Raw genomic sequence first — 55,115 nt, forward strand, 5'->3', positions numbered from 1 at the left:
ACGAGGACTAGAGCTAGTACTTCATTCCCCACTCATTAGCACCTAAAACATCCCCCTTTTGACCCATAAAATGTCGATAAAACAAATCATAAGAAAGGACATTTTTTACATAGCCACGTGTTTCAGAAAAAGGAATACTTTCAACAAAAGCAACAGCATCAATACGGCCTGCGCTGTTACCTAACCAACGCGTTACCCTTGATGGACCTGCATTATAGGCCGCACTGGCTAAAATTCGATTATTACCAAACTGTTGATACACATCATCAAGATATGCTGTACCTAACTCAATATTTTTAGTCGGATTGGTTAATTGGCTGACATTAACATAATCACTAATACCTTGCTTTTGCGCTGTATGCTTAGCGGTTGCAGGCATCAATTGCATTAAACCTGTCGCGCCTACTGGTGAGCGAGCTTGTGGATTCCATGCACTTTCTTGACGAGCAATCGCCATTGCATAACTTTTCTGAATACTTTTATCTTTTGTATACAGATTAAATTCTTTTTCCCACGCTAATGGAAAACGCTCTTCAAGATGATCCCATAATTTTGCCGTGATCGTCGCTTGAACGCTGAGATCTGCCCATTTGTTATTGAAAGCATAACGGGCTAATTGTTCTTGCTGATTTGCAGGTAATGAAGATACTAAGCTCACCCATTCAGAACGTGCAAGATTGTCCATTTCCCAATACATCAGCTCGCGTACACGCTGCACTTGTGCCAGCTTACCAACGCTTTCATCAGGCTTTACCGCACCTTTAACATATATCGGGTATTCGATATTCAATTTTTGAGCGGCAACCATGGGGTAAAAACCCCGGTTCGTTGTTAATTGACGTAAAATCGTTTCGCCTTCCGCTTTCTTACCTTCATCTATTAATGTAATTGCCTGCCAATACTGCCACTCTTCTTTATTTTTAACTTCCGCCGGTAGTTGTTTAAGCCATGTAGCTACACCCGCTTTATCGCCCTGACCTAACGCCAAGCGGACTCGACGTTCTTTAAGTGCGGCTGAATTGGTTTCACGGATAGTTTCATCGCGCCATGTGGCTTGCTCAGGAGTGACATCACCCATGTATTGCCACGCAATGCTGTCTTTCATCTGTTGGCTTTCTGCCATATTCATTTTTTGTGCTGAACTAATACCTCGTAACGCAGTACGAGCTGCATCAGGCGATTGGCGCGCATAACGGCTAAAACCGGCAAGCGTTGCTTGTCGAGTAAAGTCTGTCGGCGTGATTGTATTGGCAAAAGTGACAACTGAAGATGGGTCATTTTGTAATTTGACTAACGCGTCACCAATACTTTTATAGCTTGCAGGTAAACGTTTAGCCAAATAAGTTGCTATCGAAGTATTTCCTTCTTTAATAGCAAGATGAATGCGCTCTAAGATCATTTCTGATGTGAGATAACCCGCCTTTTCCCATTCATTAAACAGTTTGTCACATGCCGTTGGCATTGAGTTTCCATTTAACCAAGCTTTTTCTGCACCCTGCCATGCGACTTGTTTATTGCCTTCAGCCCAATTGGCAAAATAAAAATTACACTGTGCTTCGATAGGTTTTGGTGCTTCAGGACTAAACGCAAGTAATGACTTCCACTCTTGACGACGAGCAAGCTCATTCACAAAACGAGTCTTTAAATTTTTTGCGACTGGTAACGTTGGATAAGTATCAATAAACTCCTGCACTTGGCGAGGAGAGACAATATCAAGGTCTTCAGTAAGTTCACGGTAAGCCAAATAAGGATATAGTGGATATTCCTGTAATGTGGGCAGTAAACGCTCCACCTCATCCATTTTATTGGCATCCCAAGCTAATTTAATGGCTTGATAGCGCTCACGTTGCGCTTGTAAAGAATCGGCCCATACCGTAGTAGATACTAACATCATAGTAACTGGGACTGCCGCCAACCAACGTTTCATATCGACTCGCTCCATCGTATAATGGTTGCTCAAGGCAATACCTCAAACAAAACCAATATTTATATTAAATAAATTGCATAATAGGATCATGCTACCGAAAGTTTTTATGTAGCAACAGCGGAGATTTCTTGAATTTATCGATTTTACAGTCCTTTACTTAGTATCAATGATTTTCTCAGCACTTTTATTAAAAACCCCGCATTTCACCATAATTTTTGGTCATTTATTACCTAAATGCATTCCAAAGTTGTTTCTATCCACGCTAAAAGCCGAATCTCTATTTTTAATCCCTACCCGATCAGGTATAGTTCATAACAAACTATTTATTGCTATTTATCGAAGCCTTTTTGAAATTTTAAGGTTTAGACATAATAAGCAGATAAAAATTTAAAATTCCCTTTATAAAACAAAAGGTAAAATACATTGGCTCAATACGTCTACTCTATGTATCGGGTTGGAAAAATTGTTCCACCGAAACGTCATATATTAAAAAATATCTCTCTTAGCTTCTTTCCGGGTGCAAAGATTGGTGTTTTAGGTCTCAACGGCGCGGGTAAATCAACATTACTACGCATCATGGCTGGTATTGATACCGATATTGAGGGGGAAGCACGTCCTCAGCCGGGTATTAAAATTGGTTATTTGCCACAAGAGCCTAAACTGAATCTTGAACATACTGTGCGTGAAGCAGTAGAAGAAGCCGTTAGTGAAGTCAAAAATGCACTAACACGCTTGGATGAAGTGTATGCAGCTTATGCAGAGCCAGATGCTGATTTTGATAAATTAGCTAAAGAACAAGGTATCCTTGAAGCGATCATTTCAGCTCAAGATGGCCATAACCTTGATAATCAATTAGAGCGTGCAGCTGATGCACTGCGCCTGCCAGCTTGGGATGCAAAAATTGAGAACCTATCTGGTGGTGAGCGCCGTCGTGTAGCTATTTGCCGCCTACTGCTCGAAAAACCAGATATGTTACTTCTTGATGAACCAACCAACCACTTGGATGCGGAATCCGTTGCTTGGTTAGAGCGTTTCTTACACGACTATGAAGGCACTGTCGTAGCGATCACCCATGACCGTTACTTCCTTGATAACGTTGCAGGTTGGATCCTTGAGCTTGACCGTGGTGAAGGTATTCCTTGGGAAGGTAACTACTCTTCTTGGCTAGAACAAAAAGATGAACGTCTGGCTCAAGAAGCGTCAAGTGAAGCTGCCCGCCGTAAATCAATCGAGAAAGAACTTGAGTGGATACGCCAAAACCCTAAAGGTCGCCAATCAAAAGGTAAAGCGCGTTTGGCTCGTTTTGAAGAGCTTAATAGCGTTGATTACCAAAAACGTAACGAAACCAGCGAATTGTTTATTCCACCAGGACCTCGCTTAGGTGATAAAGTCCTTGAAATCGAGAACCTAAGCAAATCTTACGGTGACCGCGTCCTTATCGATAACCTGAGCTTTTCAATCCCTAAAGGGGCGATTGTCGGTATTATCGGTCCTAATGGTGCAGGTAAATCAACACTGTTCCGTATGATTTCAGGCCAAGAACAACCCGATTCAGGTTCAATCTCTTTAGGTGATACCGTTAAAATTGCTTCGGTTGATCAGTTCCGTGATTCAATGGACGATAGCAAAACCGTATGGGAAGAAATTTCTAACGGTCAAGATATTATGCGTATCGGTAACTTTGAAATCCCAAGCCGTTCATATGTTGGCCGCTTTAACTTTAAAGGTATTGACCAAGGTAAACGTGTTGGTGAGTTATCTGGTGGTGAACGTGGTCGTTTGCATTTAGCAAAACTACTGCAAGTCGGTGGCAACATGCTGCTGCTCGATGAACCAACCAATGACCTCGACATTGAAACTTTACGCGCACTCGAAAATGCCATATTAGAGTTCCCGGGCTGTGCAATGGTTATTTCCCATGACCGTTGGTTCCTTGACCGTATTGCAACTCATATCATTGATTATCAAGATGAGGGTAATATTACATTCTTCGAAGGTAACTTCTCTGAATATGAAGATTACAAGAAGCGAACTTTAGGCGCTGAAGCACTTCAACCTCACAGAATCAAATATAAAAGAATGATTAAATAGCTCGTCTTTTGAGCAGAAAAAACGGCATCTGAATAAATTTCGATGCCGTTTTTTTTATTGAAAATTTAATCTCAAATTTAAATCGATGAAAAACTCATATTTCCCTAACTTAACTTCAACTTCAACACATTGAAATAAAACGATTTTTAATCAATTCTTAACTATGTTAAAAACTTGATATAATATTTGACAAACCATTCCATAATTTCTATTATGTGCCTCCAAGTTACTCCCTCCCGGGCTTATCTATGAGTGATGAAAAATCTAATTCTCCTGGCCGTCCTAGGCAATTTGAAGATAAAGAGATCATCGATGCAGCCGTTGCGGTCTTTAGTACCAACGGTTATGCAGGCACTTCTGCGCAAAATTTATGTGATAGTACCGGTTTAGGGCGAGGAAGTTTATATAATGCTTTTGGTAGTAAACAAGCCTTATATGAGCAAGCTTTATTGCGTAGTCATGAACAAACCATGGCAGCACAATTATCTATCCTCACGCAGTCAGGTCCGCTCAAAGATCGATTACGCTCCCTTTTACTTTGGGGGATTGCTGAAGATCTTTCACAATCAGAACAGCACGAAGCCATGGTCTTATTTTCTGCTTTAGAAATGGGAGATAAAGATCAAGCCGTCGCAAGCTTGAACCATGAATACCGACAACGCCTAGAAAATTCGCTCCTTGCAATATTTGTTGAAGGACAAGCAAATGGGGAATTTCGAACCAAAGCTTCAGCCCCAGAAATAACCAGAGGTTTTTTAGCGGGTTACTACGGTTTACGTGTACTAAACAAAAACATTTCAGATAAAAGCTTTCTGGAAGATGTAGTTAATGGCCTCTTAGCCAACTTGTAATTCCATCACCAGTATAAAATAAATCGAACCATTAAATTTTGTAACGATCATTAAACAATGAGAATCGTTTATTTTTGTAATGTTCATTAAACAAATAGGAGAGTAGTAAAAAAATGCCATTAGCAGTATATATTTTAGGGTTAGCAGTTTTCTCAATTGGCACCGCAGAATTAATGGTCGCGGGTATGACTGCGACTTTATCCGATGCCTTTGGAATCAGTGTAGGTGACGTTGGACATTTAATTTCATATTATGCTTTTGGGGTCATGCTAGGGGGGCCTGTACTTACCTATTTTTTCCTAAAGTATAAAGTACAATATCGAAAAATTTTGCTGATCCTCTTAGCGCTCTATGTCGTAATCCAAGGCTTAAGCGCCTTTGTCTCCAGCTATACTATTTTGGTCATTATTCGCCTTATCACGGGCGTATTATGTGCAGGTTGCTTGAGCCTCTCACTCGCCACGAGTATGGCCATGGTGCCAAATTATGACCGCCCTCGCGCTGCCGCTATCGTGATTGGTGGCTTTATGATTTCCAATGTGTTTGGTGTCCCTCTTGCAACGATGATTGACCAACAGTGGGGTTGGCGTATTACTTTCGGCTTAGTCGCTGTGTTGGTTTTGATTTGCCTCATCGCTCTGGAGCGTCTTTTACCTGAAGTATCCGGTGGTGGGAAAGTCAAAATGGAGGAAGAGCTCAAAGCCTTTAAAAATAAAGCTTACTGGAAAGCCTGTGTAACAAGTTGCTTGATTTTAGGTGCAAGCTTTGCTGCATTTAGTTATTTCGTCCCCGTTTTGGTCGATATCTCTGGATTTAGTATGCAAGCCGCTCCCTTTATTTTGATGGCATTTGGTTTTTCAAACATCGTGGGTAATATGATCACAGGTCGACTAGCACATAATTACAGCCTTCAGATCATGCTCGTCGGGCTCACCATATTAAGCATTTCTTTGTTCGCTTTTGCGATCTTTGCCGAATATAAAACCGTGGCAATTATTTCAATAATCTTAATTGGATTATCTGGTGTCCCAATGAACCCTGCAATGATGGCAAGAATTGTCAGCGTTGCGCACCCAGGTCCGATGGTCAATGCGGTGCATACCTCAGTCATTAATATTGGCTTAGGGGGAGGATCTTACTTTGGTGGTTTAGCGATTACAAATGGCTATGGTTTGCGTTCAGGCTTATGGATTGGTGCAGTATTAGCAGTATTAGCATTGGTTTCAATTTTACCATATGTGCGTCACCGCCAACGTCAGCAAGCTTGGTCTTAATTTGATCATACATTCAATATAAAGATTTAGGTTAAAGCGGATAATATTCGCGATTAATAAAGATTCGATTACTTTATCATTCATTTCAGGACATTTTGGATAATCAAAAGCCTTAGAATTAAGCCGCTTTAATCTATTTCTCAAATTTAAATGTGTTCGTTCAATCATCCAGCATTAATAATTGCTGAACTAATGATACACAGGTTAAGAAACGTGAATCGTAATCAGGCGATTCAACACGAACATATTCAATATTATTTTTCTCTAACATTTCAATAAGTAATGACTGAAACTCTTGCCTGTCGTTATCACTACCTAAACTGCGTAAACCATCGGCCACCCATGGGGTATTATTTTCTAGCACAATAACCAAGTCAAAACGATATTCATCAATCAATGCTTGAACAAATGGGTGTTCTTTGCCTTCATAACGTAGGCAAAAAGCTTGAGTGGTAACAAAATCAGTATCAATAAAAGCAACTTTATTGGCATATTTAACAGAAAAATCAATATATTGTGCATGACCTAATGCAATTTTATCATAATCAGAATATTGCAATGCCATTTCATTACCACCTAAGTGGCTGAATACATAATCACGGCCATATTCCCACGCACTGGTGGTATTAAAAATATTGGCTAATTTATTTACTAACGTAGATTTACCACTAGATTCGCCCCCTAAAATTGCCACTTTACGGACAAAGAATGGTTTAACTTCTGTTGGAATATAATCCCAATAGCGAAATGGCGCCTGACGAATTTGATTACCGCTGATATTCATAAAACTGCGTTCAGGATCAATTAAAATTGTTTCTATACCCAGATATTTTTTATAACGTGGCACATCATTCTGTTCACCTGAATAGATAAAACTTGGATTAATATTATGTTTTTTCAAAAAACCTTTCATGCCATCACTCCACACTTCCCAACCATGTGGATAGGGTTCAATCCCTTTCTCATCAAATGAATGAATATGAATATTTTTTTGATACTTAAAAGTTTGTAATAACCAACGCAGACGATCGCTCACAGTTGGTTGCTGTGACATCGAACTATTAACAAACAAATCTTTATCACGCGGTTCATCATGGCACAGGATCACATGTAGCTCATCCACTTGGCTACAAGCTCGCTGGATCAAATATATATGCCCTGTATGTAGAGGATAGAATTTCCCGACAACGATACCAATTGTTTTTTGTTTATTCGGATATTCCAATCCTAAAAAGCGATGAAGTGCATCAATTTTGTGCGCGCTAGGACTTTTTATCTTGTCATTGATTAATTGGCTGAGATAGCCTTTGGTCATCTCTGTCGCATCAGCAACTTGCTGTAATGTATAACCAGCTCGCTTAATTGCATTTTTCAGATAGTCAAAATCAGCCATTTAATTTCCTTTTACTCAAAAAAAATCCAAATTTCAGTTATATTCAAAGCACACCAGCCTAAGATATTTAATATAATTCAATACGCTAAAAATAAACATTCAAAAAATACTATTTGGATACACTCTAAATAATTCGTATTGTGGCTAGGCGAATGATGCCAACACTACCACAGCGCGAAGTCTGACGAGTAGAGTATAGGATTAATCGAGTTCATCCATTACAGTCAAAGCATCTGCTAACTTCTTCACCCCATACACCTTCATATCTGGCGGTAATTTTTTAGGCATATTGGCATGAGGTACTATCGCACGTTTAAAGCCGTGTTTTGCCGCTTCTGAAATACGCTCTTGTCCGCTTGGTACTGGTCGAATTTCACCTGCCAGCCCTACCTCACCAAAGACCACTAAATCTCTCGGCAATGGCCGGTCGCGAAAACTCGATACTAAAGAAAGTAATAAGGCGAGATCAGCACTGGTTTCTGTCACTTTAACCCCACCGACCACATTCACAAAGACGTCTTGGTCTGACATTTGCAAACCACCATGGCGGTGTAATACCGCCAGTAAAATGGCTAATCGGTTTTGTTCAAGCCCAACAGCCACCCGACGTGGGTTCGACATCATGGAATGATCGACTAGTGCTTGAATTTCCACCAGCAATGGTCTTGTGCCTTCCCAAACTACCATCACAGAGCTACCTGATGTGACTTCATCGCCACGACTCAAAAAAATCGCTGATGGGTTACTCACCTCTTTCAGCCCTTGCTCAGTCATGGCAAAAACACCGAGCTCATTCACCGCACCAAAACGATTTTTATGGCTACGCAGTGTCCGAAAACGGTTATCTGCATCGCCATCAAGCATAATGGAGCAGTCGATACAGTGCTCAAGCACTTTAGGCCCAGCCAGTGAACCATCTTTAGTCACATGGCCGACCATGATGATTGCCACACCGCGTGTTTTAGCGAAGCGCGTTAAATAAGCCGCGGTTTCTCTCACCTGTGCAACACTTCCTGGCGATGATTGAATATCAGCCATGTGCATCACCTGAATTGAGTCGATAACCATCAATTTAGGCAGCTCTTGCTCCGCTGTTAAGCAAATTTGTTCAATACTGGTTTCAGACAGCATATTGACCGAGTCAGTCGGTAGCCCTAAACGATGCGCTCGCATAGCAACTTGTTGAAGTGACTCTTCCCCCGTGACATACAGGGTTTTCATTTCACGCGAAAGCAGGCACATGGTTTGCAATAATAGCGTACTTTTACCTGCACCCGGGCTACCACCAATTAGGATGGCACTTCCCGGCACCACACCACCACCGAGCACTCGGTCAAATTCTTTAAATCCCGTCGTAAAACGTGGTAATTCATCCAAGCTAATTTCAGATAATTTCTGAACTTTGCTAATACCCGCCGAGTTTCCTGCATATCCCGTTAAACGTTCAGTTCGGGATGAGGCGTTACTTGAGGCTAGGCGCACTTCCGTAATGGTATTCCATGCCTGACAAGCACTACACTGCCCTTGCCAGCGGGGATAATCCGCCCCACAGTCATTACAAACAAACGCTCTTTTTACACCTTTAGCCACGACTAACTCCTCTTGAAAACCATTTACATTCTTAAACTTAACTCTTTGATTTTTAAATAAATTTACAATAATGCTCTAAATAATTTAAGATTATGATTTTTTGAATGAATTTATATCTAATCAATAAATACTCTAAATAATTCATGCTGTGGCAAGGCGGCAAACGAGGATAGCTCGAGGAGCATACACAAGTATGTGACCCGAGTAGCCGAGTGCAGCCAACAACGCCACAGCTCAAAGTATGACGAATACTCTAAATAATTCATGCTGTGGCAAGGCGGCAAGCGAGGATATCTTTGGGAGCATACACAAGTATGTGACCCAAGTAACCGAGTACAGCCAACAACGCCACAGCTCAAAGTATGACGAATACTCTAAATAATTCATGTTGTGGCAAGGCGGCAAACGAGGATAGCTCGGGGAGCATACACAAGTATGTGACCCGAGTAGCCGAGTGCAGCCAACACAGCCACAGCATGAATTATGACGAGTATTTTAGCGTTCCTCGTGCTTGAGCCCACCACTTAACACACACAACACCCCCATAAGATCTGCATGACGGATAGCAACCTTCGCCCTTGCGTATACTTTTGGCTTTGCGTGATAAGCGATCCCTAGCCCTGCTTTACGTAACATTTTCAGGTCATTAGCACCATCGCCTATGGCAACGGTTTGCTCCATTGGAATATTTAAACGTTCTGCCAACTTTACCAATACCTGCGCTTTAAATTTGGCGTCAACAATTGGCCCTTTAACTTTACCCGTTAATTTACCATTTTTAATTTCGAGTTGATTGGCAACGGCATCGACGAGTTTAAGTTGTTGACGTAAATTATCAGCAAAGAAAGTAAAACCACCTGAGGCTATAGCGATATGCCAATCCATTGCTTGTAATTTACGCACTAAACTGGTCAGCCCGGGCATTAAAGGCAGTGTTTCTAGCACTTGATTAAGGATTGATGCGTCTGCACCTTGCAGTAAACCTACTCGTGCTCTTAAACTTTCAGTGAAATCAAGCTCACCAAGCATTGCCCGCTCAGTCACTTCTGCAACTTGTTCACCCACGCCCGCAATTCGTGCAATTTCATCGATACATTCAATTTGGATTGCCGTTGAATCCATGTCCATCAACAAGATACCCGGTGAACGTAAACGTGGAATTAAACCTAATGGCACCACATCCAATAAACATTCATCGGCGAGCTTTTTGATCCTAGGCGTAATGCTACCGGCAATTCTAACGACTTGATAATCATCAATACGCCAAGAAGAAACGATAACAATCGCAATACCTAAACGCTGCTGAAAATTACTAATACGTGCCTTATCTAAACCACGACCATATAATAACCAGCCACTGTCACCTGCGCGATAATCTAAAGGCATTACCTCTTCGCCACTGAGGGATAGCGGCAAACCAGGCCATTTTTGAATTTCATCGGGTAAATAACAATAGGTCAAACTCGTTGACATGAAAATTAGCTCCTGTAATCGACATAACTTTTTATAATAAAAATGTGTTACAAAACTATTCTATCTGCATAACCTCTGGCAACATAGAGCCAGAAAATAAACAAAGAGTGCGATGCCTAATGAAACTTACCTTTAAGCGACACAAAACAGTGATTATTGTTATTTGCATTGCGTTAGTGACTTTGCTTATGCATGGTGTTTCATACTTGGGTTATAGCCAAAACCAAAGCAGAGTTGAACAATTCAAGCAGTTAACTCATGTTTTAGCTGAACAAGTGGCTTTCAGCTTATCCGATTATATTGTTCCCGGCAGCAAAGATTTTAATTTAGAGCGAATTAATGCCAATTTAAATAACGTGGCAAAAGATAAATACATTTTAGATGCCAGTATCTACAGCGCCAGCGGCACCTTAATTACGCAAGTCGGAGAACCTGCCACTGTTCGAGAAAGGCTTGCCATTGACGGTAATCAATCACTACAAAATTTTCAGTATCAATTAGTTGTGCCTATTCTTGGGGATAAAGAACCCAAAGGACATTTGCGTTTAACTATTGATACCGAGCTACTCAACGCCGAAATTCAGCAAGCTGATAACAGTACAAATGTCCTGCGTATTTTTATTTTATTGGCGCTTTGCATTGGTTTTGTCTTGGCAAACACACTATTTCGCTTAAAGAAAAAGAAAGGCCAAAGCCTGCCGTTACCTTTAGTGGTCAGTAATGAAGCCAATGATGAAGAAAGTGATGAAGAGGCTGACAATATGGAACAAGGCGATAAAAAAGCACCGCCGAAAAGAACGCCTCATTTAAGACGTAAAAAAGACCCAAGACCTTACAACCCAAGAAAATCGCCACCAAAAACAAAACCCACTAAACCGTCATCTTCTAGCGACTAAACAGGGGGTTGCCCCCTGATTAGATAGTGCTGGTATCAAACACAATAGGCGCGATAAATTCAACTTTCCCATCGATCAGCAATGTTTCTGGTGGGATAGGAAAAGGCGCTGCGCGTGAGATAGTTGCCAAGGCCTCTTTATCAAGCACTTTAGTACCTGATGAATTCATCAAACTGGCGTTAATCACTAAGCCTTTACTATCAACCGTAACTTTGACTTGAGAAACCCCCGTTGAACGAAAACGTAGAGCCGCTCTTGGATAACGCTTGGCTTTAGCTAATCGTTGATGAACTTCACTATGCCAACTTTGTTGACCACTCACTGCCGCAGAAGAATTGCTGGAAAAATTAGCACTATTACTTGATGCGCTCCCCGAGGTAGGCATTGATGTAACCGCCGACTCTTGAGTGGTCACAGGGGCATCTTCAAAAACCTTTTTTTCCTGTGGAATTTTCTTTTTGGGTGGGCGTTTTTTCTCGCTGACTTTGGTCAAAGTACCATTATCCACAAGGGGCGTCTGTGGCAATTTATCTATCTTCTCAACTACTTCAGGCAGTGTTTCTTCACGAGTCACCATCTGCTGCTTAGGTGCATGATTAACTTCGGGTTCTGCATGTTGCTCCAGTTGGTACACGCCAAGCTGCAACGAAATGGCAGGCGGCAATACCCCTGTTTTTGGAATTGTTGACGTGAACCAGCCAACTAAAATCACTGCCAGCGTTCCATGAAAAAGAATACTTAAAAACAAACCGCCCAAAGGACGGAAAATCGGGCTTTCTAACTTGCCCGCAATACTGCTCATATTTTGCCTCACGACTTTATTTTTTGTAGATTATAGGCATAATACAAACAAAAATGATATTCATTATTATTACTGCATTTACAATAATTAAAATAACTTATTGATTTAATAGATAAAGTAATCTGAGCAGATTATTAACGACACATTAATTGTGTTCTTTCACTATTTTGACACCAGCAAAATGACGAATGATAAATCCCTTGCCCGAAAAATTAGCGGTGCATATCAGTCAACTTATAGCCAACTTGTCCGCTTTTTCCGCAATCGGCTAGATAACAGCAATGATGCAGATGATTTATCACAGGATGTGTTTACACTATGGCTTAATCGTAAAGAGCAATCTCCGATAAAAGAGAGCCGTGCGTATTTGTTCAAAATTGCCAATCATGTTTTGATTGACCACTGGCGCCGTAATCAACGCCAAAGTAAATCAGAAACCTCTATCGATGATATTGACTTTGAACACAGTTTTGAACAAACGCAAGAAGATCCCAGTGAAATATTAGAACATCAACAACGTATACAAAGACTTGGCGAAGCCATTGATTTACTGCCACCTCGTCGTAGAGAAGCCTTTTTACTTTACCGTTTTGATGGATTGTCTCAAAGTGAGATTGCAGAACGCATGGAAATTTCAATCAGTATGGTTGAAAAGCACATCGCGGCTGCGTTAGTACATTGTAAAAAACACCTTGATAATCAGGGCAACAATAATTAATGACACAGACCCCTTCGCAAAAGTCAGATGACGCGGAACGTATTGATGAAGAGGCGGCGCTTTGGTTTACTCGTATGCACAGCCAGCGCATAACCACCTTAGAGTCAACGCAGTTCAAATTGTGGCTGAGTGCATCTCTTGAACACGCCAAAGCCTATGATGCTATCGCAGGTATTTGGCGTGACTTTGATGCAATGCCGCGTCCTACTTCTGTGGAGTTGATATCCCCAAAACGTCATTTTTTTCGTTTATGGCGTCCCCTTGGAAATACACTCGCGGCTTTTTTTATTGCAGCGATTTTGTTTTTACCTTATAGCCATTTGCCCGCCATGTTGCTCAACAATATGACTCTCGTCGCCACTGACTCCCCAAAAGAAGTGACGTTATCTGATGGCTCGCAGCTTTTTCTTAATCGCCAGACACGTATTCGAGTTGCCTATGAAACACAGATCCGAAATCTCTATTTAGATGAAGGAAATGTATACTTCAAAGTAAAATCCAACCCCTATCGCCCTTTTGTTATTCAGACAAACGAAAGACGAATTCAAGTCGTAGGAACTGAATTTGAAGTCGATAAAAAAGGCCAGCAAGTCTCCGTCAATGTCAGTCAAGGCATTGTGAGCTTTCAAAGTGCGAATGATCAAAAAGCAATTTATCTATTAGCTGGCGAAAGCGCCACTAGCGCAGGTATCAACAGCAAAATTACTCGCAATAATATCGAGCCGTTAAATATTGCCAGATGGCGATTCGGTGAATTGGTCTTTATTGATAAGCCGCTTGCAGATGTTTTACGTGAACTTCATGCCTACTCTTCAGCTAATATTGAGCTATCACCCCCAACCCTCGCCAACAGTAAAATCTCTGGCCGTATCAATTTACGCCAACCAGAAAAGTTTTTCCAAGCCCTTCCATCGCTATTACCCGTTGAAGTCGTTTATAAAGATAAAGATAATATATTGATTATCCAGAACAAAAAAAATAAATGAAAAATATTTTCATTTGCAGGTGAGGATAATTCTCATTTCACCCTCTTCTTAAGCAGTTGTTATTTTATTTGGCAATTTTCAGCACACTTTTTGTGCAGCTTAAGAATAAGGGATACGCATGTCTATTCAGTTTACACAAGGTCGGTTAAAACCACTTGCGCTGTCGATGGCTGTCAGTAGCGCAATAGTTTGCCAATCCGCTATTGCGCAAGAACAGTCTTTCTCATTACCGGAACAATCGCTAGCCACTGCGGTTTCACAAATCAGTACTCAAGGACAGTTACAGTTACTTTATGATAAAAGCCAACTCAATGGCTTACGAGCACCTGCATTATCAGGCAACTATACCGCGCAAACCGCATTACAAAAAATACTCATCGGTAGCGGGCTAGAACTGGTTAATGAAAATGGTGTGTTCGTTATTCGTCCTCAGAATTTAAACCAAGGCACATTGGTTCTTCCTGAAACACAAGTCTCTGGTGTGGTACAAAACCACCCGACAACGGATGTGATGTCAGCCCCACAATACGTAACTTCAGAAGAAATCAGTCAGAAAAATACCGGTGACGGCAATATTACTGATTTGATGAAGACAAACCCAGCCGTACAATTTGCCAATAATGACAGTAACTCTATGAACCAAGGGGAAATAAAACCTTCCCGTATTTCCATTCATGGTTCTAGTAGCTACCAAAATGCCTATCGCCTTGATGGCGTCAGTTTCAACAATGACTTTGACCCCGCAGACAGTGGTCTGGGGGAAACGTCAACTCGCCTAAGCAGTGGAGATCAAGGGATTTACATTGATAGTCGCCTGATTGATAGCATGGCGGTATATGACAATAATATTCCTGTCGAATTCGGTGGATTTACGGGCGGAACGGTCGAAGTTAATAGCCGCCGCTGGCAGGGTGAAAATAGTGCCCATGCTTATTATCGTTTAACGCGCTCTGGTTGGAACAATTTATTCCACGATTCATCTCAAGGCATTGATACAACTAAAAATGATACAGCTAACCCCGCCCGTTTCCAAAACCGCTTCGACAAAAGTGATTTTGGTGGTTGGTTCGAGCTTGGTGTGAGTGAAAATTCAGGGTTAGTTTTCTCTGCATCACGCCGTAGTTCAACAATACCGATGACGGTAACTGGCGGAGAGGCATTTGTCCTTGAAAATAATTCAATCGAACCCATTTTTTCAGATTCAGGTAAAAAAAATCAACGTCGCACCTCAGATAACTACTTCTTAAAATATTCAGTTGATTTATCCGAGAAGAGCTCATTAGATTTATCCGCAAACTATGCCTCTTACGATAGCCGTCTATTTTCATCTTCCGTGAGTAACTCTGGATATGATTCAACTCATGATGGGCTTGGTTTTACTGCGGTATTCAAACACCAATTAGATCTCGGTCAATTAGAAGTTACCGCCAATACGCAAGATTTAAAAGATGATCGCAAAAATGACCAAAAATATGCGCTAACTGTTCGCGCTTTCGATGCAAACTGGCAGATGATTGAACGAAATAGCGGTGGCCTTGGTGATTTAGAATCCAAACAAAAAAATCATGGCCTTAAAACTGTAATGCGCTTTAATCAGCAAGAAGATGGATTAGGGTTAATGCACCAGCCGACAATGGGTGCTGAAGTTAATTATACTAAAGGCACCTATCTGCGTGATAATGATTACTTCCGTTACACCTACTCCGGTGATCTTGATGAAAACGATGTATATACTGGTCACTTAAGTAATATTAATCGTTTTCGTGCTGGCTCCTACTCCGCTGATTACACTAACTACGCAATATTTCTCGACGATAGCATTCAATATGGCAAATTAACTCTTCGCCCAGGTATTCGCCTTGACCGTGATGACTTTGTTAACCGCACCAATATTGCCCCTCGTTTAAGTGGCGTCTATGATGTTTTTGGTGATAGTAAAACACAAATAATTGCGGGCGCTAACCGCTATTATGGTCGTTCTATGCTCACTTATGCACTATATGGTGCACAAAATGGTGGCATGCAAAACTGTTGGGGTGATGAAGATAACCCATGTTCAATGAATCCAAATAATAATAGCTGGGATAATCAAAAAGATTATGAGGGACTTGAGTCACTCAAAACCCCTTATAACGATGAGTTAACCCTCGCTCTACAACAAGAAATTTTATCCACCACATGGCGCTTACAATACGTACACCGCGAAGGTTATGACGAAGTCAGAAATCGGACTAAATACGATAACCCACGAGATCCAAATACACGAAATATCCGTACCTTTGATAACGGTGGCCGCAGTTCACACGATACAGTCACATTATCAACAAGTAACACCCAGCCGTGGGAATGGGCAGATGCGTCTCATGTCATGACCGCCTCCTTTACATGGCAACAAAGCGAAAGTAACACACCGAAAGATGCGGGTTATACTGCTTACGATCCAGCCAATAAAGTTAATCTGAATAAAGTCTGGTACGACGGTAAAGTTATTGATGCCTCAAAACTACCATCAACCAGTTTCAACTCACCTATTAAGCTCAATTTAGAGTTAACCAGTGTCTGGGATGAATATGATGTGACTTGGTATAACCGCCTGCAATGGTGGGGAGCACGTAGCCAAGCCGTTCGCTATGACAACTCTTACTATTCCGATCCTGAAGTGGGTCAAATACGTAAATACACTAAGCAAAACTTTGCCAGCAAATACACATGGGACACACGTCTCGGCTGGAAACCTGACTTCGCCTATGGCTTTGGTTTCTCTGTTGAAGTCAATAATGTGTTGAATAATAAAAATATTGCCGACCGCTTTGTATTCGAAGATAGAACCTTGAAATCTTACGATGCAGGCCGTCAGTTCTGGTTACAGGTTAATTACGACCTTTAATTCAGTACAAAAATAACAATGTGAGCAACAACAAAAAAGAAATAGGCGTCATGAAGACACTAAAACAATTTTTCTATTTAGTTAAACCTTTTTGGGGGCAGCGTGCTGCCCTTTTCTGCTGGATACTCCTTTTCGCCTCTCTTGGCCTGACCCTGACATCGGTTTGGTTCAACGTCAAAATGAATGCGTGGAATGGTGACTTTTATAACTCACTGCAAAAGCTTGATGGACAAGCGCTATATGGGCTATTGCAATACTTTGTGATATTGGTCAGTGGGCTTATATTCGTAGTAGTAATGGGAAATTACCTCAAGCAAATGCTTGTTATTCGCTGGCGTAAAGGCATGACTGAACTCATCCTTGGTCGCTGGCTTTCCCCTAACAGCAAGCACTACATGCTCAGGCTCACTTCCCAAGAGCCTGATAACCCTGACCAACGTATTGCAGAAGATATCCGCTTATTAGTGGAATCTACCTTAAATTTATTAGTCACTTTCTTACATTCCATGTTAACCCTTGTATCCTTTGCCGCAATTTTATGGACACTATCAGGTAGTCTGACATTTAGTTTTTCTGGCAGTGATTGGACCATTCCGGGTTATATGTTTTGGGCTTGTATTATTTACACCATTATTGGTATTGCACTGACCCAATGGATTGGATTTCCACTACGCCGTTTGCATATGGATAAACAACGCCGTGAAGCAGACTATCGTAGTTCATTAATTAACTGCCGCCAGCACGGAGATGCTATCGCAGGTCAACGCGGTGAAAATCAAGATAGAAAAGAGCTGATGGGTCGATTTAGTGAAATCATTGGTAACTGGAATCGCTTAATCAGCTGTGAACGAAATCTGTCATTTTACACGGTGGGATATCAACAAGTTACAGCATTAGCACCTGTTTTATTAGCACTTCCTAAATTTCTTGCGGGTGAAATTATGTTAGGTGGCTTGATGCAATTACGCCAAGCCTTCAGCAGCGTGGCAACGTCGTTAGGTTGGTTTATTTTTGCTTATAAAGAAATTGCAGCATGGCAAGCGACGGTTTCACGTCTGTATAATTTTGTGATTTTACTGGAAAATGATAAAAATTCTGAAGTCAAAATTCAAGAAACCTCAATACCTTTAAGCGCCAATTTAACCGTTTCAACGGCCGACAATAGACAACTAATTAATCATGTTAGCTTAATCGCTAAACAAGGTGAATTGACGTTAATTTCAGGTCGTTCAGGCATCGGTAAATCGACATTGTTACGTACGCTAAGTGGTCATTGGCCATTTTTCTCTGGTGATATTTCACGAACCAATAGCGTAATGTGGATACCACAACGCCTTTATTTACCTATTAGCCGCTTAGATAGTTTATTAGCTTATCCACAAGCTATTTCTAAATTTAGCCTTGCTGATTTTCAATATGCACTGACCTTAGTTGGGCTGGAAAAACTTCATCATCAACTTACATTAGAAACCGATTGGAATAACCGACTTTCCGGTGGTGAGCAACAACGTATTATGTTTGCTCGTTTATTACTCAATCGCCCTAAATTGTTACTTTTAGATGAAACCACATCCGCCCTTGATGAAAATAGCGCATTAGAATTAATCGCTTTATTAAAGGCACAACTTCATGAAAGTGCGATTGTTTTAGTCAGCCATCAACGCTTTATTTCCTCACTGGCTGAACAGCAAATTGATCTATCTGAATTTAATGCCCACTTATCAACAGGAACACCAGAATATGCTTCGTAAAATCACGTTAGCGACATTTATTGGTCTGCTGCTAGGAGGCTGCGCGAGCAGTTCTATCAGTAAAAACTCACAGACTCTTTTGCCCGTTCGTAGCGATATTCAACATTATCAATTAGATAATGGATTACAAGTTTACCTGCTGCAACGTAGTCAACCGGGTGTTGAATTACGTTTATTGGTTAATAGCGGTTCGATACAAGAAAATGAGCAACAGCTCGGTTTAGCGCACTTTACTGAGCACATGGCCTTTAAAGGTACTAAACATTTCCCAGGTACAACCGGCTTTAAGCAACTTGAGCAACAGGGATTAAAACTGGGTAGCCATGTTAATGCAATTACCAGTCTAAATACCACTCTGTATAAGCTTTCATTACCGGAAGCAACACCAGCACAGGTAACAACAAGTTTACAGGTAATGGCAGATTGGGCATCTAACATGACTTTCGATCAAGAGGCTTTTGAGAAAGAGCGCCCTGTCATTGTTGAAGAATGGCGCCTACGCCAAGGTATGGGTTTTCGCATCAATGATAGTCTTGAAAAACTACGCTACCACGGCAGTCGCTATGTTAATCGCAATCCTATCGGCTCATTAGATGTTGTTCGCCAAGCCCCAATTGAACAAGCCAAAAATTACTATCAAGCATGGTATCAACCACAGCGAATGACTTTGATTGTTATTGGTGATTTTAATTCATCATCAGTACGTAATGAAGTTAATACCCTATTTGCCTTACCAAAACCTGACAAAATTTCACAAGACGATCCGCAATGGAAAACCTTTGCAAGCTCAACCAATATGTTAGTTCAGGGAGTATTTGATAAAGAGCAAGGCGCTCGCTACGTACAGTTTTCCCTGCAAAAAGACGTCAGCGCACCATTAAATACCCGCCTTGGCCAAACTGATGACTTGCTCGATAACCTATGGCTCGCCATTTTAAATCAACGTTTCTCAGTAATGGTTGATAACGGCTTGATCCCCTCAATCAGTATTAATGAACAAGGGGCAATGTTAGATAATCAACGCCTACAACAATTAATGATTATTCACCCTAAAGGGAATGATTACACCGGAGCAACCGAGATCCTGTTTACTGAATTACAGCGACTTGCTACAGAGCCTGTCACACAAGAAGAGCTCGATAGTGTCAAACAAGCCATGTTGAAAAAATTGAGTCAGCAAGCCGCTTCTGAACAGCGCTACAGTAATGAATATCTTGCAGGCCAAGTGACTACCGCTCTTGAATACGATATGCCAATGTGGAACAAACGCCAACAGCTCGATAATAGCTATCAGTTGATAAAAGACATTAAGCCACAAGACTTACAGCAGCATATCGCTAAATTTCTGCAAATCGCCTCTCCTCGTTTGGCGTTAATTGGACCTGATACTGATGCCGCAGCAATAGACAATGCCGCGTTTAATGCCCAGTGGCAGCGCATTCGTCAAAGCACTCCAGGACCATTTACCCTGCGTTCCCAAGCGATTCAATTGCAATTACCGAGCGTTGTAAAAGGGTCTATCGTTGAGCAGTCTTCACTGCCCGTTGCGAAAACAGAGCACTGGACATTAAGTAATGGTATTCAGGTAATTGTTAAAGCAGATAAAAATCTCAAAGAAGACATTCAATTCAATTTACAACTTCCGGGTGGCCGTTCTTTAGAAACTGCACAAACCGCAGGGCTGACAGACTGGGCGTTGAAATTACCTGAAAGTAGTGGTTACGGCAATTACAGTGCCCGTGATCTCGCATTACTGGCAAAACAAAATCAGATTTCGCTGCGTCCTTATAGTGAACTACTTACCCACGGTTATCGTGGTAAAACGCCAGTCGATAACTTAGAAACCACATTACAACTGTTGCACTTGAAGCTAACTGCGCCACAATTTAGCGGTGAGAAACTGGAGCAACAAAAACAATCCTTTGCATTGAACCTGTCAAAAACACCGGTTGAACGTACTTTCCTCGATAATATTAATTTGGAAAGCTACAACCATGGCGAATTACTAGTAATTAATCCAAAAGGTGGTTGGAATCAATTCACTGCGCAGCAATTACAGCAAGCAAATCGCCAGCTGTTGACTTCAACCGCAGATATGACTTTGGTGATCACAGGTGCCGTCAATACTCGTGAATTAAAACCACTATTAGAACAATGGGTTGCATCTATCCCCGCCAGTAACCAAAAATTAACTTGGCGAGATCAAGGGATCATGCCAAAAATGGCAAGCTTTGATAAACGCTATCCCATCAGTAGCAGTGATAAAAGTATGGTGAGTATGCAATTTGCCGCGCCTGCGCAATGGACACAGCAAGATCAGCTCGCCATGCAGCTTCTTGATACTGTTGTCAGTCAACGTTTACGCGGTGAATTACGTGAAAAAGCCAGTGGTATCTATGCCCTCGGTTTTTCACAGATGTTGGCAAAAAAACCACAACCTTACTATTTTGCTCGTCTGAACTTTACTACATCCCCAGAACGCGCTGATGAGATGATCCAAATTTCACAGAGAACTATTTCGCAAATACGCCAATCAGGTATTACAGAAAAAGAACTGACAGAAGCCAAAAATATCTGGCTGACTGAAAATGCACAAGTCACAGATAGTTCGGGTTATTGGACTGAAGCTCTGGCGCAAATAGCTTCTGATGATAAGCAATATCAACGGTTAAACCAAGAACAAGGGATTATCCGTCAATTGTCAGTAGAAGATATTAACCGTTTAGCACGTCAATATTTAGGGCAAAACAGTAAAGTCTTTATGATGACGCCGTAGAAACTAAAATATAATGTTATTTAGCCAATAGTTAATATCAAACTGTTGGCTAAATAATAACAGAATAATTAGTGTTCCGTTGGATTATGCCAAATACTTCTTACTCCTGAAATAAAATTAAAAAAAACCTTCCGTATTCTGTTGCCAACATCACTTAATGAATTAGTAATTTTATCACCGAAAGAAACTCTATGCTCTGAAATTATATTTTTAGCACAAGCCAGTTCCAATATCTTACTAATATCAGGATTTTTATCATATTGATATGCGGCTCCTTTTAATAATGTAACTCTAGCATCTTTAAGTATATTAATTGTATCTTTATTTTTAATTTCATTAAGTTTATTTTCAATGTAATTAGGTAATTCCCTTATGCGTCCTTTATTATCAATCGCTAATAAAGCCATATCCCTAATATCATCGACATTTTTATTTTCCTGTATTTTATGTAAGTCAGATGTTGATGTTGATATTGTTCTAGATTTAGGATGAAGTTTTTTTTCATACTGAATTTCAACCTCATAATTAAGTAGTTTATTTGATTTTTTCAAATTTAAAATAATTAACTCATCTTTATACTTCCAACTTTCAACATCACTTGGTTCTGTTGAAAGTTTTAAAATATTATATATTCTTTTTTTAATCCCTTCATTACCCTTTATTTTCTTTATATGACATTTGACTTTTTCTATAGCTTTATCTGAGTAATGGCTGTTTTTCAAGGTTGAGATTAAGACATCTTCTAAAACATCTACCGGTGGTAATTGGTCTTCCGTAACTGTTGCCTCTACGCCATTTTCAGGCATATTGTCTATTACTTCTGTTTTTAATAATTTATCAACTACTAAATTATTTCTTTGTTTTTTCATTAATAACTCTAAATATTTGTCCAATATTTTATTTATTTTTTCATGTACATTACTAGATAATTCACATTCAATTAAGTAACTCTTTATAGTACTAATTTCAAATATCATTTCATCATTATTTTTTTTACCTTTAATTATTTCAATTCTTTTTTCAATTTCATTGCATGTTTTGGCAGAAATATCATCATTAAATCTTTTTTTAAAGAAAATATCTTTTATTTCATCACTCTCTTTAATTAAATGATTTTTGCCATTTATATCTTTATTTTTATCTATAGTAGGAATACTATCTATTATAGCATCCAATTCTTTGGAAGATTCATTAATACAATCAGTGATAGAATCGCTTACTTTATTATCTAACGATATGCCATTACTCATATTTTTAGCTAAGGTATCATCAATCATTTTTTGTATCTTAATTTTGGCAGGAACGCATTTAAACTTAGTTAATGCATCACTAGCCTTAACAAGCTCATCCTTGAAAGGAAGATTGTTATTTTTTTGTGTAATGAACTCTATTCTTTTTGCCATTTTATTTAATGTTTCATCTTTTACCTTCTTATTATTAATTTTTTTATTAATCATTATTTGTAATGTATCAGATTCTGTTATATGTCTACTAATATAAAAACCCATACTTTATTTCCTTTAATTTAAGAGCTATTAAAAAAATAATATAGACACTTATAAAATAGTGATATCAAATAGCGATATTCATATTTTTGATGCTGAAAATAATATTATTTAATTCATATCATTGACAAGGCTAATACTTGATGTATTAATGCTTACATATAAAATAAATAAGATATATACAATGAATAACGTAACCATCCGCAGAGCAACCTTGAACGATGTTCCCTCTATCACTCAAATGCACGCCGACTATTCGGCCTATGCCAATACCTTACAGCTACCTTACCCAACAGAAAAAACCTGGGAAGTGCGATTAGGGGCAAATGATCCGCTCGTCACTCAATTTGTTGCCATGCTTGATGATAAGGTCGTTGGGCTATTAGTAATTAACCAAGCCAGTCAAGCTCGACGTAAACATGTCGCGACTTTTGGCATTACAGTCAGTGAAGCGCATCAAGGTAAAGGTATCGGCTCTCAGCTAATGCAAGTGATGGTCGATTACTGTGATAATTGGCTGAACATCCACCGTATCGAACTAGAAGTCTTTGCCACCAATGAGAGCGGTGTTGGACTCTATGAAAAATTCGGCTTTGAGCTTGAAGGGAAAATGCGTGACTACGCTTTTCGTGATGGACAATATGTTGATGCAGTCATGATGAGTCGCATCAAGAAACTAGCTTAAAATTTAAGCCATAGAAAATGCCACGCTTAACGTGGCATAAAATTATTATGGGGAAACATTAGATTCCCACTAAACTACGTAATGGAATGCCAAATTGGCAATGCAACCGGCGGATCATTGGAAGCGTTAAATTACGTTTTCCATTCAAAATTTCATATACTCGGTTGGCTTTACCTATCGCAGATTCAAGGTCCTTAACTGTCAACCCTTGTTGCTCCATACGAAATTTTATTGCTTCGATAGGATCTGGCGCCTCAATAGGATGATGCTCCTTTTCATATTCTTCTATGAGTAAACACATCACCTCAAAATAATCCCCCTCTGGGGTATCTAGCTCTGGCTCATTATCAAACATCGGAGAAACCGCTCGCAGAGCCGCTTCATAATCTTGTTCTGTTCTGATGGGTTTAATTTTCATTATCATGACTCCAAATCCACCGTTTCTGCATCAACTTTATCATATTGTTTATGAGTTCCGATGAACTTAACAAATATCCATCCACGCTGATATGCAATAGCCACAATTAACCGGTAACAATTTCCTTTTATATTAAATACCGCTCGCTTATTTTTCAAAATACTTGCGCTACGATACATTCCTTTGATTTCTGAAGGATTTTTCCAATTTGCCTTAATTGCTTCATCTATCCATGCCTTCAGGGGTTGTTCTGACTCAGGATACCTTACCCAAAAGTCTTTTAGCGCTTTTATAGAGATGATTTTCATCTTGCTAGCTTAGTCCCGAAATGGGACTTACTCAATATTAAATCCCATTTTGGGACTAACTTCAATCATATCTTATTTGCGCCATAAAAAATGCCACGCTTAACGTGGCATTCTTACAAAATAATTTAGGTTCGAATAAAAAATTATTTATCGCCTAACAGCACTGATTCTAATGCAATTTCAATCATTTCATTAAATGTAGTTTGACGCTCTTCTGATGAAGTTTGCTCGCCAGTTTTAATATGATCTGAAACAGTACAAATTGTCAGTGCACGTGCGCCAAACTCAGCAGCAACACCATAAATACCCGCAGCTTCCATTTCCACACCTAAAATGCCGTATTTTTCCATCACTTTGAAAAAATCAGGATCTGGCGAATAGAAAAGATCCGCAGAGAAAATGTTACCCACACGGACATTAGAGCCTTTCGCTTTTGCGGCTTCTACTGCATTGTGTACTAAATCATAGTCAGCAATAGCGGCAAAGTCGTGATCTTTAAAACGCAGACGGTTAACTTTAGAGTCAGTACATGCACCCATACCGATAACAACATCACGAAGTTTAACGTCATCCATCACTGCACCACATGAACCAACGCGAATAATCACTTTTACACCAAAATCAGTAATCAATTCTTTCGCGTAAATAGAGCAAGAAGGAATACCCATACCGTGGCCCATGACAGAAATTTTACGGCCTTTATAGGTACCAGTAAAACCTAGCATGCCACGTACGTTATTCACTTGACGCACGTCTTGAAGGAAGGTTTCTGCAATATACTTCGCACGTAATGGGTCGCCTGGCATCAGAACAACATCAGCGAAATCACCCATTTCAGCATTAATATGTGGAGTAGCCATTTTTATTCCCTTTAAATAATAAATTTAATTAAAATAATTAAGGTGGTCTCCCACCTTAATTTAAAATCTAAATGCTTAGAGCATTGATTTACCATAATCCATTGGTGATAAATCAAAATAATTAGCCACAGTCTGACCAATATCCGCGAAAGTTTCACGATGACCTAAAGAACCAGGTTTTACTTTTGGACCATAAATGAGAACAGGAATGTGCTCACGTGTATGATCAGTACCCGGCCAAGTTGGGTCGCAACCATGGTCAGCAGTTAAAATAAGAATGTCATCTTCTTTAACTAGTTTCATTAGTTCTGGTAGACGACGGTCAAATAATTCGAGCGCCGCAGCATAGCCTGCAACATCACGACGGTGACCATAAGATGAGTCGAAATCTACAAAGTTCGTGAAAACAATAGTGTTATCGCCAGCCAGTTTCATTTCTTCAATTGTTGCATCAAACAGCGCATCAAGTCCGGTTGCTTTGATTTTTTTGGTAATACCAACATGGGCATAAATATCAGCAATTTTACCAACAGAAACCACTTCACCTTGTTTCTCTTCAACTAATTTTTTCAACATTGTTGGTGCTGGTGGCTCAACGGCTAAGTCATGACGGTTACCTGTACGTGCAAAGTTACCCGCTTTGTCGCCAACAAATGGACGCGCAATGACACGACCAATGTTGTAGCCGCCTTTGGTAAGCTCTTCACGTGCAATTTCACACAGCTCATACAGTTTGTCTAAGCCATACGTTTCTTCATGACAAGCAATCTGGAATACGGAGTCAGCAGAGGTATAGAAAATCGGTTTGCCGGTTTTCATGTGCTCTTCACCCAGTTGATCAAGAATAACGGTACCTGATGAGTGACAGTTACCCAAGTAACCCGGAAGATTTGCTCTTTTAACTAATGTATCAAGCAATTCTTGTGGGAAGCTATTTTCTTCATTACTGAAATAGCCCCAATCGAATAACACAGGTACACCCGCGATTTCCCAGTGGCCTGACGGTGTGTCTTTACCTGAAGAAATTTCGCTCGCATAGCCGTATGCACCAATAATTTCTGCGTTAGGATCAAGACCTGCTGGGAATGTTCCGCAAGATTCTTCCCCTGCCTTACCTAAACCGAGTTTAGTTAAATTAGGTAAATGCAATGGGCCTTTACGACCAATATTAGCTTCACCACGAGCACATGCATCTGCAATATGACCAAGTGTGTTTGCACCTACATCGCCGAATTTATCTGCATCATGTGCAGCACCGATCCCAAAGGAATCTAAAACCATAATAAATGTGCGTTTCATATTTATTCTCCTGCGGTATAGCAAGCCTTTACACCTGCTTGAACCTAAATTGTCTATTCGCTGATTTGACGATACACCATTGGTGTTGTTTCACTCGCTTTATCACCAATAATCATCGCATCACGGACTTCTTTAGCTGCCTCTTCCCATGCTTTTTCGCTGTTAGCATGAATAATTGCAAGAGGTGTTTGCGTATCAACTTTAGTGCCTAAAGCCGCGATATCACTTAAACCAACGCTATAATCGATAGGATCTGTCGCTTTACGACGTCCTCCACCTAAAGTTACAACAGACATACCGAGCGCACGGGTATCCATCTGTGTGATGATACCGTCTTTTGGCGCATAAACAGCTTTGTTTAGCACTGCTGTTGGTAGATATTTGCTGTAATTTTCAACAAAATCACTTGGACCTTTTTGTGCTGCAACCATACGACCAAAGATCTCAGCTGCTTTACCGTTATCCAGTACTGCTTGTAATTTTTGGCGCGCTTCTTCTCGGTTTGCAGCCAGTGAACCTGATACTAGCATTTCAACACAAAGAGCCATGGTCACTTCATACAAACGTGGGTTGCGATATTCACCTGTTAGAAACTGTACCGCTTCACGAACTTCAACTGCATTACCTGCGCTTGAGGCCAGTACTTCATTCATGTCTGTTAACAAGGCTGTTGTTTTACAACCTGCGCCATTAGCCACTTGAACAATAGATTCAGCCAGTTGCTCTGATTTTTCGTAGGTTGGCATAAATGCGCCAGAACCGACTTTGACGTCCATAACTAATGCATCCAGACCTTCGGCAAGTTTTTTACCTAAGATTGAAGCCGTAATTAAAGGAATAGAGTCAACGGTTGCGGTAATATCGCGCGTCGCATAAAAGCGTTTATCCGCCGGAGCCAGAGAATTTGTCTGACCAATAATCGCCACGCCGACATTGGTAATGATGTCACGAAAGCGCGCATCATCAGGGAAAATATCAAAACCTGGAATAGCTTCGAGTTTATCCAGCGTACCACCTGTATGACCTAGTCCACGCCCCGAAATCATCGGCACATAACCGCCACAAGCCGCCACCATTGGTCCCAACATAAGCGAAGTTACGTCACCGACACCGCCAGTTGAATGTTTGTCAACCAATGGGCCATTGAGATTTAATGATTTCCAATTCAGTACCGTACCTGAATCACGCATAGCCAGTGTCAATGCGACACGCTCTGGCATAGTCATATCATTAAAATAAATCGTCATCGCTAATGCAGCGATTTGACCTTCTGAGACCGAATTATCACGCACGCCATTAATAAAGAAGCGAATTTCTTCTTCACTTAATGACTTACCATCACGTTTTTTACGAATAATTTCTTGCGCTAAAAACACGATATACTCCTCAATTCAAATAGAATTTATCGGCAATAACTACGCGGCTATCAACTTTAATAGCGAATAATAGCGCGCGTAAAATTGCAATGGCGATTAATAACTGCTGCTTGATTTTTTAGTATCAAAGCCGAGGGTATTTAATAAACTCGCCAGTAAGCTTGATGCCCCAAAACGGAAATGGCGGCTATCGGCCCAGTCATCACCTAAAATTCTACCTGCTAATGCTAAGTATTGTGCAGCTTCTTCAGCAGTACGCACGCCACCAGCTGGTTTAAAACCAACTGTTTTAGCCACACCCATATCATGAATAACTTGCATCATGATTTCGGCACTTTCTAGCGTTGCATTTACAGGCACTTTTCCTGTTGAAGTTTTAATAAAATCAGCGCCTGCTTTGATTGAAATTTCTGACGCTTTACGGATCAATGCCGCATCTTTTAGCTCGCCTGTTTCAATAATAACTTTCAGTAATACGTTATTAGCAGCGCAAACTTCTTTACAAGCTTTCACTAAATCAAAACCAATTTTTTCATTACCTGCAATCAGAGCGCGATATGGGAATACCACATCAACATCATCTGCACCATAAGCAATCGCTGCTTTAGTTTCCGCTACTGCAATTTCAATATCATCATTACCGTGCGGAAAATTGGTTACTGTTGCAATGCGAATATCTGGTGTACCTTGCTCACGTAAAGTTTTACGAGCAATAGGAATAAAGCGAGGGTAAATACAAATAGCAGCGGTATTACCTGCTGGGCTTTTAGCTTGATGACACAATGCAATGACTTTAGCATCAGTATCGTCATCATTTAAAGTGGTTAAATCCATCAGGTTCAGTGCGCGTTGCGCAGCCGCATTTAAATCAGTCATATAACTCTCCAACGTTGTTTATCTTCAGAACGACACGTTCTTTGTTGGCGAGCGGGCTTGTTCCATAAAGATGCTAGCCGGACTCTTTCCGAGCTAAGCAGCTGAGATCCTTCTCACCGCACGATACCCTAGAGTAACGTTACTCTAAGAACTAGCAGTTCCATTAGCAGCTTACTTGCCTCTATTTGACCATGGAACAGCGCTAATTTATGTGCTACAAATCACATTAATCGACTGAACGTTACATTATTAAAATAAAAAGTGTGAATCAGATCGCCATTATACGCTATTTAGCTTCAACTTGATTCTCTCAAATGGCTTTTTGATACCTTACTACATCATTAATTAGCTTAGCTAAGAATAGTTGAAAAATTGAAATTGGATATAAAACCCCAAAAAGAATATAACTGAATTAAATAAAAGCGGAAGGCCAAATGCCTTTCTACAAGGAATTAAGGATTAAATGATGTCCATTGCAGCGAGTATAAAACAGAAAACTGCAATTATTACATGGATTAAATAAGGTAATGTTCAAACGATGAGTACTCTTTAGCTCAGAACTCGCTGTATCAATGATAATAACTTGGTATCATTAAAGCATTCAAAAAATTCACTTATTCCATAAAAAACCAATCAAAACAATAATTCACCATGGTAATTATTTGTCGGTATTGCCATTTATTGTTTCAGATGAAATAACGCTAAACTGTTAATATAAAGTTGGTGCGCAATTTCGTCTGGAGATTCGTGCCGTAGTTCGCACAAAGAACGAAAAATTAAAGCAATACGCTCAGGTCGATTGGGTTCCCCCTGAAAGCCCGAGACAGGCATATCAGGCGCATCGGTTTCCAATAAAAGGGACGTTAGGGGCAATTCAGCCATAACTTGGCGAGTTTTATTTGCACGCTCATAAGTAATCGTGCCGCCCACACCGATATAATACCCTAATTTAACAAAGGCCTGCGCTTGAGAAAGGCTTCCAGCAAAACCATGTACAACCCCTTTAGCAGGCACATCTAAACGACGAAGCATGGCGGCCAATTGGTCATGACTTTTACGCGAATGCAGAATAACGGGTAAATCAAATTGTTTGGCCAATCTTAATTGTGCCGATAAAACCAACTTCTGACGCTCAAATAGCGGTTCTTGCATATAAAGATCAAGACCCACTTCACCAATAGCGACACATTTATTACTTTTTTGATTAAGAAAATCGGTGAGCACATCTAAATGCTCATCTTTAAACACATTTAAATATAACGGATGAAATCCCATTGCAGCATGCAATACTGAGTATTGATGAGCTAATTCCCAAACTCGTTCAAAGTTATCTAAACTAACGGTTGGAATGATGATATCGCTCACCCCTGCCTGATTGGCGAGCTGCAAACTATCAGACCATAACGGGTTAAATGGCGGAAAATCAAAATGACAATGTGTATCAATAAATTTTTGAGATGCAATATTTAAAAGCTTATCCATCACGATGTTCACTTGTTTGCAGTACTTGTGACTCAATAGAATCTATAGCTTCTCTGGCTAATGCAGGTACTAAATCATCTTGTTCTGGGATATCATCTAGTGGCTCATAAGAAATATTTTTTTCAATGAACCGACTGAAACGATTATTAGTAGAATCATGTTTATCAAAACTTGCACCAAGAGCAGCAATAAAGTAACGCCCACAGCGCCTTCCTGTATGATAATCCTGATTCAAAGAGCCAATTCGACTCCCCAATGCACTACTTTTAAGCGGCGTTGGTGGATAAATTTCAAATATCTGAACATCGTTTGGTGGATTTTCAATAAATTCTTGCGTTTTACGGTAACTTTTCAGATGAACTTTTAGCATTGCCGCCATACGTTGCAAGTTGCTGTTATCGCCTTCTAGCCAACGAGTCATTCTTTTTACCCATTCTGGCGTAAAATACATTTGGGAAGGAACCGTCCTAACAACAACAATCGTATCTGCACCGCGACGATAAGCTTCCTCTACTGGGATAGCCGCGCTAATTCCGCCGTCATGATATAACGTGCCGGCAAGCTCGACACCATCGCGGTAAAAACCGGGAATAGCACTTGATGCTCGAATAATATCAAGCCATGAATCAGCGTCTGGTTGTAAAAATTCAGCTGAAAAATCATCGCTCCGGCTAGTCCCCATATAGAACTCACGCCCTGATTTTATCTTTTCAAGTCCAATATCCATCTGCAAAGGGAACTCTTTGGCAATGGTATCAAGTAACCAATCAAGGTCGATAAGATGTCCACCACGAATAAATCTCAGTGGATTAAAAAATAGAGGGTTCGTTGTATAACGGGTGATCACACGACGCGCATACCCAGCTTGCCCGCATATATAAGCAGAAAGATTTTGTGCTCCCGCAGAAGTGCCAATCATCAAATCAAAAGGATTAAAGCCTGCGATAAGAAACTCGTCCAGTACACCAGCGGTAAAAATACCACGCTGCCCACCACCTTCACAGATAAGCGCAGTTTTCCCTGAATTGATTTCATCAAAAAACGCCAGAGGCTCAATTGTGCCCAGTGTAACTGATACGTGCTTTCCCATAAATACCCTTTGGCAATACGCTACATTGCATTTGTATTAAAAATACAATGCGAAACTTTCTATGATTTATTCAATAAAATGATTCAAATGAAAGTGATGACTTATATCGTAACTTACACAAAAATGAGCTTTCAATGAAAGCCCATTTTAACTAAATTGAACAATAAGTATGCAGCATTTTGAGGCATTATCACATTCTAAAGGTAATTAATTAGCAACAACTAAACCATTTTGAACAGATTTGACGCCTTTGATTGTCGATACAGCCTGAACAATTTTATTGATTTGGTCATCTGATTTAACAAAACCTGACAGATACACAACCTTATCAATCGTTTTAACAGAGACACTGTTGCTTGGTATACCGCTTGTGGATAATAGTTTACTTTTCACATTAGCGGTAATAGCAGAGTCATCCATATATTGGTCGGTGTTTTTAGCCCCAGTTGAAATAGCCTCACCCGTATCTTTGCCCGCCATATCAACCGTTTTAGCGGCGCTATCCCATGTTTCGGATGCTTGCTTTTTCAAGGCGCTATCTGACGATGAGCTACAAGCAAACAATGCCCAGCTCAACCCAATTACCCCAAGTGAGCGTAATAGCGTTGTCTTTTTCATAGGTACCTTCCTTTCTCTGTTATTAATTAGCCAATAATATAGCCTAAGTAAAAAAACGCGAAAAATAAAGTTAAATAACATAAAGACAGAATATTCTTGATAAATTTAAAGCTTAAATAGGAAGAAGTTCTTTTTTAGATGATTGATATAAGGAGAGATCACTATTAGATCCCCACTATCAATGAATTGTTTGATAGTGGGTCACTCGAAAATGCATTATTGAAATGTATGATACCGCGAATAATTAGTGTTCACGAGTCTTGCGGAATTTAACTTCGGGATAACGTTCGCTCGTCAAATTAAGATTAACCATCGTTGGTGCAATATACGATAGATTATCGCCGCCATCTAAGGCTAAATTCAGCTCATTTTTACGCTTAAATTCTTCAAATTTCTTCACGTCATCACATTCAACCCAACGCGCAGTTGAAACGTTAACGGTTTCATAAATGGCTTCGACGTTGTATTCACTTTTCAGTCGAGATACAACAACATCAAACTGAAGCACACCTACGGCACCAACAATCAAATCATTATTGGTCAATGGACGGAAGACCTGAACAGCACCTTCTTCAGATAGTTGGACCAAACCTTTAAGTAATTGTTTTTGTTTCAGCGGATCGCGTAGACGAATACGGCGGAACAATTCAGGGGCAAAGTTAGGAATACCAGTAAATTTCAAATCTTCACCTTGTGTGAAGGTATCACCAATTTGAATAGTTCCGTGATTATGCAGACCAATAATATCCCCTGCATAGGCATGTTCTACTTGAGAACGGTCACCAGCCATAAAGGTCAACGCATCGGAAATAACCACATCTTTCTTGATGCGAACTTGGCGTAATTTCATGCCTTTTTCATAGGTGCCAGAAACGATGCGCATAAACGCAACACGGTCACGGTGTTTCGGATCCATATTGGCCTGAATTTTGAATACAAACCCGGTGAATTTTTCTTCTGTTGCTTTCACTTCACGCACATCAGTTTGACGAGGTTGCGGTGAAGGAGCCCACTTAACCAGGCCATCAAGCATATGATCAACACCAAAGTTACCGAGTGCAGTCCCGAAGAAAACAGGAGTTAATTCCCCTTCCAAGAAAGCGTCGTGATCGTATTCATGAGAAGCGCCTTGAACTAATTCAAGTTCATCACGCAGCTGTTTAGCCAGATCATCACCCACGGCAACATCAAGATCGGGATTATTTAGCCCTTTGATAATACGAACTTCTTGAATCGTATGACCCTGTCCAGTTTGATATAAAATGGTTTCATCACGTAATAAATGATAAACCCCTTTAAATAATTTACCGCAGCCAATAGGCCAAGTAATGGGGCAACACGCAATTTTTAGCTCGTTTTCAACTTCATCGAGCAATTCCATTGGATCACGAATATCACGGTCGAGCTTATTCATGAAAGTTAAAATTGGTGTATCACGTAAGCGAGTGACTTCCATCAACTTACGCGTCCTATCTTCAACCCCTTTACCCGAGTCAATCACCATTAAACAGCAGTCAACCGCCGTTAATGTACGATAAGTATCTTCAGAGAAGTCTTCGTGACCTGGGGTATCGAGAAGATTAACCAGACAATCATGATATGGAAATTGCATTACAGATGTGGTGATTGAAATACCACGTTGCTTTTCCATTTCCATCCAGTCAGATTTTGCATGCTGATTAGAACCACGCCCTTTTACTGTCCCCGCACGTTGAATTGCGTTTCCAAACAATAGCACCTTTTCAGTGATAGTTGTTTTACCCGCATCGGGGTGAGATATAATAGCAAACGTCCTACGCGTGCTCACTTCATGTAGAAAATTCTGATCTGTCATTTAACCGTCTTTTCATCTGTATACAGATTTGTACATGCATTAGGCGAGGCAAAACTTGGCTCTTAGCTTAGCAAATCCGTCTTGTTAATCGTAATTGGCGGATATTTTCGCAGATCTTGGGGTTATAAACAATCAAAGCATCTAGATACTGTAAAAAAACAATATCTAGATTCAGCGTAACTTGATTCTAATTTTTAATTCGCGATCAAAAAAATCAAGCCAATATCAACTGAGCAATTTCTTCACCCAGAGCCTGAGTACTTGCATTTCCGCCCATATCACGAGTTAAATTACGGCGTTCTTTAATGGCAGTTTCAACCGCAGCCATAATAGTGTCATGCACTTGTGGACAGCCCAAATGCTGCATCATCATGGCTGCGGCCCAAATTGTACCGATTGGATTAGCAATGTTTTGACCTGCGATATCTGGCGCTGAGCCGTGAACGGGTTCAAACATCGATGGAAATTGCTTTTCAGGGTTAATATTAGCAGAAGGTGCAATAGCAATAGTGCCAGTACAAGCAGGTCCTAAATCAGACAAAATATCACCAAATAAATTAGACCCAACAATTACATCATAATACTCAGGCATTCTGACTAGATTTGCAGCGAAAATATCAATATGGAATTGATCAACTTTCACATCACTGTATTGTTTCGCCATCTCGGCCACTCGGCTGTCCCAATATGGCATTGAGTGGAACAAACCATTCGATTTTGTCGCCGAACTTACATGTTTTTTGTCACGAGAACGCGCTAACTCAAAGGCATATTTTAAAATGCGGTCTGTGCCTTTACGGGTAAAAATACTTTGCTGACAAACCATTTCATCTTCAGTACCTTCATATTGAATACCTCCAATCGCTGAATATTCCCCTTCCACATTTTCGCGCACGACATAAAAATCAATATCACCCGGTTTTTTATCAGCTAAAGGTGATTTTATTCCTTCAAATAAACGCACAGGACGCAAGTTAACGTATTGGTTGAAGGCACGACGAATCGGCAGTAACAAACCCCATAAAGAAATATGATCAGGCACACCAGGAAATCCGACAGCGCCAAGGAAAATAGCATCAAATTTTTTCAATTGTTCTAAGCCATCTTCAGGCATCATGCGTCCTGTACGGTGGTAAGTTTCACATGACCAATCAAAATGCGTAAATTTAAGTTTTATATTATGTTTACGCGCTGCGGCCTCTAAAACTCTTAACCCTTCAGGAATAACTTCAGTACCAATTCCATCGCCAGGAATCACGGCTATATTGAACGATGACATAGTGAAAACCTCGGATAAATGAATATATTTAGCTACATTCAGACCAGCTTATCCGCGTTTTACCTAATTGGCATCAAATCTCTGACGTTTATGCTGTTTATTTTAGAAGTATTAGAAACAGCGCTAATTTACGCAGTTTTTATTGAAAATAATCTCTAGATACATTGACATCATGTAAATTTGAATGAGTTATTAAATAGCATTTTTGAAATAAATACATATTAAATACAAAGATAAATCAATAAGTAATAAAAACCACGACACTGCATCGTTCACAGTTCACCATGGTTTCATGTTTAAAAAAAGGAATTAATCAATAGCGAATATTTAAACTATTTATCTGTAAATTCGTTGTCTTTAAATAAGTTATCCTCAAACAAGGTCAATGCTAAAACTAACGCATCTTCACGGCCTTTTTTCGCAGGATAATAGTCTTTACGCACAGTAGCTTGATGAAAACCAAGTTTATCATACAGATGCAAAGCAGAGGCATTAGACTCTCTGACTTCTAACCATAGCGTAAGAATACCCTTTGCAATTAGGTCGCTAATGAGCTTCTCAAGTAACAAACGACCATAACCCTTGCCTTGATAATCGGGATGAATAGCAATATTAAATAGTGTTGCCTCATCTAGAACATATTGAGTTATCGCATAACCAACAATTTGATTATTAATAGAAATTTTAAGATTATGATACTTTTCCCCTTGATTCCCATAAAAAACACGCTCAGTCCAGGGGAAATCATGGCTTAGTTTCTCAATTAAGAAGGCTGTCGCAAGATCAGATTGTTTTAGTGTTGAAATTTTCATCATTTTGATAAATTTGCTTCCATAGTGCCTGTTTAGCGTCACGACTTACCATCAACTCAGACAAAACAGGTGAAATAAACGTGATTTTTGAACCTTCAGGCTTAGCTTCACTACCGAGTGTCCAACAAGGAATTGTTATTGGTGTTGGAATTAAGTTTAGCTGCTCTGAATTAATACAAACCACATCTGCCGAAGAGACATTCATTGTCAAAAAAATATCTTTTAGCAAACGGCTATTTAAATCAAGGTTCTCATCAGTAATAATAATAAGCTTAGTCGATTCTGGTATCCTTACACCACGTTCACCGCGAAGCACAGTCGGATTTCTCACCACCCATTGAGTGATCCCCATTTGCTCTAAAAGCTTGTCGCGTCGTGTCATTTTTCTTCCAGTCGCTATTTATTAACAACCACATCTTATCAAAGGGGATTAATAGCGCCAACAGAGCAATGCTATTTCTCTATTTTCTGGTAAGGTAGCGTGAATTATTTATCATTTTAGGAGATTGACAGAATATGTCATTACTGACACCTGCCAGCGAAGTTTTACAACGCCATCTCGAACATTTTACCGATCGTCATGTCATTTTGGCTGGTGACATTCAGGATGAATTTGCCGCTATTCTTGAAGCCGCAAGTGTACGTGTTCTCACTAACCAGTACCATCGCTGGAAAAATTTACAGCCGTTAATCGGTGATAATGCACTTTTTTCTGCAACAACTCCCGCAGAATTTATCCAGCCTTGTGATACCTTAATCTATTACTGGCCAAAAAATAAGCAAGAAGCATGTTTTCAATTAGATGACCTTTGTACGCATCTTGCTGCTGGTAGCCAAATTTTTGTCGTCGGTGAAAACCGGAGTGGTGTTAAAAGTGCTGAATCCATCATGGAAGGCATCTCAACACTGCAAAAAATTGACTCTGCTCGGCGCTGTGGTCTATATCATGGAGAATTAGAACAGCCGACTACTTTTGATATTAAGCGCTGGTGGCGCGGTTATCAAATTGATAACGTCAAAATTCATGCTCTTCCAGGTGTATTTAGTCATGAAGAACTCGATATTGGTAGTGATTTACTGCTCTCGACTCTGACTAACCCAATGAGCGGTAATATACTCGATATTGCCTGTGGTAATGGCGTATTAGCCGCCGTAATTGGGACACAAAATCCAGATGTTACACTAACCTTAAGTGATGTGAGTGCATCCGCTATCGCCTCTTCAATTGCAACTCTTGAAGCAAATAAACTCACCGGTAAAGTGCTCGCCAGTGATGTGTATTCTGATATCGATGATAAATTTGATTGGATATTGTCAAACCCACCTTTCCATGATGGTTTGAATACCAGTTATAGCGCGGTAGAAGCGATGATCTTACAAGCACCTAAATATCTCAAAAAAGGTGGTCGTTTCCGTATTGTGGCCAATGCTTTCTTACCCTACCCTGAACTATTAGATAAAGCCTTTGGCGGTCATGAACTACTAGCTAAAACAGGTAAATTCAAGGTTTACCAATCAACCAAGCGCTAATCAATACACATTTTTAATTATCATTACATACTTAAGTGGTCAGCTTTATACGCTGGCCATTATTTTTACTATGAATACATCGAGATAAGTAAACAGCAATACTTATATACCATTTTATTTGTTTATAAATAAGTTGTAGACATTTGATTACTAATAAACAGTATGTTTTTAACTACATATCATTGAAGGGTTATAAAACAACGGATTCAATAAGCTACAAACTCTAGTGAGCAAGAACCCTATAATTCAAGTTTCTATTTTGCACCAATATATTCTTACCGATATACAGCTCTTAACATTAAAATTGGATAATTCATTCTTGATTTCTAATATTCTTTCTAATATCTAATTCTCTTTGTTTATGTACTAGGGTGCTGAGCTCTGTAAGACAAAAGCAATTAAAAAGCACAGTAATGAAATAACAGCAGGAATAATCAGTAATCGTCGAGAACCACGATTAAATAGCATTCCCGCGGTTGCAACCATCATCACTATCATTACAATTTTTAGGTTTTCTAACCCGATGCTGCTGAGCAAATATGCAATGCTCAACAATATTACGGCGAAAACACCCCATATACCTGCGCCTATACGCCTTAAACCAGTTGCTTTTGAGAGAGTAGTTGGCATAGCGATTCAACCTATTAAATGATAATGATTATCAATCATATCTCGTTTTTAGCAAAATTCAATCTTAATTTTTTGAAATAATTTCACTCAATTTGCAGCTAAAATGTCCAATAAAAAAACACCAACAACTAGAAGGAAGAAGTACTGGTGACTTATATAAATTATAAATAAATATAAACCATAAATAAAAAATTCTCCGTAACATCCTGTCACGGAGAATTTGTACTATATGTACTACAGGGTTGGTATTACTGTTTCAATCCCATCGCATCGCGCATGGTAAAGAATAAATCTGTTTGGTCAGTTAGACCCATCACGTTAGCAGCATGTGGACCATATGCAGCAACTCGCAATTGAGCACCAGTGTGTTCCTGTGAATCATCTTCTTCAGAGTTACCGTAGTTCACCACCATCACCGAACCATCTTTAGTGATTAGCGCTTGAGTCAAACCTGTTGATTTCGTTCCTTCAGGAATAATTTGGCTTGAATGTGAATGGTCAGCTGTAACGATAACCAATGTATCACCGTGTTTCTTAGCGAAATCTAAGCCTACTTGTACAGCTTGATCAAGGGCAACCGTTTCACCGATTTGACCGCATGGATTCGCTTTATGATCTTGCTTATCGATAGAAGCACTTTCTACTTGTAAGAAGAAACCATTTGGATTGACTTCTAACAAATTGATCGCTTTTTCAGTCATTTGTGCCAATGTAGGTGCATCAGGGTTTAATTTTGGATTTGGTTTACATTCCAACGGTTCATTTTTCAAGTTGCCTTGATAAATCGCCTTTGGACCTTCCCAAGCTACAGTCATATTGCCGTCATGAAATAAACCTAAAACAGGTTTGTTTTGGTTAGCTTCTTTGATAGCGTCCAACGATTTCGCATCACGAACAATGTTATATCCACGCTCGACAGCTTGCTGTTCTAGCGTTTTACCTTTGTAATCACCAGCTTTAGCTTGCTGTGTAAAACTTTTAGCACCGCCGCCTAAAGTTACATCAGCACGTGTCACTAATAACTGTTCAGAGATAGAACCACGACCACCATTTTCTAACGCATTCGTGGCGCATTTCTCAGTTGTTTCTTCTGGTCCATAACATTTGCGGCCTGACACATGAGAAAACTGCGCTGCTGGTGTAGCATCTTGAATTTCAGATGTTGTCACGTTACCTGTTGCTTTACCGTGACGCTTAGCAATCTCAATTAAGGTTTCGTGATCTTTACCAAAAACATCAATGCCTAATGCACCGTTATAGGTTTTAACACCAGAAGACCATGATGTAGCAGAGGCAGCAGAATCGGTAACATAATCAGGTTTTTGCGTTTTTTTATCTAACGCATAATGTGTATATTGGCCCGTAATAGGTAACGCATCGATTCCTTTAAAGAAACCACTCGCGCCCTCTGCATAATTACGTGCGACAGTAATTTCTGAGTCGCCCATTCCATCACCAATAAACAAAATAACATTTTTTGCTTGTCCGTTATGAAGTGCCGCTTTCATGATGTCAGTTTGTTCTGTTGCAAGGCGTCGAGCGCCACCAAACTTTGTAATATCACCTTGTGCTGCGCGGTTTTCAGAAACTGCATCATTTTTTTCGGCAGCAACCGCAGGAATAACACTACCTAAAATCAATGCACTTACAGTGACGGCCAAAATAGATTTCATAAAATTACCTGTCATAACTGTTTCCTTGCCAATAAAAGAAGATAAAGAAGTAACTGCTTCGAATAATGACAAGCATCCTAAAGGAACCAAATGACAGTTGGATGACGCTTTTATGTCGATAAAAATATAATTATTATAAAAATGATAATCATGAAGGTGATTGTCATAAAAGTGAAAATTCAGCTTCACGATATTATTTGACATTAAATTCAATATGTTGGGAATCTTTTTCTCATCAATTGACTAACAAGCTGCAATGCACTGAGTAAGCGATGACGTTGCTGTTGAGTTAATCGTAAATACCGACGCGTTGCCGGTATTCGACTCACCATTTCAGAGGCGGTGAAAGGCTCTATCACACAACGCCAAAAACCATCTTTAAGTTCAATATGACAATAATTAAAATCCAATTCTTCAAGCGTCTGTTGAATAATGGGATATTCATTTAGTAAATCAATAATCGCTAATCCATCAACCTGTTTGGAAGCATAGCGTATCGATTTCTTACGCATACTTCCTGTCGTCTTAACATTAATACGCGCTTCAATCGTATTATCACAAGCCCCAGAGACCGTAAAATGACTATAAACAATAAAAGCCATAAATAATGTTTTGACACGCTCAGTCACTTCGATAATCAGTTCGTCTTGTGGTTTAATGAGAAGCACCGCTAGCGCTCCCCCTCCCAATGCAAATTCACATTGGTAAGATGAAACATCTCGTTCTACCTTATTTAAGGTTAAACCTGCTTGATAACCTATTGGTAGACGTTTCTTACCCAATAAACCTATTTTTTGCCAAAATGAATATTTAGGCGAGATTGCGTAATGGTTCAAGTTGTACCCCCTCTAATTCTTCATCAGAAAACGAATTTGAAAGCACTAATTCAACATCAACGGGTTTAAATGGATTCACTTTTTGTACAAAAACCGTCCAAATCAATGCATAACTCGCTGTCAGCCCTAACATAATCGCAAAAGGCACATAAACATCTGACTTATTCATACCCGGTGGCGTGATATAAATAATGGCAATGATAATCCCTACACTGGAAATAATTTGTGGTAATGGAAAGAAGGGTGAACGGTATGCACGGTGTAAGTCAGGGCGTCGAATACGTAATAGCACAACAGAGATCGTTACCAATAAGTAGGCCGTTCCCCAAGAACAAACCGCCGCTAAAACAAGAGGAATGATACGATCCAAATCCCCTTGAATTGCAAATGCATGTAAACAAGGAATCAGCACTGCCACTAAAATACCAAATACAGGTGTTTTAAAACGTGGATGCAGATAAGCAAAAATACGCGGCAATGCCCCATCAAGTGCCATACCATATAAAATACGAGGCACAGCAGCCATTAACGTATTGATCGTCGCACCGCCAGCTAATAATAATGCAATACCTATCCAATATTTACCAAAGTCGCCCATCACTTGCCCTGCAAATGCAGGTATCGCCATCGGCGTTTCCAACAAACTCGTGTGACTTTGAGGATCTACAATGACATTTTCGACTTGATTGGTTAACGCGGCACCAAATAAAAACATACAGGTCGCTACACCGAATAATCCTATCGTCATCGCTCGTGGGATCACTTTCGCTGAATTTTTAATTTCGGGTGCCATTGGAGTGACTAGCTCACACCCCACAAACATGAACATCGCCATACCGATAAAACTTAATACGAGAGATGGGTCGGAAATATTCAATTCTTGCCCAAACCAGCCATCCACAGAAACATGAAATGGCATCAGTAATCCACAAAGACTGAAAATAACCAAGGTACTCCACATCGCAAAGGTCAGTACCACTTCCACTTTACCAAACGCTTCAATACCAAAAGCATTTAACAGCCCAAATGCAATCACTAACCCAACACCAACCATCCAAGACGAATTATTGGTTTCCAATACTGTATTAAGGCTCTCAAAATTCACCAGTGCCATAATACCTGAAAGAATAGTTTCTGCCGTTCCAGCAAAAACATGCACGATGAGATAAGCAGACAACGCCCCAGTGATTGCCCAAAATCGCCCCATACCACATGAGATATAGTCATACACTGAGCCTGAAGTTGGTAAAATTGCAGCAGCTTCAGAAAATGTCGTTAACTGAGCCTGCATCATAATAAAACTCAATAATACGGCTAAAGCAAAGGTGTCGCCCCCAATACCAAAACCACTGGTAACGGTTAAAATAACAGGGCTGGCCATGATGACTCCCACAGAACTCGCCAATGTAGTGGGAAAGCCAACTTTACCTTTTTCAATATGTGATGATAGTTTTGAGGATAAATTCATTTTGTATCCCTCTCTTTTTCAGAACACCGCAACAGTTGTAAATTAATTGTAAAAATATAGTAATTAATTACTCACTATAGAAATAAGCACAAACATGTCGCTATCGTCCTAAAGAACGATACCCAGAGAGAGGGGACTAGCTATTAATTCAATACAAAAAGTACCTACCACATATTCCAAAAAACAAATAATTAATTAGATATCAATATATAACAAACAATCACATCATTAATATATTAATAAATAATCCGCAAAATATACCTAATCGCAGAGAAACAGGTTTTTCTGTAAAATAACCAGTTTCAAATTGTGTAATCGAGCTCACGTTATTAACATGTTTATTTTATGTTAACGATTATTCGCGGCATGATAGTGATATAACGATACCCAAGGGCATATAATGATTTCAATCCCATTTAGCCATCATCAAAAAACATTGATCGACTGTTGCTTAAATACCATTGCGCATATTATTCCAATTTCGGCGTCGGTTTATTATCTTGTCAATGAACACTGGCAACCAAATAATCATGTGCTTTATGGTATCCCGCCTCGTATGCATCAGGATTATTTAAAATACTTTCATCAGCTGGATCCATTGCATCCGGATAATTTTCGAGGTGACGATCTACGCTTGGTAAGAATGGGCCCTGAAATGAAACAACAAAATCAGGCCTTTTTTTATGATTTCATGCAACCAAACAACTTAACGGATATGGCAGAAATTTTCATTCGACGAAAAAATAAAATCATCGCAGGAATTTCAGTATTAAGAGATTGCCCGTTTACACAGCAAGAAGTGATGAGATTGAATGCTATCCTACCCGTTGCCGAATTGATGACTTTTGATGTATTACCTGACTCTTTAGTTTCTTATACCCCAAAAGAGCAAGAAATTATTCACTTAGTTCGAGAAGGTGCTAGCAACAAGCGCATCGCATTATTGCTCGGTGTATCGCTCTCTACCGTGAAAACTCACTTAAGGAATATCTTCGCCAAGGCTAACGTCTCTAATCGCACAGAATTAGTCTCATCAGGCTTTATCATTCATCAAGATAATTCATTTTAGGTAAGTTAACGACCGCCTGCTGCATCGATAATAGAGCCGATAATTCAAATGTCCCTGTCATAATTTGTAAAACAAAAATCCCGACAGTAATGTCGGGAAATAGTTAACCAATAAATTAAAAAATTAAGACTAGTAGCGCACCATGACAGATTTCAATTCAGTGTAATGTTCAATAAAGGCACTACCAAATTCACGCCCTATCCCAGATGATTTAACACCGCCAAACGGAACCGCAGGATCAAGAAACGTGTGCATATTTACCCATACCGTACCAGCTTCAATACGTGAAATCATACGCATTGCTTTGCTTAAATCGTTAGTCCAAACACTTGCCGCTAAACCAAATGGAGTACTATTCATCAGTTCAATTAATTCGTCTTCGTCGTCATAACTTAAAAATGTCCCCACCGGGCCAAAGGTTTCTTCTTTCATTAGTACATCATTAGGGCTATTTGCACGAATAATCGTAGGCGGAACAAAATAACCTGCACCAGCAATAGTCTCACCACCATAAATAATTTCACTGCCATCTTGGCGAGCCTTTTCAAATAACCCCAAGATTTTTTCATAATGAGCTTTATTGGCTAACGGTCCCATCTCTGTTGTTTCATCAAGCGGAGAGCCAATTTTCATCATCGATAAACGCGCTTTTAATAGCCCAAGTACTTCATCAATTAATTTAGAGGGAATATAAAACCGTTCTGCCGCGGCACAAATTTGACCTTGATTTAAATAGCCCGCTTCTATGATGCCATTAACTATTTTTTCAACGGGTAAATCAGCTAAGAAGGCCGCACCATTTTTTCCACCCAACTCAAGGGTAACACGCGTTAGTTTGCCTTCCATTGCCGTTCGGCCAACGGCAAGTCCTGTTGGTACAGAGCCCGTAAATGTCACTTTCGAACATAATGGATGATTGATTAATGCAGGTCCCACTTCTCGGCCACCACCATTAATAATATTAATCACACCATCAGGAATACCGGCCTCTTTCGCTAATTCAACGACTCTCAGCATAGTTAATGGCGTATACTCACTCGGCTTTAAAACAATCGTACAACCACAAGTTAAGGCCGCAGCAAGTTTCCAGATGGAAATCATAATGGAGAAGTTCCAAGGAATGATCCCTGCAACGACACCAACTGGCTCACGCTGCGTAAACGCAGAATATTTTTCACCATTAAATGATGGCAAGGACACATTGAGTGTCTCACCGCTGATTTTTGTCGCCCACCCTGCAAAATAACGCAAAAATTGAGCAGCTGAACCAACTTCTAAAAAACGAGAAAGCTGAATGGTTTTCCCTGAACAAAGGGTTTCTAACTGAGCCAACTCTTCTAAATTAGCATCCAACAAATCGGCTAGGCGATTTAGGCAATTACCTCGCTCCATTGGCGTTGTCGTTGCCCAAACCCCTTTAAGCGCAACGTGCGCAGCTTTCATTGCCGCATCCACTTCCGTTAACGTTGCTTCTTTTACGGTTGCAATAACCTGTTCAGTGGCGGGATTAACGACATCAAAAAAAGCAGTCCCCTTGCCCTCAATAGGTAAACCGTCGATAAAATGTCCATGTTGACGCTTTAGAAATTCACTTACTTTCGGTAATAGGGTTAACTCGCTCATCGTTTTCACTCCACTTGATATAAATTAATTAGGCATTTACGCAGGCTAGGTAGTGTTTAACAAAACGTTCAGCGTTAATTTCCCACAAGACTTCCGTGCCTTTAGCAGCAAACCAAGAATCGCCTTTATGGTATTCCACAGTAACGCCTGTTTTAACATCCGTTAATTTCACCGAACCTTCATGTACCGTTGCCATTTCATCAAATGGATAAACCATTTTAAATTTACCTTTGGTACAAGCAAAAATACCACAACTCAAGTTATCAGTAGGTTCACCATGGATCATCGCAACACTTGCTTGAGGATCGCCTTCGACAACCACAGATCCTAAATTAGTCACGCTGCCAATATTTAACAGCTCAGGAAGTGGTTGGTTTAACAATAATGGATTGATCATGATTTTCACCTTTTTAATCGATTAAATGATATGTTTATAAAATACGTTAAAAAGCAATAAGTTAACGTCGACCTTGCCAATAACCTGATGTTTGATGCAATATTTTAGCCATCGATACAATGACATTACGCAGGCTATCCTTACCCATAATATTGGCATGAGGAATCGAGCTCATTAAGTCATAACGATGCGATCCTTCGACCATTCCTTCAGCAAGTACTTTGCAAACAATTTGACTAGGCGTCACCCCAAACCCTGAATAACCTTGCACATAAAACACATTGTTATGTGCAGGTATTGAACCAATCTGAGGAAATAAATTTGCACTGCAAGCCATTGGTCCACCCCATGCTAATTCAATTTTCACATCCTTTAAGTAAGGGAAAATTTTTAACATCAAGTGACGATTCCAAGCCTTTAAATCTGAAGGAATATATTCAAGGAAATGCGTTGAACTACCAAATAGTAGCCTGTTTTCTTTAGTAACACGGTAGTAATCAATAACAGGACGAATATCACTATAAGCACCACGAATTGGGCTAATCCGCTCAATTAGTTCATCAGATAATTGCTCTGTCATTAATTGATAAGCATAGGTATTAATTGTTTTTGGATAAAGAGTCGGTTCAAGACCATTAAGAAATGAATCACAAGCCCAAAGCATTTTTTTCGCACGAACGGAGCCCATTGCTGTACGAACCGTGACCGTATTACCATACTCAACGTTCAATACTTGGCTATTTTCAAAAATTTTAGCCCCATATTCCGTCACCGCCTTTGCTTCACCTAATAGCAAATTCAATGAGTGAACGTGGCCACCGCCCATATGCTTAATCCCACAAGTATAAGCATCAGAACCGATAATTTGTTTGAGATCGCTTCCTGTATAAAATTCAATTTCTTCATCTGGTGCAACAGCCTTGAAATCAGTAAGCCAACTGCGTAAAGTTTTTTCTTGGCGCTGATTACTACCTAAATAGGCGTAGCCATGGCAAAAATCGGCATCAATATTGTACTTTGCAATACGCTCTCGCATGATCCCTGCGCCCATATTGCTGAGTTTAAAAATAGTTTCTAAACCCTCTGAACCCACATGCTTTTTTATTGCATCTAGGTCATGACCGATACCAGCCATCACTTGCCCACCATTACGTCCAGTACCGCCGTAGCCAAGATGTCGACCTTCTAAAATTGCAATATTGGTAATACCTTTTTCACACAATTCAAGTGCCGTATTAATACCCGAAAAACCACCACCAATAATAACAACATCAACATCAAGATCTTCTTTCAGTGTTGGAAAGCGAAGATCATATTTTTTTGTAGCCGCATAATAAGTTAATGATTCTATTTGGTTATTCATAACGAACACCTTATTTAGTCTCTTGCTTTAATCTTGATTATCTTAACCTTTAGTTAACATTTACATAGCCCTTTAGGGATATTCTAAACATATCATTAACATTTGTGACATGGCACAATATTTCATTGTAAATAAAATGGCAAAAATCAAATAAAATTCAGATTTAAATCAATTTGTTATAAATTGTTTTCATATTAATAATTAACAAAAGTAATAATAAATTGACTACAGATATATGAGGAGGATAAAGAAAGGATTTACTGTAATAAATTGATTTATAATCAATAGCAGTATCAGTGATTTTTTACGTTATTGCTCAGCCCGATTCATAAATAAACTAAATAATTCAACTTGAGAATTAATATCTAACTTTTGATAAATATTTTTACGATGATTTTTTACTGTCCCTAAGCTAATAAAAAGTAATTCAGCTATCAAAGGAGAGCCCTTACCTTCAAGAATGAGCTCAACAATTTCACATTCTCTAGGTGTTAACCCAAATCGCGTTTGCATATCGTTATAACGGTAATAGCTAGAAACCGCATTGGGTGAAACATCTTTATGCAAGCGAGCCATACTACGAATAATATCAAAAGTCTCTTTTAATGAAGCAGAGCCATCATGCTTATCAGAGAAAAAAGGCTGCTCCTCATTACCAAAAAAAATACCTAATTGTTTGTCAGTAGAAATCTCAAGTAATAAACCGGCTTCATCACGCCACCCCGTTTTACGATAAAAATTAAGATAGTAATCGGTATGATAAAAACCTTTAGGTGCTAGTTCATTCAATGTTAATACCTTTGAATCGCCACCTTTTTGAATTTCTTGATAAAAAGGGTCCATCAAATAAGCGCCTCGCTGATAAATACGATTCACACTATCACTATTGTGCCGTTCAATTTTAGAAAGAAAACGAGGAGGAGTTCCCTTTTCAAAAGAATAAATAATCGCATTATCAAATTTGATAAAGCAAGATAACCATGATAATAAATTAGGATAAAATTGGTTTGTTACAACAGAATCAATCACATTGGGTAATTTATTCAGATAATTTTCCATTCTGCCTCCATTTCATTAATTTATTAAAAATAAGCTACAGGCGAATTATTCATTTCAGTCTAAAGAATATAAAAAACATATTTTCCAAATAAGCTCAAACCTATTGTTATTAATATGTTAATCAAATCACAGTATCATCCTAAAGTATTAACATTTTGTTACCAAGTATTTAGATGACAATGATTAAACAAGATGCAAGTCACAGGAAAGATGTTCGCTATTTCTTAATCTATTCTGATAGTTAACAAATATTATTATTTCTATACAAGGAGATGTCATGTCTTTGCATAAAATCATTTTAGACTGCGACCCAGGCCATGATGATGCTATGGCAATTTTATTAGCATTAGGAACCCCAATTATTGAGCTACTCGCCATTACAACGGTAGTTGGCAATCAAACCTTAGAAAAAGTGACGCACAACGCACAAGCAATTCTTGAACTGGTTGGAGCTAAACAAATACCGATTGCCGCAGGTTGTCCACGACCATTAGTTCGCGCGATTCAAAATGCCGCAGAAGTTCATGGTATTAGTGGTCTTGATGGGACTCACCTCCCAGAGCCTACAATGCCTCTTGATAAGCGCCATGCTGTTGATCTCATCATTGATACACTTAAGGCACACCCACCCAAAACAGTCACTCTGGTACCTATAGGTGGACTAACGAATATTGCCCTTGCCGTTCGTAAAGCCCCAGAAATTGCCGAATTAGTTAAAGAAGTGGTATTGATGGGAGGCGGTTATCATACGGGGAATCAATCTGCAGTTGCCGAATTCAATATCGCAATTGATCCAGAAGCGGCACATATTGTTTTCAATGAAAAATGGCCTATCACGATGATTGGTTTAGATTTAACACATCAAGCCAAACCCAACGATCAAATCATGACTGATATTGCCAACCTGAAAACACCCATTAGCCAATTTGTGATTGAATCGCTGAATTATTACACTGAAGGCTATCGTAAACGTAATGGTTACAGTGACCACGCGCCAGTACACGACCCCTGCGCTGTTGCTTATGTGATTAACCCGTCACTAATAAAAACTCGTATAGCGCCGGTAAATATTGAGTTACAAGGCTCATTAACTACAGGCATGACAGTCACTGATTTTCGTGCCACACCAGCAGAAAATTGCCATACGCAAGTGGCAATAAAACTCGATAATCCTCAACTCTGGGCAATGTTCATCGACGCACTTAAACACTTAGACAAGTAAATTAGACAGCCTATCAATATGTTATAACGCCATAATGATAGGCTAATTTTTAGTTTTTTAATATTGCTTTCAATTTAGAGTAACGTCTAATCAAACGCCATTTGAGCTTTATCGTCGTAGCATGTTGCCAAACAATATCCCAATAACCTTTATCAAAAAATATTTGCACCATCTCTTTTTGAATTTGAGGTGATTGAATAGCTAACAGTGCCTGAGTGATACCTAAACCTTCTTTACCCACCTGCCATAAACAAGCTGGTGCTTGTTTCACTTGCTCTGGATATCGCTTATAAATAGCTAGCAACATATCAATGATTTTCAGATAAGTATTTATCTTACGCACAGATCTTTCATCGCCATTGAGCGAATGAGAGACTGACTGGTTATGGATTAAATAACTGTAGTATTGCTCATTAATAAACTGAACGCGTTTAGAAACTAATAAAAGCTCGGTGGTCCAAGGGATATCTTGATGATGTAATTTAGGTTCAAAGTAAAAATTGTGCTCACGCAACAAATCAAGGCGATAGATATTCAACCAAGTCACATGCAAAAACTTACGAGAATTTAACCCACGCTCTAACCATTCAGGTCCACTGATTACACCAGTTGAGGGCAGTTTATTTGGCGGAAAAATCGCTTTTGGTGCATCACCATTCGTATAAATATATGTCCCATTACAAGTCGCAACATCTAAATCGCTCGCGAGTGCAATCTCTAACAGACGCCCATACATTTTAGGATTAATTTCATCATCAATATCAGGGAATGTTATATATTTCCCCGCAGCCTCAACCATACCTGTATTGCGAGCGACGGAAACGCCTTGATTTTCCTGAGATAATATTTTCATATTACTGAATTTATCTTCATACTGTCGTATGACATCTTCACTGTTATCATTAGAACCATCATTAACAACAATGAGTTCCCAATTTTCTAATTTTTGAGCGATTAAGCTATCAAAAAAATGGGGTAGAAATTTTTCGCCATTGTAAACTGCAACAACGATGCTCAAGACTGGTTGAGAAGACATTTATTAACCCTATAAATAAATCAACTGATGAAAATTACTTAAATACAAGACTACTTAGCATTAATTATTGATTAAAAACACGCTACTTTAACAGTATAACTGATTAAAACTAATTAATTAGAAAAGAAGAATTCATATTGGTTCCATCTTCATAAAAAAATCATAATCTAGCGGATATGACTATCATTGCAGGTTATGGCTTTTTTAATGCAATATTTAGTTCAAATGGCAGTGAACTAATTATCGATTATTTAACCTAATTAACATTAAATACTTATTAAATAAATAATAAAGGATACCTCTGTGGCTGGAAGTAGTTTACTCGCCTTACTCGATGATATTGCAGCAGTTTTAGATGATGTTTCTGTCATGACAAAAATGGCGGCAAAAAAAACCTCTGGTGTTCTCGGTGATGACTTGGCACTGAATGCTCAGCAAGTCACTGGTGTGCGTGCAGATAGAGAACTTCCTGTCGTGTGGGCAGTAGCTAAAGGTTCTTTCATCAATAAACTCATTTTGGTGCCACTCGCATTATTAATTAGCGCATTTATGCCTTGGGCAATAACCCCTCTTCTTATGATTGGGGGGGCATATCTTTGTTTTGAAGGCGCTGAAAAACTCGCTCATAAGTACCTTCACCCTAATGAAAAAAATCATTCACAGATATCCCAAAACAGCACCTTATCTCCGGAAGAATTAGCTGAATTTGAAAGTCGCAAAATCAAAGGAGCAGTTCGAACCGATTTCGTTTTATCCGCAGAGATTATTGCAATTACATTAGGCATAGTTTCTTCAACCACCTTTATCAACCAAGTTGCCGTGTTATCTATAATCGCCATTGTAATGACCATCGGGGTTTATGGTTTAGTCGCAGGTATCGTAAAATTAGATGACTTAGGGTTTTATTTACAGAAAAAAACAACAAAATTACTAATTAAATTTGGTAATGGACTCATTTATATTACCCCTTACCTGATGAAAACGCTTTCTATCGTAGGAACTGCGGCTATGTTTATGGTCGGTGGTGGTATACTTACCCATGGCATTCATTATATTTATGAATGGATTGAGGAACTTGCACTACTATCAACTCTTACACCAATCATTGGTAGTACGATGCAATTTATCTTACCGTCATTAATAAATTTGGTTTTTGGACTAATTGTAGGGCTATTTATTGTTTCGCTCATGACAATTATCAAGCGAATCAAACGCTGATTGAAAGTAAAAAATAAAATACATAACACATCCCATGTAATTTAAAATAGGGTGTGTTTATTGTTTAGCTTTTAATTTCCGAAGAAGAATAAAATATCAGTGAATAACTATCGCTATAATAAACAATATATAACGATAGCTATTTCACCGATAAACATAAGTGCCATTCGTTAATCTCGCCCTATAATTCATCCTTCTTATTTCATTTTCATTAATTGTTGGCTGCTTTTGCTAATTTACTGGTGATCAAAGTGATCTAAATCAAAAGTTGTTCACATTAATTTCACATTAAAATACTCGTAACCATAGTAATATTAGCTAGTTACGTCACAATATAACAGTATAAATATCAACATATAAGAGAGTATTTGAATGTGATTTAATTCTAAAATCATGTCACTTTGATAACAATTAAATACTCTTAATTAATACTAAAGTAGTATATTTAATTTAGTCTAGTTTATTAACAATGTAGGTAAGATAGACAAAAAGAATAATCACCTGATTTGTTTTGAAGGAAAAAAAATGCCGACACTGTATCGTCGATTTTCAATTATCAACCAAGTTATCGGATTAATGCTATTAATTGCGATCCTTGGGATCATTGGAATGACCATCTCAAACCGCATGATAATTAGTGTACAAGGCAATGCGCACGCAATAAATAAGTCGGGGTCCTTACGTATGCAAAGCTATAGGCTACTATCCCTTGTCCCTCTTAATAGTCAAAATCAAAAATATCTTAATGACCTAGAAAGTGATTTACTTAGCCCTGAGCTCACTCAAGTCGTAAAAATTGAAAATTTAACACCTCAATTTAATGAATTACATGAATTTTGGCTAAATAAACTGCGGCCCGCCCTAATGCAAGCATCTACTGCAAACGATGCGAGGTATGAGGTTATTTCATTCGTAAATAAGCTTGATGAGCTAGTCCATAATATTGATGAAAAAACTGAGAAAAAAATTGCTTATGTTGCGATGACACAGTTAATTTTTATTAGCTTAGTTTTCTTATTGCTAATGGGTACAATGTGGCACCTCAGACGAAAAATTTATTATCCATGGATGACGTTGCTAACGATGGTCAACGCCATTAGGCAAAAAGATTTTAGCCAACGTTATCCAAAAAATAATCGACAAGATGAATTAAATGCATTAAGAGAAACGCTTAATCAAATGTCTGATGAGCTAGCTCAAAGCTACCATCAACTTGAAGCGCGTGTTGCCGAAAAAACCGCTGATTTGATAACAAAAAATCGAGTTTTATCATACCTATATCAATCAAACCAAATGCTTCACTCATCTGAACCGCTATATTTAAGATTACAAAAAGTACTTATCGAACTCGAAAATATTACTATTTTAAAAAATCTGAGTTTACGGTTATATGAAGATAGCAATGAAGAATATTTTCATGAAATATGCTGTGCTTCCACTGGGTTAGATGATGAATCCACCGAGTTTATTGACGCTGAGAAAAATCCTTTTCGCGTACGTGAAATTATTACTTACCCTAAAACATTGCAATGGGAGCTATCAGATAACATCCACCGTTATGGTGTAATTACGGGAGAAATAGAAAAAACCCAAATACTTTCTGATGAACAAAATAATTTGGTCTTAATGTTAGTTAAGCAAATCTCGGGCATGTTAGCTATGGAGCATCAAATAGAACAACAACAACAATTACTTATCATGGATGAGCGTTCTGCTATCGCAAGAGAGCTACATGATTCTATCGCCCAATCGTTATCATGTTTAAAAATGCAAATTAGCTATCTACAATTACAACCAGAACCTCTACCAGAAAAGCCTCAACAATTACTCAGTGAGATGCGCCAAGAAATTAATACTGCGTATAGCCAGCTTCGTGAATTATTAACTACATTTAGGCTAAAACTTACTGAGCCGGGGTTATTACCGTCTCTTGAAAGCACTATCAATGAATTCAGCGAAAGAATGAAGTTTAATATAAAATTAAACTATGATATCCCTGCAAAAAGTATATCACCGCACCAATCAATACATATAATACAAATAATCCGAGAGGCCCTCAGCAATATTTTGAAGCATGCAAATGCAAACTGGGCTGATGTTTCTTTAAGTCAAAATGCAGGTATTGTGACGATAACAATAAATGATGATGGTGCAAGAATTGACTCATCTCCTGACAAACTTAATCATTATGGCTTAATTATTATGAGAGAAAGAGCTTTAACCCTTAATGGGCAGTGTTATGTAACCCCGAGAGAACTTGGAGGCACTGAAGTTAAGGTGACTTTCCCTTTATCTGATGCTTAAATTTACTGGAGCAATTCTTTGATGGAAAATACGAATATAATGAACGAAAAATCAACAATTTTACTCATTGATGATCATCCTATGCTTAGAAGTGGTGTAAAACAACTGATAAGCTTAGAGCCTTCTTTGCTGGTGATTGGGGAAGCAGGCGATGGAAAAACAGGTATACAAATAGCTGAAGAACAAGATCCTGACTTAATCCTACTTGATCTTAATATGCCAGGAATGAATGGCTTTGAAACACTTGATGAATTAAGAAAACGAGAACTGTCAGGTCGGATCATTCTATTTACTGTCTCAAATTATGGTGATGACCTCGTCAATGCCTTAAAAAGAGGTGCTGATGGTTATTTACTTAAAGATATGGAACCTGAAGAATTAATTATTGCGCTTAAAGAAGCCGCAAGTGGCAAAATGGTTGTTAGCCCAACATTGACATCCGTACTAGCGGAATCTTTAAGAGATAATCAGGCTACAGATGATAGTAATATCAGTGCATTAACACCAAGAGAATCTGATATTTTAGAACTTATTTCTCATGGACTATCTAATAAAATGATTGCTCGTAAATTAGATATCGCAGAAAGTACAGTGAAAGTACATGTAAAGCATCTGCTCAAGAAACTAAACTTAAAATCAAGAGTTGAAGCTGCCGTGTGGGTATTACAACAAAAATGAGTTTAGCGAATATCATAGCTATACCATCAAATTATATAGCTATGATCTCTATCTCATTAATTAACAAAAATCATAAATTAGAATTAAAGCACGTTAATAGCTCAATTCTACAAATTTATTTTTTTTAATTATAATAGAATCTTCATTCGAGAATAATACAATGAGAATAATTGACTATGGAAGATGATTTAATACTTGTTACTAAAAATGATGTTCCTATTGGTACCATGGAAAAATTACTCGCACATCAATTAGGAAAATTACATCGTGCTTTTTCAGTCTTTATATTTAATAAAAATGGTGAGTTATTAATTCAGCAACGTGCTTTTCATAAATATCACTCCGCAGGACAATGGGCCAATTCTTGTTGTAGCCATCCAAAACCAAACGAAGATACATTAAAAGCTGCGCAAAGAAGACTTCAAGAAGAGCTAGGCTTCACAGCTGAACTAAACCATGTTGGCTCATTGATCTATCATGCTAAAGTCAGTGGTGGTCTTATTGAACATGAATATGATCATCTTTTTATCGGTTATTATGATGCTGATTTTGAACCTAACGCAGATGAAGTTGCAGCAACTCGCTGGATTAATATTCATCAGTTAAATCATGAGGTTAATACTAATTCGGAACAATTTACGCCTTGGCTAAAGAAAATATTAGAGAAGTACCCTTTATTAAAATTTAGTTAAGTAATTGTTTTAACCCGATCTTAATTAAAATAGTAATACATAAATTATTAAATAAGATTAAGTATCCCAATTAATAATTAAGCTATTGCTTACGACTTTATATCTACAAGTAGATTCATATAATTAATGCAACTATAATATAAATCTAACTAATATTTCTAATCCCCATCATTAAGATAAGCCTACTATTTTTTCACACTAATAAGTGCGCTATTACTCGCCATCTTATATCGAACAAGTTTATTCATCGGGACAATCCATCCACATGAACTTCCCCCGTATCGAAAATTAAAGGTTATCGGTTCAAATTACTGCCTTCAAATCATTTTTTGCCAGTTGCTTACCATTATTTGTATGGTTGTTTGCGCATTTTGATGGAGTCATTGTCAATGTTTAAACGGCCACCGACTCTCCCTCAGCGAGGGCTTGACTGTCATTGCGGTTTATCCGCGATTCAACA

The 55,115-nt window shown here is 39.0% G+C and carries 45 protein-coding genes and 1 pseudogene; 17 read left to right on the plus strand and 29 right to left on the minus strand.

Going from position 1 to position 55,115, the window contains the following annotated elements:
• Nucleotides 1-13: 13 nt before the first annotated feature.
• On the minus strand, nt 14-1,927 hold the full coding sequence (sltY, locus tag ACTH6U_RS01600; RefSeq protein WP_294350732.1) for a murein transglycosylase: 1,914 nt from the start codon (nt 1,925-1,927) through the stop codon (nt 14-16).
• Between the two features lie 423 nt (nt 1,928-2,350).
• Here sltY and ettA point away from each other — a divergent pair, with 423 nt between their 5' ends.
• The 3 genes from ettA to ACTH6U_RS01615 all read left to right on the plus strand — a co-directional run bounded on the left by ettA (nt 2,351) and on the right by ACTH6U_RS01615 (nt 6,143).
• Nucleotides 2,351-4,018: an energy-dependent translational throttle protein EttA gene (ettA, locus tag ACTH6U_RS01605; RefSeq protein WP_294108177.1), complete on the plus strand. Its 1,668-nt coding sequence runs from the start codon at nt 2,351-2,353 to the stop codon at nt 4,016-4,018.
• A gap of 248 nt (nt 4,019-4,266) precedes the next feature.
• A complete protein-coding gene (locus ACTH6U_RS01610) occupies nt 4,267-4,869 on the plus strand; it encodes a TetR/AcrR family transcriptional regulator (protein WP_441831429.1) in 603 nt (200 codons plus the stop codon).
• 113 nt (nt 4,870-4,982) lie between these two features.
• A complete protein-coding gene (locus ACTH6U_RS01615) occupies nt 4,983-6,143 on the plus strand; it encodes an MFS transporter (protein ID WP_441831430.1) in 1,161 nt (386 codons plus the stop codon).
• Between the two features lie 31 nt (nt 6,144-6,174).
• On the opposite strand, the pseudogene ACTH6U_RS01620 reads toward ACTH6U_RS01615, so the two are convergent.
• From ACTH6U_RS01620 to serB, 4 genes and pseudogenes are all read right to left on the minus strand, one after another.
• Nucleotides 6,175-6,308: pseudogene (locus ACTH6U_RS01620) on the minus strand (IS1 family transposase); the annotation flags it as partial.
• Nucleotides 6,304-7,536 (minus strand): multifunctional transcriptional regulator/nicotinamide-nucleotide adenylyltransferase/ribosylnicotinamide kinase NadR, encoded by a 1,233-nt coding sequence (gene nadR, locus ACTH6U_RS01625; protein WP_336430890.1) that lies wholly within the window; start codon nt 7,534-7,536, stop codon nt 6,304-6,306. The gene nadR and the pseudogene ACTH6U_RS01620, both read right to left, overlap by 5 nt.
• 201 nt (nt 7,537-7,737) lie before the next feature.
• Nucleotides 7,738-9,126, minus strand: a complete 1,389-nt coding sequence (gene radA, locus ACTH6U_RS01630) for a DNA repair protein RadA (protein WP_294108169.1) — start codon at nt 9,124-9,126, stop codon at nt 7,738-7,740.
• 495 nt (nt 9,127-9,621) lie between these two features.
• Complete coding sequence (serB, locus tag ACTH6U_RS01635) at nt 9,622-10,599, minus strand: phosphoserine phosphatase (protein ID WP_294108167.1); 978 nt, start codon at nt 10,597-10,599, stop codon at nt 9,622-9,624.
• A gap of 119 nt (nt 10,600-10,718) precedes the next feature.
• Here serB and ACTH6U_RS01640 point away from each other — a divergent pair, with 119 nt between their 5' ends.
• On the plus strand, nt 10,719-11,495 hold the full coding sequence (locus ACTH6U_RS01640; RefSeq protein ID WP_294108165.1) for an AhpA/YtjB family protein: 777 nt from the start codon (nt 10,719-10,721) through the stop codon (nt 11,493-11,495).
• A gap of 19 nt (nt 11,496-11,514) precedes the next feature.
• On the opposite strand, the gene ACTH6U_RS01645 is transcribed toward ACTH6U_RS01640, so the two are convergent.
• Nucleotides 11,515-12,297: an energy transducer TonB gene (locus ACTH6U_RS01645; protein ID WP_294108163.1), complete on the minus strand. Its 783-nt coding sequence runs from the start codon at nt 12,295-12,297 to the stop codon at nt 11,515-11,517.
• Between the two features lie 181 nt (nt 12,298-12,478).
• On the opposite strand from ACTH6U_RS01645, the gene ACTH6U_RS01650 reads away from it, so the two are divergent.
• The 5 genes from ACTH6U_RS01650 (at nt 12,479) to ACTH6U_RS01670 (ending at nt 21,415) form a co-directional block, all read left to right on the plus strand.
• Nucleotides 12,479-13,015, plus strand: coding sequence for an RNA polymerase sigma factor (locus ACTH6U_RS01650; protein ID WP_441831431.1), 537 nt, complete (start codon nt 12,479-12,481; stop codon nt 13,013-13,015).
• Nucleotides 13,015-14,001, plus strand: coding sequence for a FecR family protein (locus tag ACTH6U_RS01655; RefSeq protein WP_336430888.1), 987 nt, complete (start codon nt 13,015-13,017; stop codon nt 13,999-14,001). The genes ACTH6U_RS01650 and ACTH6U_RS01655 overlap by 1 nt, the downstream gene beginning before the upstream one ends.
• A 118-nt stretch (nt 14,002-14,119) precedes the next feature.
• Nucleotides 14,120-16,888 carry a secretin and TonB N-terminal domain-containing protein gene (locus tag ACTH6U_RS01660; RefSeq protein ID WP_441831432.1) on the plus strand — a complete coding sequence of 923 codons (2,769 nt, stop codon included), beginning with the start codon at nt 14,120-14,122 and terminating at the stop codon, nt 16,886-16,888.
• 50 nt (nt 16,889-16,938) lie between these two features.
• Nucleotides 16,939-18,639 carry an ABC transporter ATP-binding protein/permease gene (locus tag ACTH6U_RS01665; protein WP_441831433.1) on the plus strand — a complete coding sequence of 567 codons (1,701 nt, stop codon included), beginning with the start codon at nt 16,939-16,941 and terminating at the stop codon, nt 18,637-18,639.
• On the plus strand, nt 18,629-21,415 hold the full coding sequence (locus ACTH6U_RS01670; RefSeq protein WP_441831434.1) for a M16 family metallopeptidase: 2,787 nt from the start codon (nt 18,629-18,631) through the stop codon (nt 21,413-21,415). The genes ACTH6U_RS01665 and ACTH6U_RS01670 overlap by 11 nt, the downstream gene beginning before the upstream one ends.
• Before the next feature lie 68 nt (nt 21,416-21,483).
• Here ACTH6U_RS01670 and ACTH6U_RS01675 read toward each other — a convergent pair whose 3' ends face one another.
• Nucleotides 21,484-22,923 (minus strand): hypothetical protein, encoded by a 1,440-nt coding sequence (locus tag ACTH6U_RS01675; RefSeq protein WP_441831435.1) that lies wholly within the window; start codon nt 22,921-22,923, stop codon nt 21,484-21,486.
• A gap of 181 nt (nt 22,924-23,104) precedes the next feature.
• Here ACTH6U_RS01675 and ACTH6U_RS01680 point away from each other — a divergent pair, with 181 nt between their 5' ends.
• Nucleotides 23,105-23,605: a GNAT family N-acetyltransferase gene (locus tag ACTH6U_RS01680; protein WP_441831436.1), complete on the plus strand. Its 501-nt coding sequence runs from the start codon at nt 23,105-23,107 to the stop codon at nt 23,603-23,605.
• Nucleotides 23,606-23,663: 58 nt separating this feature from the next.
• On the opposite strand, the gene ACTH6U_RS01685 is transcribed toward ACTH6U_RS01680, so the two are convergent.
• The 13 genes from ACTH6U_RS01685 to ACTH6U_RS01745 all read right to left on the minus strand — a co-directional run bounded on the left by ACTH6U_RS01685 (nt 23,664) and on the right by ACTH6U_RS01745 (nt 36,239).
• Nucleotides 23,664-24,023: a helix-turn-helix domain-containing protein gene (locus ACTH6U_RS01685; protein WP_441831437.1), complete on the minus strand. Its 360-nt coding sequence runs from the start codon at nt 24,021-24,023 to the stop codon at nt 23,664-23,666.
• A 2-nt stretch (nt 24,024-24,025) separates the two neighbouring features.
• Complete coding sequence (locus tag ACTH6U_RS01690) at nt 24,026-24,331, minus strand: type II toxin-antitoxin system HigB family toxin (protein ID WP_336430887.1); 306 nt, start codon at nt 24,329-24,331, stop codon at nt 24,026-24,028.
• A gap of 143 nt (nt 24,332-24,474) precedes the next feature.
• Entirely contained in the window at nt 24,475-25,191 is a 717-nt protein-coding gene (deoD, locus tag ACTH6U_RS01695; RefSeq protein ID WP_294108145.1) for a purine-nucleoside phosphorylase, read from the minus strand.
• 75 nt (nt 25,192-25,266) lie between these two features.
• The gene (gene deoB / locus ACTH6U_RS01700) at nt 25,267-26,490 is read right to left on the minus strand and encodes a phosphopentomutase (RefSeq protein ID WP_441831438.1); all 1,224 of its coding nucleotides are present in this window, start codon (nt 26,488-26,490) and stop codon (nt 25,267-25,269) included.
• A gap of 53 nt (nt 26,491-26,543) precedes the next feature.
• Nucleotides 26,544-27,866, minus strand: coding sequence for a thymidine phosphorylase (deoA, locus tag ACTH6U_RS01705; RefSeq protein ID WP_294108141.1), 1,323 nt, complete (start codon nt 27,864-27,866; stop codon nt 26,544-26,546).
• 96 nt (nt 27,867-27,962) lie between these two features.
• Nucleotides 27,963-28,742: a deoxyribose-phosphate aldolase gene (deoC, locus tag ACTH6U_RS01710; RefSeq protein ID WP_294108139.1), complete on the minus strand. Its 780-nt coding sequence runs from the start codon at nt 28,740-28,742 to the stop codon at nt 27,963-27,965.
• Nucleotides 28,743-29,420: 678 nt separating this feature from the next.
• Nucleotides 29,421-30,224 carry a TatD family hydrolase gene (locus ACTH6U_RS01715; protein WP_336430886.1) on the minus strand — a complete coding sequence of 268 codons (804 nt, stop codon included), beginning with the start codon at nt 30,222-30,224 and terminating at the stop codon, nt 29,421-29,423.
• Nucleotides 30,217-31,314: a patatin-like phospholipase family protein gene (locus ACTH6U_RS01720; protein WP_294108135.1), complete on the minus strand. Its 1,098-nt coding sequence runs from the start codon at nt 31,312-31,314 to the stop codon at nt 30,217-30,219. The genes ACTH6U_RS01715 and ACTH6U_RS01720 overlap by 8 nt, the downstream gene beginning before the upstream one ends.
• A gap of 207 nt (nt 31,315-31,521) precedes the next feature.
• On the minus strand, nt 31,522-31,932 hold the full coding sequence (locus tag ACTH6U_RS01725) for a BON domain-containing protein (protein WP_294108133.1): 411 nt from the start codon (nt 31,930-31,932) through the stop codon (nt 31,522-31,524).
• A 244-nt stretch (nt 31,933-32,176) separates the two neighbouring features.
• A complete protein-coding gene (prfC, locus tag ACTH6U_RS01730) occupies nt 32,177-33,766 on the minus strand; it encodes a peptide chain release factor 3 (protein ID WP_294108132.1) in 1,590 nt (529 codons plus the stop codon).
• A 214-nt stretch (nt 33,767-33,980) separates the two neighbouring features.
• A complete protein-coding gene (locus ACTH6U_RS01735) occupies nt 33,981-35,045 on the minus strand; it encodes a tartrate dehydrogenase (RefSeq protein WP_441831439.1) in 1,065 nt (354 codons plus the stop codon).
• 332 nt (nt 35,046-35,377) lie between these two features.
• On the minus strand, nt 35,378-35,860 hold the full coding sequence (gene rimI / locus ACTH6U_RS01740; protein ID WP_336430883.1) for a ribosomal protein S18-alanine N-acetyltransferase: 483 nt from the start codon (nt 35,858-35,860) through the stop codon (nt 35,378-35,380).
• Nucleotides 35,829-36,239, minus strand: coding sequence for a DNA polymerase III subunit psi (locus ACTH6U_RS01745; protein WP_441831440.1), 411 nt, complete (start codon nt 36,237-36,239; stop codon nt 35,829-35,831). Before ACTH6U_RS01745 ends, rimI begins: the two co-directional genes overlap by 32 nt.
• Nucleotides 36,240-36,373: 134 nt before the next feature.
• On the opposite strand from ACTH6U_RS01745, the gene rsmC reads away from it, so the two are divergent.
• A complete protein-coding gene (rsmC, locus tag ACTH6U_RS01750) occupies nt 36,374-37,387 on the plus strand; it encodes a 16S rRNA (guanine(1207)-N(2))-methyltransferase RsmC (protein ID WP_434720700.1) in 1,014 nt (337 codons plus the stop codon).
• Nucleotides 37,388-37,753: 366 nt separating this feature from the next.
• Here the strand turns inward: rsmC and ACTH6U_RS01755 are convergent, their stop codons facing one another.
• From ACTH6U_RS01755 to ACTH6U_RS01770, 4 genes are all read right to left on the minus strand, one after another.
• A complete protein-coding gene (locus ACTH6U_RS01755; protein ID WP_434720699.1) occupies nt 37,754-38,017 on the minus strand; it encodes a DUF1435 family protein in 264 nt (87 codons plus the stop codon).
• A gap of 248 nt (nt 38,018-38,265) precedes the next feature.
• Nucleotides 38,266-39,705 carry an alkaline phosphatase gene (phoA, locus tag ACTH6U_RS01760; RefSeq protein ID WP_294108126.1) on the minus strand — a complete coding sequence of 480 codons (1,440 nt, stop codon included), beginning with the start codon at nt 39,703-39,705 and terminating at the stop codon, nt 38,266-38,268.
• Nucleotides 39,706-39,899: 194 nt separating this feature from the next.
• Nucleotides 39,900-40,526, minus strand: coding sequence for a DUF3156 family protein (locus ACTH6U_RS01765; protein WP_441831441.1), 627 nt, complete (start codon nt 40,524-40,526; stop codon nt 39,900-39,902).
• Complete coding sequence (locus ACTH6U_RS01770; protein ID WP_294108123.1) at nt 40,501-41,994, minus strand: APC family permease; 1,494 nt, start codon at nt 41,992-41,994, stop codon at nt 40,501-40,503. Before ACTH6U_RS01770 ends, ACTH6U_RS01765 begins: the two co-directional genes overlap by 26 nt.
• Before the next feature lie 400 nt (nt 41,995-42,394).
• Here ACTH6U_RS01770 and ACTH6U_RS01775 point away from each other — a divergent pair, with 400 nt between their 5' ends.
• Nucleotides 42,395-43,063, plus strand: coding sequence for a response regulator transcription factor (locus tag ACTH6U_RS01775; protein ID WP_441831442.1), 669 nt, complete (start codon nt 42,395-42,397; stop codon nt 43,061-43,063).
• A gap of 129 nt (nt 43,064-43,192) precedes the next feature.
• Here the strand turns inward: ACTH6U_RS01775 and ACTH6U_RS01780 are convergent, their stop codons facing one another.
• From ACTH6U_RS01780 to ACTH6U_RS01795, 4 genes are all read right to left on the minus strand, one after another.
• Nucleotides 43,193-44,686: an aldehyde dehydrogenase family protein gene (locus ACTH6U_RS01780; RefSeq protein ID WP_441831443.1), complete on the minus strand. Its 1,494-nt coding sequence runs from the start codon at nt 44,684-44,686 to the stop codon at nt 43,193-43,195.
• Between the two features lie 28 nt (nt 44,687-44,714).
• Nucleotides 44,715-45,083, minus strand: coding sequence for a cupin domain-containing protein (locus ACTH6U_RS01785; protein ID WP_294108118.1), 369 nt, complete (start codon nt 45,081-45,083; stop codon nt 44,715-44,717).
• A 61-nt stretch (nt 45,084-45,144) separates the two neighbouring features.
• Entirely contained in the window at nt 45,145-46,446 is a 1,302-nt protein-coding gene (locus ACTH6U_RS01790) for an NAD(P)/FAD-dependent oxidoreductase (RefSeq protein ID WP_294108117.1), read from the minus strand.
• A gap of 309 nt (nt 46,447-46,755) precedes the next feature.
• A complete protein-coding gene (locus tag ACTH6U_RS01795) occupies nt 46,756-47,505 on the minus strand; it encodes a helix-turn-helix transcriptional regulator (protein WP_441831444.1) in 750 nt (249 codons plus the stop codon).
• Between the two features lie 277 nt (nt 47,506-47,782).
• On the opposite strand from ACTH6U_RS01795, the gene uriH reads away from it, so the two are divergent.
• Nucleotides 47,783-48,727 (plus strand): uridine-preferring nucleoside hydrolase UriH, encoded by a 945-nt coding sequence (gene uriH / locus ACTH6U_RS01800; RefSeq protein ID WP_441831445.1) that lies wholly within the window; start codon nt 47,783-47,785, stop codon nt 48,725-48,727.
• A 49-nt stretch (nt 48,728-48,776) separates the two neighbouring features.
• On the opposite strand, the gene ACTH6U_RS01805 is transcribed toward uriH, so the two are convergent.
• A complete protein-coding gene (locus tag ACTH6U_RS01805) occupies nt 48,777-49,763 on the minus strand; it encodes a glycosyltransferase (protein WP_434720690.1) in 987 nt (328 codons plus the stop codon).
• 303 nt (nt 49,764-50,066) lie between these two features.
• Between ACTH6U_RS01805 and ACTH6U_RS01810 the strand changes: the two genes are divergently transcribed.
• The 4 genes from ACTH6U_RS01810 to idi all read left to right on the plus strand — a co-directional run bounded on the left by ACTH6U_RS01810 (nt 50,067) and on the right by idi (nt 54,655).
• Entirely contained in the window at nt 50,067-50,981 is a 915-nt protein-coding gene (locus tag ACTH6U_RS01810) for a DUF808 domain-containing protein (protein WP_441831446.1), read from the plus strand.
• A gap of 525 nt (nt 50,982-51,506) precedes the next feature.
• Nucleotides 51,507-53,285: a nitrate/nitrite two-component system sensor histidine kinase NarX gene (gene narX / locus ACTH6U_RS01815; RefSeq protein WP_441831447.1), complete on the plus strand. Its 1,779-nt coding sequence runs from the start codon at nt 51,507-51,509 to the stop codon at nt 53,283-53,285.
• A 21-nt stretch (nt 53,286-53,306) separates the two neighbouring features.
• Nucleotides 53,307-53,963: a two-component system response regulator NarL gene (gene narL, locus ACTH6U_RS01820; protein ID WP_336430876.1), complete on the plus strand. Its 657-nt coding sequence runs from the start codon at nt 53,307-53,309 to the stop codon at nt 53,961-53,963.
• Nucleotides 53,964-54,139: 176 nt separating this feature from the next.
• Entirely contained in the window at nt 54,140-54,655 is a 516-nt protein-coding gene (gene idi, locus ACTH6U_RS01825; RefSeq protein ID WP_441831448.1) for an isopentenyl-diphosphate Delta-isomerase, read from the plus strand.
• The last annotated feature ends 460 nt before the right edge of the window (nt 54,656-55,115 follow it).

It is taken from the genome of Providencia sp. (genome assembly GCF_052096715.1).
Classification (GTDB): domain Bacteria; phylum Pseudomonadota; class Gammaproteobacteria; order Enterobacterales; family Enterobacteriaceae; genus Providencia.

Excerpts from the sequence above, each read along its gene's own strand:
- sltY (WP_294350732.1), bottom strand. The coding sequence starts at position 1,927 with ATGAAACGTTGGTTGGCGGCAGTCCCAGTTACTATGATGTTAGTATCT.
- ACTH6U_RS01610 (WP_441831429.1), top strand. The coding sequence starts at position 4,267 with ATGAGTGATGAAAAATCTAATTCTCCTGGCCGTCCTAGGCAATTTGAA.
- ACTH6U_RS01615 (WP_441831430.1), top strand. The coding sequence starts at position 4,983 with ATGCCATTAGCAGTATATATTTTAGGGTTAGCAGTTTTCTCAATTGGC.
- nadR (WP_336430890.1), bottom strand. The coding sequence starts at position 7,536 with ATGGCTGATTTTGACTATCTGAAAAATGCAATTAAGCGAGCTGGTTAT.
- serB (WP_294108167.1), bottom strand. The coding sequence starts at position 10,599 with ATGTCAACGAGTTTGACCTATTGTTATTTACCCGATGAAATTCAAAAA.
- ACTH6U_RS01640 (WP_294108165.1), top strand. The coding sequence starts at position 10,719 with ATGAAACTTACCTTTAAGCGACACAAAACAGTGATTATTGTTATTTGC.
- ACTH6U_RS01645 (WP_294108163.1), bottom strand. The coding sequence starts at position 12,297 with ATGAGCAGTATTGCGGGCAAGTTAGAAAGCCCGATTTTCCGTCCTTTG.
- ACTH6U_RS01650 (WP_441831431.1), top strand. The coding sequence starts at position 12,479 with ATGACGAATGATAAATCCCTTGCCCGAAAAATTAGCGGTGCATATCAG.
- ACTH6U_RS01655 (WP_336430888.1), top strand. The coding sequence starts at position 13,015 with ATGACACAGACCCCTTCGCAAAAGTCAGATGACGCGGAACGTATTGAT.
- ACTH6U_RS01660 (WP_441831432.1), top strand. The coding sequence starts at position 14,120 with ATGTCTATTCAGTTTACACAAGGTCGGTTAAAACCACTTGCGCTGTCG.
- ACTH6U_RS01665 (WP_441831433.1), top strand. The coding sequence starts at position 16,939 with ATGAAGACACTAAAACAATTTTTCTATTTAGTTAAACCTTTTTGGGGG.
- ACTH6U_RS01670 (WP_441831434.1), top strand. The coding sequence starts at position 18,629 with ATGCTTCGTAAAATCACGTTAGCGACATTTATTGGTCTGCTGCTAGGA.
- ACTH6U_RS01675 (WP_441831435.1), bottom strand. The coding sequence starts at position 22,923 with ATGGGTTTTTATATTAGTAGACATATAACAGAATCTGATACATTACAA.
- ACTH6U_RS01680 (WP_441831436.1), top strand. The coding sequence starts at position 23,105 with ATGAATAACGTAACCATCCGCAGAGCAACCTTGAACGATGTTCCCTCT.
- ACTH6U_RS01685 (WP_441831437.1), bottom strand. The coding sequence starts at position 24,023 with ATGAAAATTAAACCCATCAGAACAGAACAAGATTATGAAGCGGCTCTG.
- ACTH6U_RS01690 (WP_336430887.1), bottom strand. The coding sequence starts at position 24,331 with ATGAAAATCATCTCTATAAAAGCGCTAAAAGACTTTTGGGTAAGGTAT.
- deoD (WP_294108145.1), bottom strand. The coding sequence starts at position 25,191 with ATGGCTACTCCACATATTAATGCTGAAATGGGTGATTTCGCTGATGTT.
- deoB (WP_441831438.1), bottom strand. The coding sequence starts at position 26,490 with ATGAAACGCACATTTATTATGGTTTTAGATTCCTTTGGGATCGGTGCT.
- deoC (WP_294108139.1), bottom strand. The coding sequence starts at position 28,742 with ATGACTGATTTAAATGCGGCTGCGCAACGCGCACTGAACCTGATGGAT.
- ACTH6U_RS01715 (WP_336430886.1), bottom strand. The coding sequence starts at position 30,224 with ATGGATAAGCTTTTAAATATTGCATCTCAAAAATTTATTGATACACAT.
- ACTH6U_RS01720 (WP_294108135.1), bottom strand. The coding sequence starts at position 31,314 with ATGGGAAAGCACGTATCAGTTACACTGGGCACAATTGAGCCTCTGGCG.
- ACTH6U_RS01725 (WP_294108133.1), bottom strand. The coding sequence starts at position 31,932 with ATGAAAAAGACAACGCTATTACGCTCACTTGGGGTAATTGGGTTGAGC.
- prfC (WP_294108132.1), bottom strand. The coding sequence starts at position 33,766 with ATGACAGATCAGAATTTTCTACATGAAGTGAGCACGCGTAGGACGTTT.
- ACTH6U_RS01735 (WP_441831439.1), bottom strand. The coding sequence starts at position 35,045 with ATGTCATCGTTCAATATAGCCGTGATTCCTGGCGATGGAATTGGTACT.
- rimI (WP_336430883.1), bottom strand. The coding sequence starts at position 35,860 with ATGATGAAAATTTCAACACTAAAACAATCTGATCTTGCGACAGCCTTC.
- ACTH6U_RS01745 (WP_441831440.1), bottom strand. The coding sequence starts at position 36,239 with ATGACACGACGCGACAAGCTTTTAGAGCAAATGGGGATCACTCAATGG.
- rsmC (WP_434720700.1), top strand. The coding sequence starts at position 36,374 with ATGTCATTACTGACACCTGCCAGCGAAGTTTTACAACGCCATCTCGAA.
- ACTH6U_RS01755 (WP_434720699.1), bottom strand. The coding sequence starts at position 38,017 with ATGCCAACTACTCTCTCAAAAGCAACTGGTTTAAGGCGTATAGGCGCA.
- phoA (WP_294108126.1), bottom strand. The coding sequence starts at position 39,705 with ATGACAGGTAATTTTATGAAATCTATTTTGGCCGTCACTGTAAGTGCA.
- ACTH6U_RS01770 (WP_294108123.1), bottom strand. The coding sequence starts at position 41,994 with ATGAATTTATCCTCAAAACTATCATCACATATTGAAAAAGGTAAAGTT.
- ACTH6U_RS01775 (WP_441831442.1), top strand. The coding sequence starts at position 42,395 with ATGATTTCAATCCCATTTAGCCATCATCAAAAAACATTGATCGACTGT.
- ACTH6U_RS01780 (WP_441831443.1), bottom strand. The coding sequence starts at position 44,686 with ATGAGCGAGTTAACCCTATTACCGAAAGTAAGTGAATTTCTAAAGCGT.
- ACTH6U_RS01785 (WP_294108118.1), bottom strand. The coding sequence starts at position 45,083 with ATGATCAATCCATTATTGTTAAACCAACCACTTCCTGAGCTGTTAAAT.
- ACTH6U_RS01790 (WP_294108117.1), bottom strand. The coding sequence starts at position 46,446 with ATGAATAACCAAATAGAATCATTAACTTATTATGCGGCTACAAAAAAA.
- ACTH6U_RS01795 (WP_441831444.1), bottom strand. The coding sequence starts at position 47,505 with ATGGAAAATTATCTGAATAAATTACCCAATGTGATTGATTCTGTTGTA.
- uriH (WP_441831445.1), top strand. The coding sequence starts at position 47,783 with ATGTCTTTGCATAAAATCATTTTAGACTGCGACCCAGGCCATGATGAT.
- ACTH6U_RS01805 (WP_434720690.1), bottom strand. The coding sequence starts at position 49,763 with ATGTCTTCTCAACCAGTCTTGAGCATCGTTGTTGCAGTTTACAATGGC.
- narX (WP_441831447.1), top strand. The coding sequence starts at position 51,507 with ATGCCGACACTGTATCGTCGATTTTCAATTATCAACCAAGTTATCGGA.
- narL (WP_336430876.1), top strand. The coding sequence starts at position 53,307 with ATGGAAAATACGAATATAATGAACGAAAAATCAACAATTTTACTCATT.
- idi (WP_441831448.1), top strand. The coding sequence starts at position 54,140 with ATGGAAGATGATTTAATACTTGTTACTAAAAATGATGTTCCTATTGGT.